This is a genomic window from Aquabacterium sp. (genome assembly GCF_049274795.1).
Classification (GTDB): domain Bacteria; phylum Pseudomonadota; class Gammaproteobacteria; order Burkholderiales; family Burkholderiaceae_C; genus Aquabacterium.
In genome coordinates this window covers 1-56,618 of the sequence record NZ_JBASTH010000121.1, presented here as the reverse complement: position 1 = coordinate 56,618, position 56,618 = coordinate 1, and the positions used below count along the sequence as shown (strand labels likewise).

50 protein-coding genes and 1 pseudogene (1 of these 51 running past the window's edge) are annotated in these 56,618 nt (G+C 66.8%); 35 read left to right on the top strand and 16 right to left on the bottom strand.

Translation table 11 applies throughout. The features are described 5' to 3' along the window. Both xdhB and xdhA read right to left on the bottom strand, forming a co-directional pair. Positions 1 to 1,254, bottom strand: partial view of a xanthine dehydrogenase molybdopterin binding subunit gene (gene xdhB, locus WAQ08_RS20795; RefSeq protein ID WP_422194387.1) — the 5' portion only. The gene continues 1,092 nt to the left of window position 1, outside the view; 1,254 of the gene's 2,346 nt are visible here — the first part of the coding sequence; the start codon lies at positions 1,252 to 1,254; its stop codon lies off the left edge, out of view. A gap of 18 nt (positions 1,255 to 1,272) precedes the next feature. Beyond that, positions 1,273 to 2,823: a xanthine dehydrogenase small subunit gene (gene xdhA / locus WAQ08_RS20790; protein ID WP_422194386.1), complete on the bottom strand. Its 1,551-nt coding sequence runs from the start codon at positions 2,821 to 2,823 to the stop codon at positions 1,273 to 1,275. A gap of 129 nt (positions 2,824 to 2,952) precedes the next feature. On the opposite strand from xdhA, the gene WAQ08_RS20785 reads away from it, so the two are divergent. From WAQ08_RS20785 to WAQ08_RS20755, 7 genes are all read left to right on the top strand, one after another. Further along, on the top strand, positions 2,953 to 3,957 hold the full coding sequence (locus WAQ08_RS20785) for a LysR family transcriptional regulator (RefSeq protein WP_422194385.1): 1,005 nt from the start codon (positions 2,953 to 2,955) through the stop codon (positions 3,955 to 3,957). 96 nt (positions 3,958 to 4,053) lie between these two features. After that, positions 4,054 to 5,370 (top strand): guanine deaminase, encoded by a 1,317-nt coding sequence (guaD, locus tag WAQ08_RS20780; RefSeq protein WP_422194383.1) that lies wholly within the window; start codon positions 4,054 to 4,056, stop codon positions 5,368 to 5,370. Positions 5,371 to 5,441: 71 nt separating this feature from the next. Beyond that, a complete protein-coding gene (locus WAQ08_RS20775; RefSeq protein WP_422194381.1) occupies positions 5,442 to 6,983 on the top strand; it encodes an ABC transporter ATP-binding protein in 1,542 nt (513 codons plus the stop codon). After that, positions 6,970 to 8,031, top strand: coding sequence for an ABC transporter permease (locus WAQ08_RS20770; protein WP_422194379.1), 1,062 nt, complete (start codon positions 6,970 to 6,972; stop codon positions 8,029 to 8,031). The genes WAQ08_RS20775 and WAQ08_RS20770 overlap by 14 nt, the downstream gene beginning before the upstream one ends. After that, positions 8,028 to 8,963 (top strand): ABC transporter permease, encoded by a 936-nt coding sequence (locus WAQ08_RS20765; RefSeq protein ID WP_422194378.1) that lies wholly within the window; start codon positions 8,028 to 8,030, stop codon positions 8,961 to 8,963. The genes WAQ08_RS20770 and WAQ08_RS20765 overlap by 4 nt, the downstream gene beginning before the upstream one ends. Positions 8,964 to 9,025: 62 nt before the next feature. Continuing rightward, entirely contained in the window at positions 9,026 to 10,198 is a 1,173-nt protein-coding gene (locus WAQ08_RS20760) for a BMP family ABC transporter substrate-binding protein (protein ID WP_422194376.1), read from the top strand. 124 nt (positions 10,199 to 10,322) lie between these two features. Further along, entirely contained in the window at positions 10,323 to 11,378 is a 1,056-nt protein-coding gene (locus WAQ08_RS20755) for an adenosine deaminase (RefSeq protein ID WP_422194374.1), read from the top strand. Here the strand turns inward: WAQ08_RS20755 and WAQ08_RS20750 are convergent. Continuing rightward, positions 11,359 to 12,234, bottom strand: a complete 876-nt coding sequence (locus WAQ08_RS20750; RefSeq protein ID WP_422194372.1) for a DODA-type extradiol aromatic ring-opening family dioxygenase — start codon at positions 12,232 to 12,234, stop codon at positions 11,359 to 11,361. The two genes, WAQ08_RS20755 and WAQ08_RS20750, sit on opposite strands and share 20 nt — an antisense overlap. 152 nt (positions 12,235 to 12,386) lie before the next feature. Here WAQ08_RS20750 and WAQ08_RS20745 point away from each other — a divergent pair, with 152 nt between their 5' ends. Next, a complete protein-coding gene (locus WAQ08_RS20745) occupies positions 12,387 to 14,996 on the top strand; it encodes an ABC transporter permease (RefSeq protein WP_422194370.1) in 2,610 nt (869 codons plus the stop codon). Positions 14,997 to 15,053: 57 nt separating this feature from the next. Here WAQ08_RS20745 and WAQ08_RS20740 read toward each other — a convergent pair whose 3' ends face one another. From WAQ08_RS20740 to WAQ08_RS20730, 3 genes are all read right to left on the bottom strand, one after another. Beyond that, positions 15,054 to 15,638, bottom strand: a complete 585-nt coding sequence (locus WAQ08_RS20740) for a chemotaxis protein CheW (RefSeq protein ID WP_422194368.1) — start codon at positions 15,636 to 15,638, stop codon at positions 15,054 to 15,056. Positions 15,639 to 15,810: 172 nt separating this feature from the next. Continuing rightward, entirely contained in the window at positions 15,811 to 17,349 is a 1,539-nt protein-coding gene (locus WAQ08_RS20735; protein WP_422194367.1) for a methyl-accepting chemotaxis protein, read from the bottom strand. A 173-nt stretch (positions 17,350 to 17,522) separates the two neighbouring features. Beyond that, positions 17,523 to 18,197: a TetR/AcrR family transcriptional regulator gene (locus tag WAQ08_RS20730; RefSeq protein ID WP_422194366.1), complete on the bottom strand. Its 675-nt coding sequence runs from the start codon at positions 18,195 to 18,197 to the stop codon at positions 17,523 to 17,525. Between the two features lie 92 nt (positions 18,198 to 18,289). Between WAQ08_RS20730 and WAQ08_RS20725 the strand changes: the two genes are divergently transcribed. Continuing rightward, on the top strand, positions 18,290 to 19,705 hold the full coding sequence (locus WAQ08_RS20725) for a carotenoid oxygenase family protein (RefSeq protein WP_422194364.1): 1,416 nt from the start codon (positions 18,290 to 18,292) through the stop codon (positions 19,703 to 19,705). Positions 19,706 to 19,732: 27 nt separating this feature from the next. Here the strand turns inward: WAQ08_RS20725 and WAQ08_RS20720 are convergent, their stop codons facing one another. Next, a complete protein-coding gene (locus WAQ08_RS20720) occupies positions 19,733 to 20,662 on the bottom strand; it encodes a LysR substrate-binding domain-containing protein (protein WP_422194362.1) in 930 nt (309 codons plus the stop codon). A gap of 105 nt (positions 20,663 to 20,767) precedes the next feature. Between WAQ08_RS20720 and WAQ08_RS20715 the strand changes: the two genes are divergently transcribed. After that, a complete protein-coding gene (locus WAQ08_RS20715; RefSeq protein ID WP_422194360.1) occupies positions 20,768 to 21,775 on the top strand; it encodes a zinc-binding alcohol dehydrogenase family protein in 1,008 nt (335 codons plus the stop codon). A gap of 67 nt (positions 21,776 to 21,842) precedes the next feature. Further along, a complete protein-coding gene (gene nfsB, locus WAQ08_RS20710) occupies positions 21,843 to 22,496 on the top strand; it encodes an oxygen-insensitive NAD(P)H nitroreductase (RefSeq protein ID WP_422194358.1) in 654 nt (217 codons plus the stop codon). Between the two features lie 47 nt (positions 22,497 to 22,543). Here nfsB and ychF read toward each other — a convergent pair whose 3' ends face one another. Both ychF and WAQ08_RS20700 read right to left on the bottom strand, forming a co-directional pair. Beyond that, entirely contained in the window at positions 22,544 to 23,638 is a 1,095-nt protein-coding gene (ychF, locus tag WAQ08_RS20705) for a redox-regulated ATPase YchF (protein WP_422194357.1), read from the bottom strand. 72 nt (positions 23,639 to 23,710) lie between these two features. Next, positions 23,711 to 25,564, bottom strand: a complete 1,854-nt coding sequence (locus WAQ08_RS20700; RefSeq protein ID WP_422194355.1) for an ATP-binding protein — start codon at positions 25,562 to 25,564, stop codon at positions 23,711 to 23,713. Between the two features lie 146 nt (positions 25,565 to 25,710). Between WAQ08_RS20700 and WAQ08_RS20695 the strand changes: the two genes are divergently transcribed. Continuing rightward, positions 25,711 to 26,871, top strand: coding sequence for an FAD-dependent monooxygenase (locus tag WAQ08_RS20695; RefSeq protein WP_422194354.1), 1,161 nt, complete (start codon positions 25,711 to 25,713; stop codon positions 26,869 to 26,871). Positions 26,872 to 26,882: 11 nt separating this feature from the next. Continuing rightward, the gene (locus tag WAQ08_RS20690; protein WP_422194352.1) at positions 26,883 to 27,650 is read left to right on the top strand and encodes a thioredoxin fold domain-containing protein; all 768 of its coding nucleotides are present in this window, start codon (positions 26,883 to 26,885) and stop codon (positions 27,648 to 27,650) included. A gap of 5 nt (positions 27,651 to 27,655) precedes the next feature. Here the strand turns inward: WAQ08_RS20690 and WAQ08_RS20685 are convergent, their stop codons facing one another. The 5 genes from WAQ08_RS20685 to WAQ08_RS20665 form a co-directional block, all read right to left on the bottom strand. After that, the gene (locus WAQ08_RS20685) at positions 27,656 to 28,882 is read right to left on the bottom strand and encodes a DUF3108 domain-containing protein (RefSeq protein ID WP_422194351.1); all 1,227 of its coding nucleotides are present in this window, start codon (positions 28,880 to 28,882) and stop codon (positions 27,656 to 27,658) included. A 7-nt stretch (positions 28,883 to 28,889) separates the two neighbouring features. Beyond that, positions 28,890 to 30,662 (bottom strand): M61 family metallopeptidase, encoded by a 1,773-nt coding sequence (locus WAQ08_RS20680; RefSeq protein ID WP_422194350.1) that lies wholly within the window; start codon positions 30,660 to 30,662, stop codon positions 28,890 to 28,892. Between the two features lie 28 nt (positions 30,663 to 30,690). Beyond that, a complete protein-coding gene (locus tag WAQ08_RS20675) occupies positions 30,691 to 31,179 on the bottom strand; it encodes a DUF3429 domain-containing protein (RefSeq protein ID WP_422194349.1) in 489 nt (162 codons plus the stop codon). Between the two features lie 94 nt (positions 31,180 to 31,273). After that, positions 31,274 to 32,074, bottom strand: coding sequence for an SAM-dependent methyltransferase (locus WAQ08_RS20670; RefSeq protein ID WP_422194347.1), 801 nt, complete (start codon positions 32,072 to 32,074; stop codon positions 31,274 to 31,276). Between the two features lie 47 nt (positions 32,075 to 32,121). Further along, positions 32,122 to 32,745: a Maf family nucleotide pyrophosphatase gene (locus WAQ08_RS20665; protein WP_422194346.1), complete on the bottom strand. Its 624-nt coding sequence runs from the start codon at positions 32,743 to 32,745 to the stop codon at positions 32,122 to 32,124. Positions 32,746 to 32,805: 60 nt separating this feature from the next. On the opposite strand from WAQ08_RS20665, the gene WAQ08_RS20660 reads away from it, so the two are divergent. The 22 genes from WAQ08_RS20660 (at position 32,806) to nagZ (ending at position 53,119) form a co-directional block, all read left to right on the top strand. Continuing rightward, a complete protein-coding gene (locus tag WAQ08_RS20660) occupies positions 32,806 to 33,420 on the top strand; it encodes a YceD family protein (RefSeq protein WP_422194345.1) in 615 nt (204 codons plus the stop codon). A 224-nt stretch (positions 33,421 to 33,644) separates the two neighbouring features. Further along, positions 33,645 to 33,827, top strand: a complete 183-nt coding sequence (rpmF, locus tag WAQ08_RS20655) for a 50S ribosomal protein L32 (protein WP_422194344.1) — start codon at positions 33,645 to 33,647, stop codon at positions 33,825 to 33,827. Between the two features lie 275 nt (positions 33,828 to 34,102). Beyond that, a complete protein-coding gene (gene plsX / locus WAQ08_RS20650) occupies positions 34,103 to 35,206 on the top strand; it encodes a phosphate acyltransferase PlsX (protein WP_422194411.1) in 1,104 nt (367 codons plus the stop codon). A gap of 10 nt (positions 35,207 to 35,216) precedes the next feature. Beyond that, positions 35,217 to 36,233, top strand: a complete 1,017-nt coding sequence (locus WAQ08_RS20645) for a beta-ketoacyl-ACP synthase III (RefSeq protein WP_422194342.1) — start codon at positions 35,217 to 35,219, stop codon at positions 36,231 to 36,233. Between the two features lie 50 nt (positions 36,234 to 36,283). Next, positions 36,284 to 37,222: an ACP S-malonyltransferase gene (fabD, locus tag WAQ08_RS20640; protein WP_422194341.1), complete on the top strand. Its 939-nt coding sequence runs from the start codon at positions 36,284 to 36,286 to the stop codon at positions 37,220 to 37,222. Then, positions 37,219 to 37,962, top strand: a complete 744-nt coding sequence (fabG, locus tag WAQ08_RS20635; protein WP_422194339.1) for a 3-oxoacyl-ACP reductase FabG — start codon at positions 37,219 to 37,221, stop codon at positions 37,960 to 37,962. The genes fabD and fabG overlap by 4 nt, the downstream gene beginning before the upstream one ends. Positions 37,963 to 38,074: 112 nt before the next feature. Then, entirely contained in the window at positions 38,075 to 38,314 is a 240-nt protein-coding gene (acpP, locus tag WAQ08_RS20630) for an acyl carrier protein (protein ID WP_125243554.1), read from the top strand. 74 nt (positions 38,315 to 38,388) lie between these two features. Next, on the top strand, positions 38,389 to 39,633 hold the full coding sequence (fabF, locus tag WAQ08_RS20625; protein ID WP_422194337.1) for a beta-ketoacyl-ACP synthase II: 1,245 nt from the start codon (positions 38,389 to 38,391) through the stop codon (positions 39,631 to 39,633). After that, entirely contained in the window at positions 39,630 to 40,232 is a 603-nt protein-coding gene (locus WAQ08_RS20620) for a hypothetical protein (RefSeq protein ID WP_422194335.1), read from the top strand. The genes fabF and WAQ08_RS20620 overlap by 4 nt, the downstream gene beginning before the upstream one ends. Further along, on the top strand, positions 40,229 to 40,912 hold the full coding sequence (gene rpoE / locus WAQ08_RS20615) for an RNA polymerase sigma factor RpoE (RefSeq protein ID WP_422194333.1): 684 nt from the start codon (positions 40,229 to 40,231) through the stop codon (positions 40,910 to 40,912). Before WAQ08_RS20620 ends, rpoE begins: the two co-directional genes overlap by 4 nt. A gap of 117 nt (positions 40,913 to 41,029) precedes the next feature. Further along, positions 41,030 to 41,812: a sigma-E factor negative regulatory protein gene (locus tag WAQ08_RS20610; RefSeq protein WP_422194332.1), complete on the top strand. Its 783-nt coding sequence runs from the start codon at positions 41,030 to 41,032 to the stop codon at positions 41,810 to 41,812. A gap of 43 nt (positions 41,813 to 41,855) precedes the next feature. Beyond that, the gene (locus WAQ08_RS20605) at positions 41,856 to 42,911 is read left to right on the top strand and encodes a MucB/RseB C-terminal domain-containing protein (protein WP_422194330.1); all 1,056 of its coding nucleotides are present in this window, start codon (positions 41,856 to 41,858) and stop codon (positions 42,909 to 42,911) included. A 148-nt stretch (positions 42,912 to 43,059) separates the two neighbouring features. Continuing rightward, positions 43,060 to 44,613 (top strand): DegQ family serine endoprotease, encoded by a 1,554-nt coding sequence (locus WAQ08_RS20600; protein ID WP_422194329.1) that lies wholly within the window; start codon positions 43,060 to 43,062, stop codon positions 44,611 to 44,613. A gap of 381 nt (positions 44,614 to 44,994) precedes the next feature. Further along, positions 44,995 to 46,803: a translation elongation factor 4 gene (gene lepA / locus WAQ08_RS20595; RefSeq protein ID WP_422194327.1), complete on the top strand. Its 1,809-nt coding sequence runs from the start codon at positions 44,995 to 44,997 to the stop codon at positions 46,801 to 46,803. Beyond that, on the top strand, positions 46,803 to 47,774 hold the full coding sequence (gene lepB / locus WAQ08_RS20590) for a signal peptidase I (protein ID WP_422194325.1): 972 nt from the start codon (positions 46,803 to 46,805) through the stop codon (positions 47,772 to 47,774). Before lepA ends, lepB begins: the two co-directional genes overlap by 1 nt. 17 nt (positions 47,775 to 47,791) lie before the next feature. After that, positions 47,792 to 48,169 (top strand): DUF4845 domain-containing protein, encoded by a 378-nt coding sequence (locus WAQ08_RS20585; RefSeq protein WP_422194323.1) that lies wholly within the window; start codon positions 47,792 to 47,794, stop codon positions 48,167 to 48,169. 62 nt (positions 48,170 to 48,231) lie between these two features. Further along, the gene (gene rnc / locus WAQ08_RS20580) at positions 48,232 to 48,906 is read left to right on the top strand and encodes a ribonuclease III (RefSeq protein WP_422194409.1); all 675 of its coding nucleotides are present in this window, start codon (positions 48,232 to 48,234) and stop codon (positions 48,904 to 48,906) included. A 133-nt stretch (positions 48,907 to 49,039) separates the two neighbouring features. Continuing rightward, entirely contained in the window at positions 49,040 to 49,993 is a 954-nt protein-coding gene (gene era, locus WAQ08_RS20575; RefSeq protein ID WP_422194407.1) for a GTPase Era, read from the top strand. Beyond that, positions 49,990 to 50,754: a DNA repair protein RecO gene (recO, locus tag WAQ08_RS20570; RefSeq protein WP_422194321.1), complete on the top strand. Its 765-nt coding sequence runs from the start codon at positions 49,990 to 49,992 to the stop codon at positions 50,752 to 50,754. Before era ends, recO begins: the two co-directional genes overlap by 4 nt. Next, positions 50,751 to 51,572, top strand: coding sequence for a pyridoxine 5'-phosphate synthase (locus WAQ08_RS20565; protein WP_422194319.1), 822 nt, complete (start codon positions 50,751 to 50,753; stop codon positions 51,570 to 51,572). Before recO ends, WAQ08_RS20565 begins: the two co-directional genes overlap by 4 nt. Further along, positions 51,569 to 51,967, top strand: a complete 399-nt coding sequence (gene acpS / locus WAQ08_RS20560) for a holo-ACP synthase (protein WP_422194317.1) — start codon at positions 51,569 to 51,571, stop codon at positions 51,965 to 51,967. Before WAQ08_RS20565 ends, acpS begins: the two co-directional genes overlap by 4 nt. Positions 51,968 to 51,997: 30 nt before the next feature. Beyond that, complete coding sequence (nagZ, locus tag WAQ08_RS20555) at positions 51,998 to 53,119, top strand: beta-N-acetylhexosaminidase (protein WP_422194315.1); 1,122 nt, start codon at positions 51,998 to 52,000, stop codon at positions 53,117 to 53,119. A 72-nt stretch (positions 53,120 to 53,191) separates the two neighbouring features. Here nagZ and WAQ08_RS20550 read toward each other — a convergent pair whose 3' ends face one another. Both WAQ08_RS20550 and WAQ08_RS20545 read right to left on the bottom strand, forming a co-directional pair. Next, a complete protein-coding gene (locus WAQ08_RS20550; RefSeq protein WP_422194314.1) occupies positions 53,192 to 55,078 on the bottom strand; it encodes an AMP-dependent synthetase/ligase in 1,887 nt (628 codons plus the stop codon). A gap of 210 nt (positions 55,079 to 55,288) precedes the next feature. Then, positions 55,289 to 56,618, bottom strand: a pseudogene (locus tag WAQ08_RS20545) (ribonuclease E/G); the annotation flags it as partial.

Sequence of the window (56,618 nt, the reverse complement as noted above, 5' to 3'; positions counted from 1 at the left end):
CAGCTCGCCCAGCAGCGGCTGCAGCACGTTGTCCTCGACCACCTGGCCGTAGGGCGTGACGTTGTTGGTGTCCACGCCATAGAGGTTGGCCAGGCGCACGTCCAGGGCGTCCTTGCCCAGTTCGCGTGCGATGGAATCCAGCGCGTACTCGATGGCGAAGGCGCCTTGCGGCCCGCCGAAGCCACGGAAGGCCGTGTTGCTCTGCGTGTTGGTGCGCGCGCAGAAGCCATGCATGGCCACGTGCGGCAGCCAGTAGGCATTGTCGAAGTGGCACAGCGCACGGCCCATCACGGGGGCCGACAGATCCGCCGAGAAGCCCGAGCGCGAGACCATGCTCACCTCGGTGCCCAGCACGCGGCCCTCGTCGTCATAGCCCAGGGCCATGTCGTGATAGAAGCAATGGCGCCGGCCGGTGATCATGAAGTCGTCGTCACGATCGGGGCGCAGCTTCACGGGGCGCTTGAGCTTGCGCGCCGCCACGGCCGCGATGCACGCGAACACGCCCGACTGGGATTCCTTGCCGCCGAAGCCGCCGCCCATGCGCCGGCATTCGATCTGCACATGGTGCGAGTGCAGGCCCAGCGCCACGGCAATGTGGTGCTGCATCTCGCTGGGGTGCTGGGTGGAGCAGTACACCAGCATGCCGTCGTTCTCGCGCGGCACGGCGTAGGAGATCTGTCCCTCCAGGTAGAACTGCTCCTGCCCGCCCAGGTCCACGTGCACGTCCAGGCGGTGGGGCGCGGCGGCCAGCGCGGTGGCGGCGTCGCCGCGCACCATGTGCATGGGCGGCACCACGTAGCTCTGGGCGGCGTGGCCTTGCTCCGGCGTCAGCAGCGCGGGCAGTTCCTTGAACTTGATCACCTTGGATGCGGTGGCGGCGGCGCGGCGCGCGGCCTCGCGATCAGCCGACAGCACCGCGAACACGGGCTGGCCCAGATACATCAGCTCGCCATCGGCCAGGATGGGGTCGTCGTGCGTGATGGCGCCGCAGTCGTTGACGCCGGGGATGTCGGCGGCGGTGATCACGGCGACCACGCCCGGCATCGCCTTGACGGCGTCCAGGTCGATGCCCAGCAACTCGCCATGGGCCACGGGCGACAGGCCCAGGGCGCAGTGCAGCGTGCCTTGCAGTTCGAGGATGTCGTCGGTGTAGGGCGCGCTGCCGGTGACGTGCAGGTGCGCGGATTCGTGGTGCTTGCTCTGGCCGGCGGCGCTGGCTGCCTGCTTCAGGAAGGGTTCGACGGTCTGGTTCATGGTGTGTACCTCCTGCGCTCAGACCGTGGCGGGCCACACCTGGATCACATCGGCCTTCAGGGGCGATGCGGGGCGGGTTTCGAGCCACCAGCGTTCCAGCAGGTTGGCCGCCACACGTTGACGATACGCCGCCGTGGCGCGCATGTCACTAAGGGGGGTGAAATCCTGGGCCAGCGCGGCCTGCGCGGCGCGCAGGGTGGCTTCCGTCCAGGGCTGGCCGACCAGGGCGGCTTCGGCCAGCGGCGAACGACGCGCGGTGGCCGCCATGCCGCCAAACGCCACGCGGGCCTCGGCGATGGTGTCGCCATCCAGGCGCAGCCACAGGCCCGTGCACACGGCGGAGATGTCGCTGTCGCGGCGCTTGCTGATCTTGTAGGCGCGCAGGGCGGAGCCGGCGGCGGGCAGCGGCACGCGCAGCGCCTGCACGAACTCGCCGGGCTGCATCGCGTTCTTCATGTAGTCCAGGTAGAACTCGGACAAGGGCAGGGTGCGCGTGGCCTCGCCATGTCGCAGCACGATCTCGGCGCCCATGGCCAGCAGCACCGGCGGGCTGTCGCCGATGGGCGAGCCGTTGGCGATGTTGCCGCCCAGGGTGCCGGAGTGGCGCACCGGTGGCGAGGCAAAGCGCAGCCAGATCTCTCGCAGCGCGGGCACGTGCTTGGCCAGCAGGCCCCAGGCGTCTTCCAGCGAGGCGCCGGTGTTGATCTCCAGACCCTGCGGTGCGTCGGCCGGTCCCCAGGGCCTGATCGCCTTGAGCTCGTCCACACGGCCCAGGTAAATGATGTCGCCTAAAGCGCGGAACTGCTTGGTCACCCACAGCCCGATGTCCGTGGCGCCGGCCAGCAGGCGGGCCTGGGGCAGGGCGGCGCGCCAGCGGGCCAGTTCATCCAGCGTGCGCGGCGCGATGAAGCGTGCCGTACGCGAAGGATCTGCCGCGTCACGCGCCTCGTAGATGAAGGTGCCGGTGTCCTCGGCCTGCAGGCGCTGCAGGGCCTCGGCCACGGGCGCCAGGTCCAGCGCCACGCGGGGCAGCTTGTACATCTGCTCGGCCGCGTCCAGGATCGGGCGGTAGCCGGTGCAGCGGCACAGGTTGCCGCTCAGCGCATCGGCCGCGTTCTCACGAGACACGGCGTGGTCGTGGTGCTGGTACATGTTCCACAGCGACATCACGAAGCCGGGCGTGCAGAAGCCGCACTGCGAGCCGTGGCAGTCGACCAAAGCCTGCTGGCAGGGGTGCGCCTGGCCGCCGTTGGTGCTGGCCACGTCTTCCACGGTGAACAGGGCCTGGCCGTCGAGCGAGGGCAGGAACTGGATGCAGGCGTTGACGCTCTTGAGGGCGACGCCGCCGGGCGCGCTGGCATCGGGCTGGCCCAACACGACGGTGCAGGCGCCGCAATCGCCTTCGGCGCAGCCTTCCTTGGTGCCGGTGCAGTGGGCGTGCTCGCGCAGCCATTGCAGCACCGTGGTGGTGGGCGGCAGGTGGCTGACGGCGTGGATCTCACCCTGGTGCATGAAACGCACCGGGCGGGGGAAGGATTCTGTGGGGGGCAAGGGGGTGGGGGCGCTCATGGCGAAACTCCAGCAAACGTCGTTCCAGCAAAGGGCCGGTGGAGGCGCGGCGCTTCACCCTTTGGAGGGTATCGCCCCGTGGGTGCTTCGGTATAGCATCAGCCTGATATGTTGTATTAGGGGGATCATATGACCAAGCAAGCTGTTTTCGACAAGATCGATATCTCTCTTATCCGAGTCCTGCACACCGTGATCACCGAATGCAGCGTGTCGCGGGCCGCCATTCGCCTGCAGTCCAGCCAGCCCGCCGTCAGCGCGCAGCTCAAGCGCCTGCGTGACCTGACGGGTGACCCGCTGCTGGTGCGCGTGGGCCAGTCCATGGCGCCCACCGATGTTGCGCTGAGCCTGCTCGAACCTGCATCCATCATCCTGCACAACGCCCAGGCCATGTTCGGCCACAAGAGCAGCGTGCGGGATTTCGACCTGGGCACCACCTCGCTTACCTTCCGCATCGCGGCCACGGATTACCTCGACCCCTTCTTTCTGCCAGAACTCACGCTGCACCTCAAGCGGCAGGCCCCCAATCTGCGCATCGAGTTTGTGCCTTTGTCGGTGGATTTGGACTACCGCCGCAGCCTGTCGCGTGGCGAGGTCGATCTGGTCATCGGCAACTGGCTGGAACCGTCGGACGAACTGCACCTGGGCCGCCTGCTGAGCGACGAGGTGGTCTGCATGGTGTCCGAAGACCACCCCGCCGCGCGCCTGCCGCGCGAAGGCAAGCGTGCCTGGACGGTGGAGCAGTACCTGGCCGCCGAGCACGTGTCACCGCCGGCCCTGCACCCGGGGGGCATCGGCATCATCGACGAGCACCTGTCCATGCAGGGCCTGCGCCGCAACGTGGTGGTGCGCAACCCGCATTTCGCGCAACTGCCCTACATGGTGGCCGGCTCCCTGCTGGTGCTCACTACTGGCCGGCGCTTCTGCGAACGCTATGCCCAGCAGTTGCAGGTCAAGATCATCCGCTGCCCGGTGAGCTTCCCCACGATGAACTACTATCAGCTCTGGCACGACCTGACGCACCATTCCGCCGCCAGCCGCTGGCTGCGTGAACAAGTGCGCGAGGTGGTACGCAATCTGCAGCACGTTCGTCCACCCTGGCGCGCGGAGACGTTGCCGGTGGTTCGGGCGCCCTGACGCCTGTGTGTTTTGGCCCTGTTTGGCCCCTACAATCCCGCCCGTCGCATGCTCCAGCCGCCCACCGCCTCCACACTCAGTGCCGTACCACGCGCTGTGTCTAACGACTCCCGCAAAGTGCTGCGGGGCGATGTCCTGGATTTCACGGCCGATCCCGGTTTCAACGCGCCCGGCGAATCGCCCGGGGTGCGCTTCCGGCCGGATCACCTGGTGCTGATCGAAGGCGAGCGCATTGCCGCCGTGCAGCCGGCCAGTGAGGCCTTGAGCCCGGATTGGCAGATCGCCGAACAGTTGGATCATCGGGGCCGGCTGATCATGCCCGGCTTCATCGACACCCACGTGCATTGCCCGCAGCTGGACGTGATCGCCAGCTACGGCACCGAACTGCTGGACTGGCTCAACACCTACACCTTCCCGGCCGAGCGCCGCTATGTGGATGATGGGGTGGCCGACGAGGGCGCGGAGCGCTTCCTCGAAGCCCTGTGGGCCCACGGCACCACCAGCGCCGTGATCTTCGCCACCGTGCACAAGACCAGCGCGGAGGCCTTGTTCCGCCGCGGCTCCGAAGCCCGCATGCGCCTGATCACCGGCAAGGTGCTGATGGACCGCCACGCCCCCGACGGCCTGCGCGACGATGTAGCCCAGGCCGAGCGCGATTGCGTGGACCTGATCCAGCGCTGGCACGGCAAGGATCGGCAAAGCTACGCCGTGACCGTGCGCTTCGCGCCCACCAGCACGCCCGAGCAACTCGTCATGGCCGGTCAACTGGTGCAGCACCACCCTGGCGCCTACATGCAGACCCACGTGGCCGAAAACCGCGACGAGGTGCGCTGGGTGGCCGAGCTTTTCCCCACGGCGCGCAGCTACCTCGATGTGTACGACCGCGACGGCCTGATCGGCCCGCGCGCCGTGCTGGCCCACGGCATCTGGCTGGACGACAACGACCGCGCCGTGCTGCGCGACCACGGTGCCCAGATCGCGCACAGCCCCTCGTCCAACCTGTTCCTGGGCAGCGGCCTGTTCGACTGGCGCCTGGCCGAGCAATCGGGCGTGAACGTGAGCCTGGCCAGCGACGTGGGGGGCGGCACCAGCCTGTCCATGCTGCGCAACATGGCCGATGCCTACAAGATCCAGGCGATGCAGGGCGTGCGCCTGAGCGCCTGGAAGGCCCTGCATGCGGCCACGGCCGGCGCGGCGCAGCACCTGGGTTTGCATGATGAAATCGGACGCGTCGAGCCGGGCCTGATGGCCGATCTGGCCATTTGGGACACCGCCGTCGGCCCCGTGGCCCTGCATCGCGACGGGCTGGCCCGGGATTTGCACGAGAGGGTCTTTGCCTGGATCACCCTGGGCGATGAGCGCAACCTCGCGGCCACCGTGGTGGCAGGGCAACCCCGGTTTGTCCGCCCTTGACGGCCGCGACGCTTGTCGTATCGTGGGGCCCGCAGTTCCCTGATCCAGCGCACTGAAAACAACGCAACACCATGACCTGGCGGCTCGAACTCCAACACATCACCAAGCAGTACCCGGCGGTCAGAGCCAACGACGATGTCAGCCTCAAGGTCGCACCCGGCGAGATCCACGCCGTGCTGGGCGAAAACGGCGCGGGCAAGTCCACGCTGATGAAGATCATCTTCGGCGCCGTCAAGCCCGACGCCGGCGAGATCCTGTTCAACGGCGAGCGCGTGCACATCAAGTCGCCGCAAGAGGCGCGCGCGCTGGGCATCAGCATGGTGTTCCAGCACTTCTCGCTGTTCGACACCCTCACGGCGGCCGAGAACGTGTGGCTGGGCCTCGATAAATCGCTCAGCCTGGCCGAAGTCACCGAACGCATCAAGCAGGTCTCGGGCGAATACGGGCTCGAGGTTGATCCGCAGCGCCATGTGCACTCGCTGACCGTGGGCGAGCGCCAGCGCATCGAGATCGTCCGTGCGCTGATGACCAACCCGCAGGTGCTGATCCTCGATGAGCCGACCTCGGTGCTGACACCGCAGGCGGTCGAGAAGCTCTTTGTCACCTTGCGCCAACTGGCGGACAAGGGCTGCTCCATCCTCTACATCAGCCACAAGCTCGATGAGATCCGCGCGCTGTGCCACCGCTGCACCGTGCTGCGCGGCGGCAAGGTCACCGGCGAGGTCGATCCGCGCCAGGAGACCAACGCCAGCCTGTCGCGCCTGATGATCGGTGCCGAACCGCCCGCGCTGGAACGCCACACGCCCACGTTGGGCGAAGTAGCTCTGCAGGTGCGCGCACTCGATCTGCCGCGTGTGGATCCGTTCGGCGTGAGCCTGCGCGGCATCGACCTGAACCTGCATGCCGGCGAGATCGTCGGCATCGCGGGTGTGTCGGGCAACGGTCAGCAGGCCTTCATGGCGGCCCTGAGTGGTGAAGATCCGCGCTGTGCACAAGGCAGCATCACGCTGTTCGGTCAGGACATCAGCCGCGCGGCACCCGGCGTGCGCCGCCGCCTGGGCCTGCACAGCGTGCCTGAAGAGCGCCTGGGGCGCGGCGCCGTGCCGACCATGTCCCTGGCCCAGAACACCTTGCTCACCCGCAAGGAAGAAGTGGGCGCGGGCGGCTGGTTGCGCCTGGGTGGCATCCAGGCCATGGCTTCAAGCCTGATCGAGCGCTACAAGGTCAAGGCCGGCGGGCACCCGGCGCTGGCGCGCAGCCTGTCGGGCGGCAACCTGCAGAAGTTCATCATGGGCCGCGAGATCGATGCGCGCCCGAAAGTGCTGCTCGTCTCCCAGCCCACCTGGGGTGTCGACGTGGGCGCCGCGGCCCAGATCCGCGGCGAGTTGTTGAAGCTGCGCGATGCCGGTTGTGCCGTGCTCGTGGTCAGCGAGGAGCTGGACGAATTGTTCGAGATCTGCGACCGCCTGCTGGTCATGGCCCAGGGGCGCCTGTCGCCCAGCATCCCGGCCGGCGAGGCCACCATCGAGCGCGTGGGTGCCTGGATGAGCGGCCTGTGGGACACGGATGCCACAGCATCGGCCAAGCAGGGGGGTGCGCATGTTCAAGCTTGAACCGCGTCCCGCACCTTCGAAGGTGCTGACGCTGGCCTCGCCGCTGATCGCGCTGGCGATCACGGTGGTGATCGGCGTGGTCCTGTTCATGTCGCTGGGCAAAGACCCGGTGGCCGGCCTGCGCATGTTCTTCATCGAACCGCTCAAGAGCGGCTATGCGCTGTCCGAACTGAGCCTGAAGGCCACGCCGCTGATCCTGATCGCCTTGGGCCTGTCGGTGTGCTTCCGCGCCAACCTGTGGAACATCGGCGCCGAGGGGCAGTTCATCCTGGGTGCGATCTTCGCGGGTGGCGTGGCCATGCGCGCCACGCCCGAGACGGGCGCCTGGATCTTCGTGCTCGTGCTGCTGGCCGGCATGGTGGGCGGCATGCTGTGGGCGGCCATCGTGGCGCTGCTGCGTGACCGCTTCAATGCCAGCGAGATCCTGGTCAGCCTGATGCTGGTCTACGTGGCCGAGATGCTGCTGAGCTACCTGGTCTACGGGCCGTGGAAGGACCCGGCGGGCTACAACTTCCCGCAGACCATCACCTTCCTGGATGCGACACGGGTGCCCAAGATTTTCCAGGGCTTCCGGCTGAACATCGGCGTGTTCATTGCGCTGGCGGCGGTGGTGGGCTTCACCATCTTCCTGTTCCGCACGTTCGCGGGCTTCCAGTTGCAGGTGGGCGGCCTGGCGCCGGCAGCGGCGCGCTATGCGGGCTTCTCGTCGCGCAAGGCGCTGTGGACGGCGCTGCTGGTGTCGGGCGGCATGGCCGGCCTGGCAGGCGCGCTGGACGTGGCCGGGCCGCAAGGCCAGCTCACGCCCTATGTGCCGCTGGGCTATGGCTTCGCGGCCATCATCGTGGCCTTCGTGGGGCGCCTGCATCCCGTGGGCATCGTGTTCTCGGCGGTGCTGATGAGCATGTTCTACATCGGGGGCGAACTGGCCCAGTCCCGCCTGGGGCTGCCCAAGGCCCTCACGGGTGTCTTCCAGGGCATGCTGCTGTTCGCGCTGCTGGCCTGTGACACCTTCATCCATCAACGTCTGCGCTGGGTGGCCTCCAAATGACCGGTCTGACCGCTGATTCCCTGGCGTTGCTGATCGCCGCCACGCTCAATGCGGGCACGGTCGTGGCCCTGGCCTCGCTGGGCCTCTTGATCAACGAACGCTCCGGCGTGCTCAACCTGGGAGCCGAGGGCATGATGCTCGTGGCCGCCATTGCCGGTTTCGCGGCGGTGGTCCACAGTGGCAGCGACTGGGTGGGCTTCACCGCCGGCGCACTGGCCGGGGCCGGCATGGCTGCGTTGTTCGGCGTGCTGGTGATCTGGCTCAACACCAACCAGTACGCCACGGGCCTGGCGCTGAGCCTGTTCGGGGCGGGCTTGAGCGCCTTCGCCGGCATCAAGTACACGCAGGAGAAGCTGCCCGAGCGGCCGCACTTCAACATCCCCGGTCTGTCGGATCTGCCTTTCGTGGGCACGGCCTTCTTCAAGCACCACCCGATGGTCTACCTGGCCATCGCGCTGGCCATTGGCATGACCTGGTTCCTGATGCGCTCGCGTGCCGGACTGGTGCTACGCGCCGTGGGTGAATCGCCCGAATCGGCGCATGCGCTGGGCTACCGCGTGCGGCCCATCCGGCTGGCGGCGGTGATGGCGGGCGGTGCGCTGTGCGGCCTGGCCGGGGCCTTCATCTCGCTGTCGTACACGCCGCTGTGGGTCGAGGGCATGGTGGCCGGCAAGGGCTGGATTGCCCTGGCGCTGACCACCTTCGCCACCTGGCGGCCGGCGCGCGTGCTGCTGGGCGCCTACCTGTTCGGCGGCGTGACCATGCTGCAGTTCCAGATGCAGGGGCAGGGCATCCAGATCGCCAGCCAGTGGCTGACCATGCTGCCCTACGTGGCCACCATCGTCGTGCTGGTGCTGATCTCGCGCAATCCGACGTGGATTCGCATCAACATGCCCGCCTCACTGGGTAAACCCTTCCATCCTGGCGTCTGACGGTGCATGATCGCCGCTGGCGTCGTCAGTCTGTATACACATTTCACCCCCTTGGAGATGACATGACCTCTCGTCCGAACTTGTCCAAACGTTCGATGCTCAAGCTGGCCGGCTGGGCCAGCCTGGCCGCCACCGCCGCCCTGGTGGGTTGCGGCAAGAAGGAAGAAGCCGCCGCGCCGGCCGCTTCCGAAGCGGCTTCCGCCGCCCCTGCAGCCGTGGCCGCCAGCGCCCCGCTGAACATCGCCTTTGCCTACATCGGCCCCGTGGGCGATGCCGGCTGGACCTATGCGCACGACCGCGGCCGCCTGGAGATGGAGAAGGAGCTGGGCGACAAGGTCAAGACCACCTTCGTCGAGAAAGTGCCCGAGGGCCCCGAGGCCGAGCGCGTGATCCGTGACTTGGTGGCCCAGGGCAACACGCTCATCATCGGCACCACCTTCGGCTACATGGAGCCCATGCTCAAGGTGGCCGCCGACAACCCGAACGTGAAGTTCGAGCACGGCACCGGCTACAAGACCGCGCCCAACATGCGCACCTACGACGCCCGCACCTATGAAGGCGCGTACATGGCCGGCGTCATCGCGGGCAGCGTCACCAAGTCCAACACGCTGGGCGTGGTGGGCTCGATCCCCATTCCTGAGGTGATCCGCAACATCAACTCGTTCACGCTGGGTGCGCAGAGCGTCAATCCCAAGATCAAGACCAAGGTCGTGTGGGTCAACGCCTGGTTCGATCCTCCCAAGGAAAGCGAAGGCGCGCAGAGCCTGCTGAACCAGGGCGCCGACGTGCTGTTCCAGAACACCGACTCCAGCGCCGTGCTGCAGGCCGCCGAGAAGGCTGGCAAGCACGCCTTCGGCTGGGATTCGGACATGAGCAAGTTCGGCCCGAAATCGCACCTGGCCTCGGCCGTGATCAACTGGGGCCCGTACTACACCAAGGCCGCCAAGGACGCCATCGAAGGCACCTGGCAGACCGGTGGCGTGTGGTGGGGCGTCAAGGAAGGCGCGATCGACCTGGTGTCCATCTCCGACGCTGTGCCGGGTGACGTGAAGGCCAAGATCGAGACGATCAAGAATGGCCTGAAGGACGGCAGCTTCGTGATCTGGAAGGGTCCGGTCGTGGGTCAGGATGGCAAGGAAGTGCTGGCCAAGGACGCCGTCGCCGACGACAAGTTCTTGGGCGGCATCAACTTCTACGTCAAGGGCGTGGAAGGCTCCGTGCCCTCCGGCAAGTGATGAAGGGCATCACGCGGCCACGGTGAACCCCCGACGCGCGTGATGTCAAAGGCCGCCGCTCATCCCGGCGGCCTTTTGTTTTGATCGATGATGGTTTCCCGTTGAGTTGAAAGAGAGCCTCCCCATGAGCGCCGCAGTATCCCCCGTTGCCAACATTGCAGCCGCGCGCCTGCCCGACCTGCTCAAGGCCATGCCCAAGGCCGAGTTGCACATGCACATCGAAGGCTCGCTCGAGCCCGAGCTGATCTTCGCGCTGGCGCGGCGTAATGGCGTTGCTTTGAGCTACCCCAGCGTGGAGGCGCTGCGTGCGGCTTATGCCTTCACGGATCTGCAGAGCTTTCTGGACATCTACTACGCAGGCGCCTCGGTGCTGCTCAAGGAGGATGACTTCCACGACATGGCCTGGGCCTATCTGCTCAAGGCGCAGGAAGACAACATCCGCCACACCGAGCTGTTCTTCGACCCGCAGACGCACACCGACCGCGGCGTGCCGTTCGAGGTGGCGATCAAGGGCCTGAGCCGCGCATGCACGCGCGCCAAGGCCGAACTGGGCGTGAGCGCTTCGCTGATCATGTGCTTCTTGCGCCACCTGTCGGAAGAATCCGCCTTTGAGACGCTGGAGGCTTCGCTGCCTTACCGCGAGCACTTCATCGGCGTGGGCCTGGATTCGGGCGAGCGTGGCAACCCGCCGGAGAAGTTCGCGCGAGTGTTCGCCAAGTGCCGCGAGCTGGGCCTGCACCTGGTGGCCCACGCGGGTGAGGAAGGCCCGGCCCAGTACATCATCGATGCGCTGGACGTGCTGCACGCCGAGCGCATCGACCACGGTGTGCGCTGTGTGGAAGACGCTGACTTGGTCAAGCGCTTGGCCAAGCAGGGCACAGCACTGACTGTCTGCCCGCTGTCCAACATCAAGCTGTGCGTGTTCGACAAGATGGACCAGCACAACCTGGGGCACCTGCTGGCGCAGGGCCTGAAGGTCACCATCAACTCGGATGACCCGGCCTACTTCGGCGGCTACCTCAACCAGAACTTCCTGGAAGTCTTCGACGCGCTGGACCTGGACGCCCAGGCGGCCTACACCCTGGCGCGCAACAGCTTCGAGGCGAGCTTCGTGCCCGAGGCCGACAAGGCCCGCTGGATCGCGGAACTGGACGATACCTTCAAGCGCTTCGCGCAGTGAGCAGGGCGGTCTTGAGGGCCGCGGCGCCGGGCCCGAAGGCATAGGCATCCAGCGCCAGGCAACCGAACTCCACCGCTTCATGCAAGCGCACAGCGGCCTGGGGCTCGGGCTCGGCGCGTGAGGCGCCTGCACCCGCGGCCAGATAGAAGGGCCGCCAGTGCTCGTCGGTGGGGTGCATCTCCACGGCATAGGGCGCTTGGCGGCGGTAGTCCCACAGTGCGGACCAGTCGCCGGCGGTGGCGTGCTCTAGCACCCATTGGCGGAAGGCCGCGCTTTCCGGGTCTTCGGGCATGTCGACCAGACCAGCCTGCAGCCGGCCGCTGCCGAACACGCGCCGCAAGTTGTGCGTGAGGCTGCCCGTGCCGATCACCAGCACATCGGGCGGCAGGCCTTTCAGGGCCTGGCCCATGCGCCACAGGGCCTCAGGGCTGGCCGAGGCCGGCAGGCTCAGCGGCACCACGGGGATGTCCGCCTGGGGCCACATGTGCATCAGGGCGGTCCAGATGCCGTGGTCCAGCCCACCTTCGTTGAGCAACGGCACGTCGAATCCGGCTTGCGCCAGACAGGTCTGCGCCATCTGTGCCACGGCGGGGTCACCAGGCGCGTCGTAGCGCAGTTCGTAGAGCGCGGGCGGGAAACCGCCGAAATCATGGATGGTGTGATGCCGGCTGGCGCCCAGCAGCACGGCGCCGCGGGCCATGGTGTGCGCGCTCATCACCAGCACGGCCCGTGGCCGTCCGCACACCGCGTCGATGGCCGGGCCCAGCGCCTTGAGGAACTTCTGCGTGGGGCTGGGCTCAATGGCGATCATCGGCGAGCCGTGAGAGATGTAGAGCGGTGCGAGCGGCGTGGCCATGATGATCGGCGTGGAAGGGTACGGCCCATCAACCATAGCAGTGGCGGGCAGATCGTGCTGGTGTCAGGATATCGCTCAAACCGCCCGCCAGGCCTTACGCTTGCAGCTTGCGCCCGCTGGCTTCGCCGGGTGTTCTTCTTGGGGTTTCAGACATGAATTCGTGGGTATGGCAACAGATCTGGCGTGACCTGCGCTCCGGCACCTTGCGCTGGCTGCTGCTGGCTGTGGCGCTGGCCGTGGCGGCGCTGGCCGCGGTGGGCCTGTTCGCTGACCGCATCGAGCGCGGGCTGCACCGCGATGCCGCCCAGTTGCTGGGTGGCGATGTGATCGTGCTGGGTGATCAGCCCGTGCCCGATGCCCTGGCCGAACAGGCCGCTGGTCTGGGCTTGCGCACCGCGCGCACCGCCACCTTCCCGAGCATGGCGCGCGCCACGGACGAGCAGGGCGGTGAAACCCGCCTGGTCGCCGTCAAGGCGGTGGATGGTCCCTATCCCCTGCGCGGCAAGCTCACGCTGGGGCGTTGGGCACCGGGCGGAACGGTCGAGCCCACGGGGGCTGCCTCTGCCGGTGGCCCTGCACGCGGCACGGTGTGGGTCGATGCTGGCGTGTTGCAGGGGCTGGGTCTGAAGGTGGGTGATCCCTTGCTGCTGGGCGATGCCACCTTCCGCATCGCTGCCGTCATCGCTGCCGAGCCCGACCGGGGCGGCGGCTTCGTGAGCTTTTCGCCGCGGGTGATGCTGCCCTGGGCCGACCTGCCCGCCACGGGTCTGATCCAGCCCGCCAGCCGCGTGAGCTGGCGCCTGCAGGTGGCCAGCGCCGCGCGCCTGGGGGATGCCGCGTTCGATCCCCAGGCGGTTGGCCGTGCCGGCAAGGCCCAGGCCATCTCCGGCGCCGCGGGCGAAGCCACGCTGCTGCGCTTCACCGTGCAGGCCCGCGAAGAGGCCGCCAAGACACGCGGCGTGCGCGTGGAGACCCTGGATGACGGCCGCCCCGAAATGCGCTCGACCATCGACCGTGCTGGCCTGTTCCTGCGCCTGGTGGCCCTGCTGGCCGCCCTGATGGCTGCCGTGGTGGTGGCCATGGTGTCGCGCGATTTCGCGATGCGCCGCCTGGATGACTGCGCCTTGTTGCGCGTGCTGGGCGTGTCCCAGCGCGACATGATGAAGGCCTACGCGCTGGAACTGCTGGTGATGGGCCTGCTGGCCTCGCTGCTGGGGCTGGCGGTGGGCGGTGCCTTCCACCAGGTCTTCGTGTGGCTGCTGTCTGATCTGGTGCAGGTGGAGTTGCCGCCGCCGGGCTGGTGGCCGGCCTTGCTGGCGCTGGGCGTGGGCCTGGCCCTGACATTGGGCTTCGGCCTGCCGCCGCTGTTGCAACTGGCCCAGGTGCCGGCCCTGCGCGTGCTGCGCCGTGATCTGGGCACGCCCAAGGCCGCGTCCGTGGGCGTGATGGCCGGAGGCGTGCTGGCCATGGTCACCTTGCTGGCGCTGGTGGTGCGCGATCCGTTGATGGCCTCCATCGCCCTGGGCGGTGTGCTGGCGGCTGTGGTCGTGCTGTCGCTGCTGGCCGGCCTGGTGCTGTGGGCCCTGCGGCGCTGGCTGGACAGGCCTTCCGCCGCGACCCTGCCCGTGGTGTGGCGCCAGGCCATCCGTGCGCTGGTGGCGCAGCCGGCCGCCACCATCACGCAGGTGTCGGCCCTGTCGCTGGGCCTGCTGGCCGTGTTCCTGCTGATCCTGATCCGCACCGACCTGATCGCCAGCTGGCGCAACGCCACGCCGCCCGACGCGCCCAACCGCTTCGTGATCAACGTGCAGCCCGACCAGGCCGAGGCCTTCCGCCAGGCGCTCAAGCAGGGCGGTGTCGAGCGTTTCGACTGGTACCCCATGGTGCGTGCGCGCCTGGTGGGCATCAATGGCAAGGCCGTGCGCCCCGATGACTACACCGAAGACCGCGCCCGCCGCCTGGTGGACCGGGAGTTCAACCTGAGCTATGCCGACCAGGCCCCGCGCCACAACGAGGTGGTGGCCGGCCGCTACCGCAGCACGGACACCGGCGCGGGCGAGATGAGCGTGGAAGAGGGCATCGCCAAGACCCTGGGCCTGAAGCTGGGCGATCGCCTGCTGTTCGACGTGGGCGGGCAGCAGTCCGAATCGCGCATCACCAGCCTGCGCAAGGTGGATTGGGGTTCGATGCGCGTCAACTTCTTCGTGATGGCGCCGGTGGCCGACATGCCCGAGTGGCCGGCCACCTTCATCTCGGCCTTCCGTGTAGCGCCGGGCAGCAGCCTGGACCGTGCCCTGGTGAACCAGTTCCCCAACGTGACGGTGGTGGACGTGACCATGTCGGTGGGCCAGGTACAGCGCGTGCTGGACCAGGTGATCCGCGCGGTGGAGTTCCTCTTCCTGTTCACGCTGACGGCGGGCGTGCTGGTGCTGCTGGCGGGCCTGTGGTCCTCACGCGAGCGGCGCGCGGGCGACTGGGCCGTGATGCGTGCCCTGGGCGCCAGCCGTGAGCACCTGGCGCGCGTGCAGCGGCTGGAGCTGGCCAGCCAGGGCCTGCTGGCCGGGGGCATGGCCTCGCTGGCGGCGCTGGCCATTGGCGGCGCGCTGGCCTTCAAGGTGTTCGATTTCCCGTGGGCGCCGCCTTGGTGGGGGCCGCTGGGTGGCGCCGCCGTGGGCGCGCTGCTGGTGATGCTGGCCGGTTGGTGGAGCCTGCGTGGCCTGCTCAACCGCCCCGTGTTGGCCACCTTGCGCCGGGCCGATTGAGCATGAAAAAAGCCGCCCGGCATTGCGCGGGGCGGCTTGGCATGAAAGAGGTGGGCTTCAGCGATCAGCCAGCGCGTTGATCAGGCCCATCTCGGCGCTGCTCATCAGCGACTCGATGTCCATCAGGATCAGCAGGCGGTCGCTCACATTGGCGATGCCGGTGATGTAGGACGTGTCCACGATGGACGAGCTCATCTCCGGCGCGGGCTGGATGGTCTGGTCATTGAGCTGCATCACGTCGCTCACCGAATCGACCACGGCACCGACCACACGGCCCTTGACGTTCAGCACGATCACCACGGTGAAGCTGTTGATCTCGGCCTCGCCCTGCTCGTTGACGCAGTTGAACTTCACGCGCAGGTCAACGATGGGCACGATCACGCCGCGCAGGTTCACCACGCCCTTGAGGTAGGAGGGCGCGTTGGCGATCTTGGTGGGCGGTTCGTAGGAGCGGATCTCCTGCACCTTCAGGATGTCGATGCCGTATTCCTCATTGCCCAGACGGAAGGTGAGGAACTCGCGGCCGGCACTGCCCTGGCGGGTGGGTTGCCTGGGCGTCAGGCCCTTGGGGCCGAAGCCGGAGATCCCGGCGGCGGCGCGTGGCGAGCCGGCTTGCGTGTCTTGAGCTTGTGCTGTTTCCATGAGGCCTCGCTGGCAGGGTGAAGGGGCCGTGGAGCAGGGCACGACCGACCCAGGTGAGAGATGAACTGCCGTGGCACGGTGAACCGCGCCGGCAGCGACTTCTGTGACTATCGGACGGAATCGGGAAAACTGAAACCCTGGCGGCCGTCGGGTGAGCGGCAGGGCTGTTTTTTTACAGGGCGAAAGACGAGATCGAACGGCTCAGGCGGTCGGCCTGTTCGCGCAGGCTGGCTGCGGCGGCGGCCGATTGCTCCACCAGCGCGGCGTTCTGCTGCGTCATCTGGTCCAGCTCGCTCACGGCCTGGTTGACCTGGCCGATGCCCTGGCTCTGCTCGTTCGACGAGGTGGTGATCTCCGTGATGATGCTGCTCACGTGCTCCACGCTGCTCATGATCTCGTGCATGGCCGCGCCTGCGTCGTTGACCAGCCGGGTGCCGGAGTTGACCTTCTCGCCGGAGGCGCTGATCAGCGTCTTGATCTCCTTGGCGGCCTGCGCGCTGCGCTGTGCCAGCGAGCGGACCTCGCCCGCCACCACGGCAAAGCCGCGGCCTTGCTCACCGGCGCGGGCGGCTTCCACCGCAGCGTTCAAGGCCAGGATATTGGTCTGGAAGGCGATGCCGTCGATCACGCCGATGATCTCGTTGATGCGGCGGCTGGCGGTGTCGATCTCGCCCATGTTGCTGACCACCTCGTCCATGAGGCTGGTGCCGCGGCGGGCTGCCTCGGCGGCCTGGCCGGCGAGCTGGTTGGCCTGGCCGGCGGACTGGGCGCTGTGCTGCACCGTGCCGGTCAACTGGTCCATGGAGCTGGCCGTCTGCTGCAGGCTGGAGGCGGTGCTTTCGGTGCGGCTGGACAGGTCCATGTTGCCGCTGGCGATCTCGCTGGAGGCGGTGGAGATGGATTCGGCCGATTCACGCACCTCGCCCACCAGCGTGCGCAGGGCACGCTGCATTTCGCCCAGGCTCAGCAGCAGCTGCGCGGTTTCGTCCTTGCCGGTGGCATCGATGCGGTTGTCCAGGTGGCCCTGGGCGATGCGGTTGGCCAGTTGCTGCGCATCCTGGATCGGGCGGCAGATGGAGACCTGGTTGAGCAGGGTCAGCGGGACCACCACGACCACGGCGATCACCACGGCCGCGATGAACAGCGCCTCGGTGACCGTGACGGCACGCTCCTGCTCGGCCAGGGCCTCGTTGGCCTCGTCCTGCAGCACTTTTTCGATGTCGGCCACCATGGTGTCCAGGCCGTCGGCCTTCTGCACGGCGTCCTTGAGCTTGGTCAGCGCGTCGGTGGAGCTGAGCGAGCCACTGGCCAGCTCGGCCTGCACGCCTTCGATGGCCTGCTGGTAGGCGGCGATGTGCGGCGCGCTGGCGCGCAGGATGACGTTGTCCTCGTCCTCCTCGCCTTCGAGCATGTGGGCAGACAGGGTCTGCAGCCGTTTACCGGCATCACGCCAGGCCTGCAGCGAGCGCTGCACTTCGTCGGCATGCCCGGCCATGATGAACATCTGTTTCTCGTGGCGGCGCATCTGGCCGATCGCTTCACGCAGGTGCGACAGCGTCTGCGTCTCCTCGAAGGAGTGGTGTCTGAAGTCATCGCTCAGGTGCTGGATCCTGAACATGCCGTACAGGCCTGCACCGCCCACCATCGAGAGCAACAACAGCACGGTCACGATGGCACCCTGCATGCGCAGGCGGATCGTGAAACGTCGCATCAATTCCGTCAAAACCATGGTCGTATCCCCAGGGCCGCTGCAATGGGCCCGTCATCCGTTCGCACCAAGCGGCCGAACGCTGCCTGCTTTTCGACACGTGCAAGCGTGACTTGAGCACGGCGAGGGGGTGTCGCCTGTAAATGCGCCGAAATCGCAACTGGGGCTGACCAGGATCAAATCGGGGCGTTGGCGACGCTCGGTGCGTTCAGGGCGGGCAGGGCGGCGGCGCCCATCTGGGCGATCAGCCCGTTGACGAGCGCATCGGTGTCATCGCTGAAGCGGTCGAGCTGGCCATCGAGCACCAAGTGGCTCAGGCCGTGCACGAAGCTCCAGGCGACCAGGGCGCGCATCTGCACGGCGGGGTGGTCCTGCGGCAGGCTGGCGTGCAGAGCCGCGAGGCCCGTCAGGCCCGAGAAGGCCGCCTCGCAGGTCTCGACCAACTCCGGGCTGCGGCCCTGGGCGGGAAAGCGGCCGAACATCAGCTGGAACAGGGCCGCGTGGCTCCGGGCAAAACGCACATAAGCCTGGCCAGCCTTTTCGAACATGGCCTGGGGCGTGTCGCCCTGGGCGGCGGCCTGCGCCTGGGCCAGCGAAAAGCGGCGGAAGCCCTCGGAGGCCAGGGCCATCAGCAGGGCTTCCTTGTCGGCGAAGTGGCGGTAGGCGGCATTGGCCGACACGCCTACCTGGCGGGCCAGATCACGCAGGCTGAGTTCATGGGCTGGCTTGTCGCGCAGCGCGTCCAGGCCGGCCTCGATCAGGGCGGCGCGCAGGTTGCCATGGTGGTAAGGCGCAGCAGCGGGCTTTTCCTCGCTGGGCGCAGGGGCTGATGAAATGGTATTGCTTGACATGTTGACAATGTGCACATCGATGGGTACATTGCGGATCACAGTGTTGGCACTGTACACATTCAAGCCCGTCAAGTCACGCCTGGGGGTCACCCATGTCACGCAACCTCGCTGAACGCACCGTTGGATGGATCAGCCGCTGGGTTCGCCAGCGCCAGCCTTATCAGGCGTCCAACATCTATCTGGAAGGGCCCTTCGCCCCGGTGCACGACGAGGTCACCGAAACCCGCCTGAAGATCACCGGCCAGTTGCCCAGGGAGATCAACGGTCTGTATGCGCGCATCGGCCCGAACCCCATGCACGTGGACAACCCCGGCCTGTACCACTGGTTCGCCGGTGATGGCATGGTGCACGGCCTGCGCCTGGCCGATGGCGAAGCGCTCTGGTACCGCAACCGCTGGGTGGGCACGGACAGCGTGCACCGTGCGCAGGGCAAGCCGCTGGCCCCGGGGCCGCGCCGTGGGGTGGCGGATACCGTCAACACCAATGTGTTCGGCCATGCCGGGCGTGTGTGGGCCTCGGTGGAGGCCGGCATGCTGCCCGTGCAACTCGATGATCAACTGGAAACGGTGCGCCACGGTTACTTCGACAGCGACGTGATGCGCGCCTTCAGTGCCCACCCGCACCGTGACCCGGACACCGGCTCGCTGCACGCCATCTGCTACGACGCGCTGGACCAGCGCCGCGTGCAGCACGTCGAGGTCGATGCCACGGGCCAGGTCGCCCGCGTGGTCGACATCCCCGTGAGCCACGGCCCCATGATCCACGACTGCGCCATCACCCGCAGCCAGATCGTGGTGCTGGACCTGCCCGTGACCTTCTCGTTGAGCCGCGTGCTGCGCGGCAACAGCATGCCCTACGCCTGGAACGACCGGCATCCTGCCCGCGTGGGCCTGCTGCCACTCAAGGGCGAGGCCAAGGACATCCGCTGGTTCAACGTCGAGCCCTGCTTCGTGTTCCACCCCTGCAATGCGCAGGACACGGCCGATGGCGGCGTGCTGCTGGACGTGGTGGTGCACCGCCGCATGTTCGACCGCTCGCGCGTGGGCCCCGAGACGGACAACCAGAAGATCACCTTCGAGCGCTGGACGATCAGCCCCCACCGCAGCGACGTGGTGCGCGAGGTGCTGCACGAGGGAAGCCAGGAGTTCCCACGTTTTGACGAGCGTCTGACTGGTCGGCCTTACCGCCACGCCTACACCGTGGGCTTCGACTTCGATTTCTCGCTGGCACAGCAACTCAATGCCTACGATCTGGCCACAGGGCGCCATGCTGTGCACAAGTTCGGCCTGGGCCGCATTCCGAGCGAGGCGGTGTTCGTGCCGCGCGCGCCGGATGCCGCCGAGAACGACGGCTGGCTGGTCAACTACGTGACCGACATGAACACGGGCACGACCGACTTCGTGGTGCTCAACGCGGCCGATGTGGCCGGCCCGCCGCAGGCCGTGGTGCACCTGCCGGCGCGGGTGCCGCTGGGCTTTCACGGCAACTGGATCCCTGATCCGGCCTGATGAGCCTGGCGGGGCAGGGCAGGCGGGTCAGGTTGCCTGTGGCTTGGGTTCGGGCATCAGGCCCGCCACGGCCTCGCAGCGTTGCCTGAGCAAGTCATGCAGCAACTGCACCGCTGGCGAGAACTGCTGGCGGTGCGGGCACACCAGGTGCAGCGGCGTAGCCTCACCCGTCAGTTGTGGCAGCAGCACCTCCAGTTTGCCGGTGCGCACGTGCTCGGCCACGTCCAGCCAGGATTTGTAGACCACGCCTTCGCCATCGAGCGCCAGGCGGTGCACCACGTGCGCATCATCGGCCTGCAAGGGGCCGCGCACATGGGCCACCACGCGTTGCTCTCCATCGTGGAAGATCCATTTGTCGTAGACACGGCCGCCCAGCAGGTAGAGCAGGCAATCATGGCGCTGCAGATCGGCCAGGGTCTCGGGCCTGCCGTGGCGCTCCAGGTAGCCGGGTGAGGCCACCAGCACGCGGCGGTTGCGGGGTGCCAGCGGCAGCGCCACGTAGCTGGCGTCTTCCGGCGTGCCGTAGCGGATGGCCACGTCCACCGGCTCACGGAACACATCCGTCACCCGGTCCGACAGGAACAACCGCAGGGTCAGCTTGGGGTGCTGGCGCCGGAAGGCCGTGAACCAGGGCAGCAGCACATTGCGCCCCAGGTCAGAGGGCGCGGCGATCTGCAGCAGGCCGCTCAGCTCCTTGCGCTCCTGGTGCAGTTGTGCATGCCCCTCGCGCAATGCCTGCAGCACCTGGCGCGCATAGGGCAGGTAGCGCTCACCCTCGGCCGTGAGGCGCAGGCTGCGGGTGGAACGCGCGAACAGGCGGATCTCCAGCTCGCGCTCCAGCCGCTTGATGGCCGCACTGACCTGGCCGGGCAGCAGATCGGCCTCGCGCGCGGCTTCCGAAAAGCCGCCCAGCACGGCGGAGCGCTCGAACAGCGCCAGGTCATCCACGCGGATCATTTTCACTCCAGAAGAGAAAGTGTTGAGTGATTTTGCATCTTTATTGGGTAGATCGAGAGGCGGATCATGCGTCCATACCCAGCAACAAGTACCTTGGACAACACCATGAAAGCCATCGCCTACACCCAGCACGGCCTGACCGCCGACGACCCGCGCTCGCTGATCGACATTGACCTGCCCATGCCGCTGCCCGGCCCGCGTGATCTGCTGGTGCAGGTGCACGCTGTCTCCGTCAACCCGGTGGATACCAAGATCCGCGCCAATTCACCCACCGAAGGCTGGCGCGTACTGGGCTGGGACGCCGTGGGCGTGGTGCATGCCGTGGGCGATGAGGTGAGCCTCTTCAAGCCGGGCGACGAGGTGTTCTACGCCGGCGCCTTGAAGCGCCCCGGCACCAACAGCGAATACCACCTGGTCGATGAGCGCGTGGTGGGCCGCAAGCCCCAGACGCTCAGCGCGGCCCAGGCCGCGGCCTTGCCCTTGACCTCCATCACCGCGTGGGAGCTGCTGTTCGACCGCCTGGGCGTGCCCGAAGGCGGCGGCGAGGGCCAGAGCCTCATGATCATCGGCGCGGCCGGCGGCGTGGGCTCCATCCTCACGCAGCTGGCGCGCCAGCTCACCAAGCTCACGGTGATCGGCACCGCCTCCCGCCCCGAAACTGCCGATTGGGTACGCCAGCTCGGCGCCCACCATGTCATCGACCACAGCCAGCCCCTGGCCGATGAACTGCGCAAGGCCGACCTGCTGCTGGTGGACATGGTCGCCAGCCTGACGCACACCGACACCCACTACGCCGAGATCATCGAGGCCTTGCGCCCGCAAGGCCGCCTGGCCCTGATCGACGACCCGGCCACGCTGGACGCCACGCCGCTCAAGGCCAAGAGCCTGTCGCTGCACTGGGAGCTGATGTTCACGCGCTCGCTGTTCGAAACGCCGGACATGGTCCGCCAGCACGAGCTGCTCGACCGGGTATCGGCATTGGTCGATCAAGGCGTCATCAAGACCACGCTCAGCGAGGATTTCGGCACCATCAACGCGGCCAATCTGCGCCGGGCGCATGCCTTGATCGAAAGTCACCGAGCGCGCGGCAAGGTCGTGCTGTCGGGCTTCTGACGGATCACGCCAGCTTCCGCTATCGTCCCTTCCTTCCTACCTTTTGCAGTTCCCAGGAGCCATGGCCATGAGCCTCGTCACCCTCTCGAAGACCCGCTACACCACCAAGGCGTACGACGCCTCGCGCAAGATCCCGCAGGCGCAGGTGGAAGAGCTGATCACCCTGCTGCGCAACAGCCCCTCGTCCGTGAACTCGCAGCCCTGGCACTTCGTGGTCGCCTCTACCGACGAAGGCAAGGCCCAAGTGGCCACGGGCGCGCAGGGCGGCTTCGCCTACAACGAGCCCAAGATCCTGAACGCCTCGCACGTGGTCGTGCTGTGCGCGCGCACGGATCTGTCGGAGGACTATCTGGAAGCGCTGCTGGACCAGGAAGAGCGCGACGGCCGCTTCACCGCTGAAGGCGCCCGCGCCAACCAGCGCAAGAGCCGCCAGGGCTACGTGGACATCCACCGCTACCAGACCAAGGATCTGCAGCACTGGATGGAGAAGCAGGTCTACCTGTCGCTGGGCACCTTGCTGCTGGGCGCGGCCACGCTGGGCATCGACGCCACGCCGATGGAAGGCATCGACACCAAGGCGCTGGATGAGGCCTTGGGCCTGCGCGAGCGCGGCTTCACCGCCGTGGTGGCCTGTGCGCTGGGTTATCACGCTGACAGCGATTTCAACGCGAAGCTGCCCAAGTCGCGTTTGGCCGAAGTGGCTTCGCTGACGCGGATCTGAGCCGCATTGACCTGAAGCCGCGTAGACAGCGGCTTCGGCAAGAAAAATCAAACGTTAAAGAGGAAATTCAGGACATCCCCATCCTTGACGATGTACTCCTTGCCTTCCGCGCGCATCTTGCCCGCGTCCTTGGCGCCTTGCTCGCCCTTGAAGGTGATGTAGTCGTCGAAAGCGATCGTCTGCGCACGGATGAAGCCACGCTCGAAATCCGTGTGGATCACGCCGGCGGCCTGCGGGGCCGTGGCGCCGACGGGCACCGTCCAGGCGCGCACTTCCTTCACGCCAGCGGTGAAATAGGTCTGCAGGCCCAGCAGCTTGAAGGCGGCGCGGATCAGGCGGTTCAGGCCGGGCTCGGTCTGGCCCATCTCGGCCAGGAACATGGCGCGGTCTTCATCTTCCATCTCCGACAGTTCGGCCTCCGTCTTGGCGCAGATGGCGACGACTTCACCCTTCTGGGCGGTGGCGTACTCGCGCAGGCGGTCCAGGAAGGGGTTGTTCTCGAAGCCGGTTTCCGACACGTTGCCCACGAACATGGCGGGCTTGGCCGTGATCAGGCACAGGGGCTTCAAGATGACCAGCTCTTCCTTGCTGAAATCGATGGTGCGCACGGGCTTGGCCTGGTCCAGTGCGGCCTGGCACTTCTCCAGCACCTTCACCAGCGCGGCGGCTTCCTTGTCGTTGCCCGAGCGGGCCGCCTTGTTGTAGCGGTGCAGGCTCTTCTCAACCGTGCCCAGGTCGGCCAGGCACAGCTCGGTCTGGATGACCTCGATGTCGGCGATCGGATCGACCTTGCCGGCCACGTGGATCACGTTGTCATCTTCGAAGCAGCGCACCACGTTGACGATGGCGTCCGTTTCACGGATGTGCGAGAGGAACTGGTTGCCCAGGCCTTCACCCTTGGAAGCGCCCGCCACCAGGCCGGCGATGTCCACGAACTCGACAATGGCCGGCAGGATGCGCTCGGGGCCGACGATGTCCGCCAACTGCTGCAGGCGCGGATCAGGCACTTCCACCACGCCCACGTTGGGCTCGATGGTGCAGAAGGGGTAGTTTTCCGCCGCGATGCCGGCCTTGGTCAGCGCGTTGAAGAGGGTGGATTTGCCCACATTGGGCAAGCCCACGATGCCGCATTTGAGGCTCATGGTCGGTCCTGTCAGGTCGCAAGGGGAGAAATCAACCCGCCATTTTAGTAGACGGCGCCCTCCCGTGCGGTGTCACGACGCGGTTTTGAGCAGCGCGGCCTGGGTGTCCGGCGGGCGGCGCCAGTGCGCCACGGCCTGAATCAACTGCTGGCGCTCGATCGGCTTGGTCAGCACCTCGTTCATGCCGGCCTCCAGGCACTGGGCCCGGTCGTCGGCATGGGCATTGGCGGTCAGGCCCAGCACGGGCATGTCGATGGCGTCCAGGCCGGCCTGGCCCTGGCGGATGCGGCGGGTGGCTTCCAGGCCGTCCATGCCGGGCATGCGGTAGTCCATCAGCACGATGTCCACGGGGTGGCGGCGCAGGTAGAGCAGGGCGGCTTCGCCGCTGTCCACGGCATTGGCCTGGGCGTGCACGCCGCACAGGGCCTCGCAGGCCAGCATGCTGTTGACGGGGTCGTCCTCGACCACCAGCACACGGGTGCCATCCAGGTGATCGGCGCGCACGGCCATGGCCGGGCTGTTGCCGCGCACTTCCTGAGAGGGCGGCAGGGGCAGCACCACGCTTACCGTGGTACCACGGCCCAGGCTGCTTTGCAGTTGGAGCGTGCCGCCCGCCAGCGTCACCAGCTCGCGCGTGATGGTCAGGCCCAGGCCCACGCCGCCGTTGCGCCGGGTGCTGTCGTGCTCCACCTGGTAGAAAGCGTCGAACACCCGCTGCTGGGCTTCCTCGGACAGGCCCGCGCCGGTGTCGATCACGTCGAAGCGCACATCGTCGCCGTCCTGCTGGGTCACCTTCAGGCGCACCTCACCGCGCTCGGTGAACTTGGCCGAGTTGGCCAGCAGGTTGATCAGGATCTGGGACAGGCGCAGCGCATCGCCGCGCCGCTGCAGCACCAGTGTGGGGGCGATGTCCAGCGCCAGGGCCAGCCCCTTGCGCTGCGTGATGGGCGCGACGGCCTCGATCGCTCGCCGGCAGGTGGTGACCAGGTCCATGGGCTCATGCACCATGGTCATCTTGCTGGCCTCGATGCGTGATAGGTCCAGCACCTGGTCGATCAGGGCCAGCAGGTGCTTGCCGCTGCTCTGGATGGTGGACACCAGGCGGGCATTGCGCTCGGCCGAGGTCTGCGCATCGCCCTGTTCGGCCAGCAGGTCGGCGGACATCAGCATGGCGTGCAGCGGGGTACGCAGCTCGTGGCTCATCACGGCCAGGAACTGGCTCTTGGCGCGCGAGGCGGCCTCGGCGGCATCCCGGGCTTCGGCCAGGGTGGTGGTGCGTTCGTCCAGCCAGCGCTCCAGGGCCTTGCGGGCGTCGGCGGGGCCCGAGGGGCCGCCGGTGGCCAGCACCTGCATCACGCCGTGGCGCAGGCGGGACACGCTCATCAGGCTCATCAGCATGGCCAGCTCCACCAGCAAGGCATTGAGCATCAGGGGCGCGAACTCTGCAGCCCAGCGCTGCTCAGGCATGTGCCAGCGTGCCACCAGCGGCGGAATGGACACCACCGTGGCCAGCGCCACCGACCACAGCAGGGCTTCGCGCTGAGGCCAGCTCATGTGCAGCAGCAGGGTGATCAGGATGGTCCACAGGTAGGTGGAGGCCATCCAGTAGATGCTGATCTGTTGGGGCGCGAAGACGCTCAGGTGCACCACCCCGCTCACGAAGTACAGCTGCAGGCAGCCTACGGCCAGGCGCTGTGTGGTGACCAGAGTTTCAGGGTGGCGCCGCAGGCGCAGGAACAGCCACAGCAGGGCCAGCGCCAGGAAGGGCTGCACCCAGCGGTCCAGGCTGGTGGTGGCCTTGGTGAACGATTCGATGGTATAGACCACCATGGTGGCCGCCGCCCCGATGCCCAGCACCGCCAGGCTGGTCTTGCGCTCCAGCATGGCGATGACGGGTGCGTCGCTGCCCTGTTCTTGTGTCGTCATTGACTTGGTTCTGTTGACGAACGGTTGCCCTTGGCGCCCGCCCGGATCGTCGATTTGCGGACTTTAGAGGCAATCATGACGCGCGTCAGTCAGGCACAGCCCTTGATCCGGGGGCTGATAGGCGGGGCGCTCTAGAATCCCTGACCATGAAACCAGCTGTTTTCGACGTCTGTGTCAGCGGCAGTGGCGCGGTGGCCCGTGCCCTGGCCCTGGCGCTGTCCGTCCAGGGGTGGCGAGTGGCGCTGGCCAGTGAGCCGGGCTCGCTGGCGCCACGAGAGCACGACATCCGCACCTATGCGCTCAATGCCCGTTCCATTGAGGTGCTGGAGCGGCTGCGGATCTGGCCATCCTTGAAACAATTTGCGACACCTGTGCATGAAATGTGCGTCAAGGGCGATCGCGGTGGTGAGCTGCGCTTCACCGCGTGGCAACAGTGCGTGAGCGAGCTGGCCTGGATCGTCGATGCCGGGGCCCTGGAGCGCCTGCTGGGCGATGCCATCCGCTACGCCCCGCACGTCACGCAGATCGAGTCCACGGAAGGGCAGGCGCCGGCTGTGCAGGCCTCGCTGCTGGCCGTGTGCGAAGGCAAGCATTCCAGCACCCGCGAAGCGCTGGGCGCCTCGTTCGAGCGGCAGCCCTATGGGCACTGGGGTGTGGCCGCACGCCTGCGCGCCAGCCGGCCGCATGCTGGCGTGGCCCGCCAGTGGTTTCGCTCGCCCGATGTGCTGGCGCTGCTGCCGTTCCAGTATCCGGAGCCGGGTGCTTCCTACGGGCTGGTGTGGTCCATGCCGCAGGCCCAGGCGCAGCAATGGCTGCTTGAGTCCGCCGAGGTGTTCGAGTCCGGGCTGATGAAGGCCATCGCAGACAGTGATTCGGCCGGCGCAGCCCAGGTCGGCGAACTGCGGCTGCACGGTGCACCGGCGGCCTGGCCGCTGGCAGTGGCTCAGGCCTCGCCCTGGAGCGGTCCGGGCTGGGTGCTGCTGGGTGATGCGGCCCACCAGGTCCACCCGTTGGCGGGACAGGGGCTCAACCTGGGGCTGGCTGATGTCGATGTGCTGTCCGGCGTGCTGCGTGAGGCGCGTGAACGCGAGCCCTGGCGCTCTGCGGGTGACGAACGCCTGCTGCGCCGCTATGAGCGTGCCCGCTGGCTGCCTACCCGTGCCATGGCCGGCCTGACCGATGGCCTGCTGCACCTTTTCGAGACGGATCAGGGCCTGGTGCGGGAACTCCGCAACACGGGCATGGGTCTGCTCAATCAATGGAGCCCCGTCAAGCGGTGGCTGGTCGGGCAGGCGCTCGACCGATGACAGGAGACAACATGCAAGTTTTCAAGCGCCCGATGCGGCGTACGCTGGCCGTGCTGGCCACGGCTTTCGCGGCCTCGATGATGGCCCTTCCCGCCATGGCGCAGAACAATCTGCCGCAGGCGCAGCAGGCCGCGCTCAAGCAGAAGCTGGCACAGCGGCTGCCCACCATGCCGCCGATCGACGAGCTGCGGCCTGCGCCGCTGGCTGGCCTGATCGAGGTGCGCGCGGGCGAGCACCTGTTCTACACTGATGCCAAGGGTGATTACCTCATCGATGGCAACCTGATCGAGACCCAGTCGCGCCGCAACCTGACGCAAGAGCGCCTGGACGACATCAACCGTGTCGATTTCGCGACCCTGCCGCTCAAGGATGCCGTGGTCTGGAAGAACGGCAATGGCCAGCGCAAGCTGGTGGTGTTCGCCGATCCGAACTGCGGCTACTGCAAGCACCTGGAAAAGTCGCTGCAGGACGTCAAGGACGTGACCGTCTACACCTTCGTGATCCCCATCCTGGGTGACGATTCCAAGGCCAAGGCCGAGAACATCTGGTGCATGAAGGACCGCACCCAGGCCTGGCGCAACTGGATGCTCGACGGACAGGCGCCGCCCAAGGCCTTCGGCATGTGCGCCTCGCCGACGCAGCGCAACCTGGCGCTGGCGCAGCGCCTGCGCGTCAATGGCACGCCTGCGATGTTCTTCGAAGATGGCAGCCGCCTGGCATCTGCCGCGCCGGCCAGCGTGGTCGAGCAGCGTCTGACCAAGGCGTCCAAGGGCAATTGACCCCGCTATCGCCTGGCAGGCCGCGCATCTTCCGGTGAGGGCGCCGTGGCCTGCTGCGGCATCTTGTCCATCTTCATGTCCAGGTAGTTGGCGGCGCCCTGGCGCAGCAGCATGCGGATGGGCAGGTACTGCAGGCTGGGCGCCACCCAGATTTCGGCCAGCACTTCGTCGCGGGCCTTGTCCTTTTCTTTCTGGCTGGGCAGGGGGCGCGGCTTGAGCTTGAAGGTTTCGACCTTGCCCACCGGGGTGTCCAGCATCTCGCGGGCCAGGATGTCGTAGGTGACAGTGTCCTGCTTGCGTGTCCAGGCCAGCGGCATCGACAGTGTGCCGCCTACCTGCAGTGTCTCGGGCTTGAGCAGCGCCATGTAGGCCAGTTGGATGTAGTGGCTGGCCGGGTCCTGCACCATCGGCAGCTTGGGCACGCGCTGTCCGTCGGACAGCTCCACCTCGTGAGGATGGAAGGTCACCAGCCGTGGCTTGCCTGAGCTGATGAGCAGCTTGTTGATGGATTCGAAACGGCGCGGCGCCAATCCCTCGGGTGTGATCTCGCCTTCGCTGGTCCAGCGCTGGGAGCCGAGCGGGGCGAAGCTGGGACCGACGGAGGCATCCACGCGCACCTGGTAGCGCATGCCCTGGCGCACCCACTCCACCTGGGCCTGGCCGTAGATCGGTCCGCGGATGTAGCCCTCGGCTTTGAAGGTGACGCGCGTGGCCAGGGGCCACTCGAAGGGCTCTGCATCGCTGGCGGCACTGTCTGGGGCTTCGGCTACTGTGACAGAGGCGCTGGCTGCAGAGGCGGGTGTGGAGGCGGCGTCAGCTGTGGGGGCGGCTTCGGCCAGCACCGGATCGCTGGCGGCAGGGCTGACGGGTTCGGACGCTGCGCTGGCAATGGAGGACGCTTCCTCGGTGTCATCTTGATCGGCCGCATCTTCCGTTGCCGAGGCAGGTTCCGATGCAGCCGATGCCACGGCGGCGGGTGCCATGGCCGCAGGCTCCGGTACCGGCGGCGCCGCTGGCGGGGCGACAACGGGCGGCGCACTCAAGCTCATGTCGGCCACCATCACCGCATCCAGGCGCTTGATCGAGGGGGCGTCAGGCCCCATGGCCTCGAGCTGGCTCATCACGCCCCGGGTGACCAGGGCGTGCCCCAGCAGCACCCCCACCACCACGGCGGCGAGCGCGGTCTTGCGCCGCCATCGGCGTGAAGGCGGCGGGGCCTGCTCGGTGCTCACGGCAAGGTCAGCGGTCCAGCCAGGCCTTGCGGCGCAACTCGGCGCTGGCCGTGGGCGCGCTGGCCAGGCTCAACGCGACCACCTGGCCCCAGTCCGACGCTTTGGTGGCGGCCAGTGTCAGCGTCTGCAACTGCTGGTCCCGGCAGATCAGCAGCGATTGCGAGCGCTCAGGGCGACGCCATTGCGTGAGGTCGTCGGTGCGGCGCAGGCGCCAGTTGTCCAGCGCGATGAGTTCATCTCCAGCACTGATGCCGGCGGCCTCTGCCGCGCTGCCATGCATCACGGCCTGGGCCTTGAGGCTGCCAGAGGCCTCCTGTACTCGCACGCCCAGTTGCTGCGCCACAGGGCCCTTGCGGGAGGTCCATTGCACGCCGAACTCGGTCAGCAAGGCCTGCAGCGGCAGGTCGTCGGTGCCATGCACCCAGTCGTTCAACTGGGTGCGCCAATCGGCCGCATGCTGTGGCGGGGCCGAGGCCTCGTCGGTCAGGGCGGTGACGACATCGTCTTCGGTGATGGGGCGCTGCAGGGCCCACAGGCGTAGCATCACGCCGTCCAGACTGGGCTGGCGGCCATCGGCACGGGCAGGGCCCAGCCGTAGCGAGAGGTCCAGCGCCAATGCCACCAGCGAGCCCTTGGTGTAGTAGCTCACAGTCGCGTTGGCGGTGTTCTCGTCGGGGCGGTAGTAGCGCGTCCAAGCGTCGAAGCTGGCCTGCGCGACGCTCTGCACCTGGCGCCCTGGGGTGGCCAGGACCTGGTTGAGCGGCTTGGTCAGCAGGCGCAGGTAGTGGGCCGCATCGATGCGCTGCGTGCGCAGCAGGAACTGGTCGTCGTAGTACGAGGTAAAGCCCTCGAAGAACCACAGCATGCGCGTGTAGTTCTCGCGGGTGTAGTCGTAGGGCGCGAACTCGCTGGGCTTGAGCCGCTTGACGTTCCAGGTGTGGAAGTATTCATGGCTGATCAGGCCCAGCAGGGTGGTGTAGGCCTCGCTGGGGGCGGGCTCCTGGCCGCGGCGGGGAATGTCGCGGCGCGAGCAGATCAGGGCGGTGCTTTCGCGGTGCTCAAGGCCGCCGTAGCCGTCCTCCACCATGTTGAGAAGGAACACGTAGCGGTCGAAGGCCGGCTTGCGTCGGCCGTGCCAGAAGGCGATCTGCGCCTCGCACAGGCGCTGTGTGTCGGCCATCAGGCGGTCCAGGTCCGCGTCATCCGCCGCGCCTGTCACGACCAGTTCGTGCGGGATGCCGCGTGCCTTGAACTGGCCGCGCCAGAACTTGCCCAGCTCGACCGGGTGATCGACCAGTTCGTCGTAGTTGGCGGCTTCGTACCAGCCCTGCCCGTGGGCATCGACCTGGCCGGGCTTCAGTGCCGTGGCCACGCCCCAGCCTTTGGGCAGGCCGGTGATGCGCACGCGATGAGGCCCCTGCGCCTGCCTCTCCACGCACAGAAACACGCTGGTGCCGTTGAAGAAGCCTCGGCGCGCATCCAAAAAGGCCGCCCGCACGGAAGTGTCGTTGGCATAGACCTCGTAGCGCACGGTGATGGCGCCTCGCCCGGGCGCGTCCACCAGCCAGGTGGTCTTGTCTTCCTGCAGGATGCGGCAGGGCGTCTTGCCCTGGGTGGCCTGCAGGTTCATCAGGTGGCGGGCGAACTCGCGCACCAGGTAGCTGCCGGGGATCCACACCGGCAGGCTCAGTCGCACGGGGCCTTCGGTTCGGGGCAGCTTCAGCGTGACGGCGTAGCGGTGCGCGTGGACTTGGGCGGGTTCGATGAGGTAGTCGATCATGCGGAGGCTGGCGTGCAGGGCAGGTCGGTCAGAGTTGGGCGGCGGCCAGGAAGCAGCTCAGGCTGGCCACGATGGTCAGGCGAAAGCGCAGCGTCAGCCAGCCGCCAGCGCCCAGCAGCGGGTACAGGCGTCGGTCGATCAGGTAGCCGGCGATCAGCAGCGCGCCCAGCACGACCAGGCCAGCATGCGGGGGCATGCTCACGGCGATCCAGGCTGTCAGCAGCCGGATCAGCCCGGTCCACAGCGTGCGCTGCACCAGTTCGTGGTCGGCATCCTCGGGGCGCACCCGCACGGCCAGGCCCCACGGCAGGCCGCCCAGGAAGGCGATCACCAGCGCGGCATAGCTGGTCAGTGCACCCACCAAAAATATGAAGGGCTCGGGCTGCACGCGCCCTGACAGCAGCCAGATGAAGACGGCGCCCGCGACGAATGGCAGCAGGCTGGCATGCCCCAGTTGCCGGGCAAGGCGGCCCGGCGGGGTGTGCGAGGTCGAGGCGTCGAGTGAAAGCGTGCTCACGATGGGCGGGTGAAAGAGGTGAACGAAGGCGAAAGGCCAAAGCCTTCACCGATTGTGGCAAGAATGGCGTCCCGCCGGGGCAGCAAGGGCTCGCTCAGGTGGCCAGCCACGCAAAAATGGCCGGGATGTGGTCTGGCAGGGACAGGTTCTGGCGGCGCCATTCGGACACGGGCAGGGTGCGGCACCAGCCGGCCTCCAGCGTGAGGCCGCAGGCAATGGTCAGGAGGGTCTGCGGGCTCAGCGTCTGGATCAGGGCCTGCGCCAGGGGCGTGTTGCGGTAGGGCGTCTCGATCACCAGTTGCGTCTGCTGGAGCTTGCGCGAGGTCTGCTCCAGGTCGCGGATGCGCTGGGTGCGGGCCGCGCCATCGGTGGGCAGGTAGCCGACGAAGGCGAAGCTCTGGCCATTGAGGCCGCTGCCGGCCAGGGCCAGCACCAGGGAGCTGGGCCCCGAGATGGGCACCACGGCAATGCCCGCGTGATGGGCCGCCAGCACCAGGCCCGCGCCCGGATCGGCCACGCCGGGCAGGCCGGCTTCGGAGATCAGGCCCAGTTCATGCCCAGCCAGAGCGGGGGCGAGCAACTGGTGCCACACGGCGGGCGCGATGGGCGTTTGCGCCCCGCCGCCTTTGGCTGGGCGGGGCAGCACCTCGATGTGCTGTTGCTGCAAGGGCGTCTGCAGTGGTACGACGGCATCCACGCGCTTGAGGAAAGCGCGGGTGGTCTTGGCGTTCTCTGCCACCCAATGCTGCACACGGGCCGCCGCCTGCAGCGCGCCCAGTGGCAGCACGGCCTGCACGTCCGGCAGGGTTTGACCTTCGGGCACGCTGCCCAGGTCCAGGGTATTGGGGATCAGCAGCAGGCGCCCCTGGGTGGGGCGGTCGGTCGAGGCGGTCATGGTGGTGTCTGAGGGGCGGGGAGAGGCAAGGGCGGGGCAGGCTTGTTTCAGGTGTGGGCCCGCGAATGGCGCAGCACATCCAGCCCGGCCAGGCGCAGCAGGCGGGTCACCGAGATCAGGGGCAGGCCGATCAGCGCGGTGGGGTCGTCTGATTCGATGCGCTCGATCAGGGTGATGCCCAGGCCTTCGACCTTCGCGCTGCCGGCGCAGTCGTAAGGCTGCTCCAGGCGGAGGTAGGCGTCGATCTCATCGTCGCGCAAGGTGCGCATGTGCACCTTCACCGTGTCCAGGGCCTGCCAGTGTTCCTGTGTCTGCGGGCGCACGATGGTGACGGCTGTGTGGAAAGCCACCGTGCGGCCGTTCATCGAGCGCAACTGGGCCTGGGCGCCTTCGTGTGAGCCCGGCTTGCCCAAAGGGCGCCCGTCCAGATCGGCCACCTGGTCGGAGCCGATCACGATCACGTCCCGATCACCAGTCTGGGCAGCCACCGCGAACGCCTTGGCATGGGCCAGGCGCGTGGCCAGCACGGTGGGCTCTTCGCCGGGTTGCGGTGTTTCATCGACCTCCGGGGCGCGAACCTCGAAGGGCAGGCCCAGGCGCTCCAGCAGTTCCCGTCGGTAGCGGGATGTCGAGCCAAGCACCAGGGTGGGCGGGGTTGTCTGATCGCTCATGCCCCTATTGTCCCCGAGCGGTGCGTGGCCACAGGCGGCTTCCCGCCTACACTTTCGCGCATGAAACCGCGTCAGCACCAGCCCCGCAAGATGGACATCGGGGCCTTCATCGATTCCGAAGCCCCTCTTGAGGGCCAATCCCCCGTGGCCGAACTGCCCCGCGTGGCCGAGGGCCTGCCGCCCGAAGTGGCGCCAGGCGCTGTCGAGCCCGTCACCTGGCGTGCACAGGGCCGCCTGCTGCCCCAGCGCGTGGGCGAGCCCCAGCGCTGGCTCGATCTGCAGGCCCATGCCTTGCTGCCCTGGACATGCCAGCGTTGCCTGCAGCCCGTGGTGCTGCCGGTGGACATCGAGCGCACCATCCGCTTCGTGGCCGATGAAGCCGTGGCCGCCGAACTGGATGCCGACCTGGAAGACGACGTGCTGGTCACCAGCCGCAGCTTCGACCTGCTGGACCTGATCGAGGACGAGCTGATCATGGCCTCGCCCATCGTGCCTCGCCATGACGAATGCCCCCAGCCGCCTAAAATGTCGGTGTCCGACCCCGGGGTGGACGAGGAAGACCAGGCGCCCGAAGAGGGTGGGGCCGATGGCGACACCGGTCGCAAGAACCCGTTCGCCGTGCTGGCCCAGCTGAAAAAGGGCCCCGCCGGTGGGCCTTCGGGTGATAAATCTTGAGCACGTTGAATATCACGTGCTAGAATCTCGGGTTTTCCGGGTATGCATATATCCGGAGAGTCAAAACTGAATTCAACCCGCGCAGGGTTCGATGCTGATGTCTCAAGGCTTTGCAGGGCTGCCCATCCAGGGTGGCCGCCGTGCCTGAGGCAGCGCCTGAAAGGGTGTGATGGCAATGGATCCCGCGCCCCTGCTTCGGGCCTTGCCCGATATTGGAGTCCATCATGGCCGTTCAGCAGAACAAGAAGTCGCCTTCCAAGCGTGGCATGCACCGCTCGCACAACGCCCTGGTTCAACCGGGTACCGCCATCGAGCCCACCACCGGTGAAGTGCACCTGCGTCACCACATCAGCCCGACCGGTTTCTACCGCGGTCGCAAGGTCATCAAGACCAAGGCTGACGCCTGACCACATCCCGCGGCCGCACCTTGTGCGGCCCCGCTGGGTCGAACTCCATTTCCGTATGAGGCTGGCTCACCCAGTCATCATGCTCGACGGGCTGGTCGCGCTGGCAATTGCCAGGCTTCCGGCCCATAGTCTGTTCAGGCCCACTCTTTGTGCCGTCCGATGCGTGGCGCAAGGCCGCGCCTGATCCGGTGCCCCTCCCGATGAACTCTCCTGCGCTTACCCCCACTGCATCCCCGGCGGTGGGTCGCTCTGTTCTGCCTGATCTGCAAGGCCCCGTGCGCATCGCCGTGGACTGCATGGGGGGTGATCACGGCCCGTCCATCACCTTGCCAGCCTGCAAGGCCTTCCTGGAGCGCCATCCGGATGCCGAGTTGGTGCTGGTTGGCCTGCCCGAGGCCATTGAGCCCGCCAACGGTTGGGCTCGCGTCACCCTGGTCGCGGCCAGCGAGGTGGTGTCCATGGACGATCCCGTCGAGGTGGCGCTGCGCCGCAAGAAGGATTCCTCCATGCGCGTGGCCATCAGCCAGGTCAAGCCAGGTGAGGGTGGGCAGACCAAGGCGCATGCCTGCGTGTCAGCCGGCAACACAGGCGCCCTGATGGCTGTGGCGCGCTACCTGCTCAAGACGGTCGAAGGTATCGACCGCCCGGCCATTGCCTCGGTGATGCCCAATCAGCACGATGGCTACACCACCGTGCTGGACCTGGGTGCCAACGTCGATTGCAGTGCCGAGCATCTGCTGCAGTTCGCCGTGATGGGCTCGGCCCTGGTGGCTGCGGTGGATGGCAAAGAGAACCCCACAGTGGGCTTGCTCAACATCGGCGAGGAAATGATCAAGGGCAACGACACCATCAAGCAGGCCGGCGAACTGCTGCGCCAGGCCGATGCGCGCGGTGCCATCAACTTCCACGGCAACGTCGAAGGCAACGATATTTTCAAGGGCACGACCGATCTGGTGGTCTGCGACGGCTTCGTCGGCAACGTGGCCCTCAAGACGGCCGAAGGCCTGGCGACCCTGTTCGCCTCGGTGATCAAGCAAGAGTTCACTCGTAACATCTTCACGAAGCTTGTTGCTATCGTCGCGCTTCCGGTGTTATCTCACTTCAAAAAGCGCATGGATCACCGTCGCTACAACGGTGCAGCTTTGCTGGGTTTGAGAGGGCTGGTTTTCAAAAGCCATGGCTCGGCCGATGCATTTTCTTTTGAACAGGCCCTCAACAGGGCCTATCATGCGGCCCGGCACAGATTGCTGGACCGGGTCCACGACCGCATTGCGGCCACCGTGGGCAGCCTGCCAGCAGAAGGTGCCGAACCCGTAGACAACCCACAAGGTGATGGCGTCACGGCAGCCCCGCATACCCCCGTGGGGCGCGTGGCCTGACCTCTACTCGATGACCCAAACCCTCCCCGTGTCCGGCGGGGCGGCGGCGCGAACCACGTACGCCCGCATTGCCGGAACAGGCAGCTACCTGCCACCCAGGCGCCTGAGCAATCAGGATCTTGCCAGCCAGCTCGCACAAGACGGCGTCGAAACCTCCGACGACTGGATCGTGGGGCGCACCGGCATCCGGTTCCGCCATTTCGCTGACGAGGGCATGACCTCCAGCGACATGGGCGTGCAGGCGGCCAGGCATGCGCTCGAAGCCGCTGGCTGTCAGGCTGCCGACATCGACCTCATCATCTGCGCCACGTCCACGCCGGACATGGTGTTCCCCTCGACGGCTTGCCTGATCCAGCACAAGCTGGGCGTGGCCGGTTGCGCCGCCTTCGACGTGCAGGCCGTGTGCTCGGGCTTTGTCTATGCCCTGAGCGTGGCTGACAGCATGATCCGCTCGGGTGCCGCCCGCAAGGCCCTGATCGTGGGGGCCGAGGTGTTCTCGCGGCTGCTGGATTTCAAGGACCGCACCACCTGCGTGCTGTTCGGCGATGGTGCTGGCGCCGTGGTGCTGGAGGCCAGCGATCAGCCGGGCATCCTGGCCTCGCGCCTGCATGCCGATGGCCGCCACGCCGACATCCTGTGCACACCGGGCGCCATCGTGGGCGGCCAGGTGCTGGGTGATCCCTTCCTGAAGATGCAGGGGCAGGCGGTGTTCAAGCTGGCCATCAGCGTGATGGACAGCGTCACCAGCGAAGTGCTGGCCGCCGCCGGCTGCGATGCCTCGACCGTCGACTGGCTGGTGCCGCATCAGGCCAATATCCGTATCATGCAGACTGCGGCGCGCAAGCTGGCCATGACCATGGACCAGCTCATCGTCACGGTGGACCAGCATGGCAACACCTCCGCCGCCTCCATCCCGCTGGCGCTGGACCATGCCATTCGCCAGGGGCGCATCCAGCGCGGCCAGCGGCTGCTGCTCGAAGGCATGGGCGGTGGCTTCACCTGGGGCGCTGTCCTGGTGGACTACTGAGCCGCCCAGCTGCCACACCCCTCACACCTACAACAAGACCACAACACGCCATGACCGCTTTCGCATTCGTGTTTCCTGGACAAGGCTCCCAATCGGTGGGCATGCTGGACGCCTGGGGCGATCACCCCGCCGTGCGCGCCACCCTGGTCGAAGCCTCCGAGGCTCTGGGCGAAGATGTTGCGGCCCTGATCGCGCAGGGCCCCAAGGAACAGTTGGACCTGACCACCAACACCCAGCCCGTGATGCTCACGGCCGGTGTGGCTGCCTGGCGCGCCTGGCAGGCTGATACGGGCCTGGTGCCCGTTGCCGTGGCTGGCCACTCGCTGGGTGAGTACACCGCCCTGGTGGCCGCCGGCGCCCTGACGCTCAAGGACGCGCTGCCCCTGGTGCGCTTTCGCGCCCAGGCCATGCAGGACGCCGTGCCCGTGGGCACCGGTGGCATGGCCGCCATCCTCGGCCTGGACGCCGAGGCCGTGAAGGCCGGCTGCCTGGAGGCCGCCAAGCTGTCGGGCGAGGCTGTCGAGGCCGTGAACTTCAACGATCCCAAGCAGACCGTGATCGCCGGTACCAAGGCGGGTGTCGAGAAGGCCTGCGAGGTGCTCAAGGCCGCTGGCGCCAAGCGCGCGTTGCCGCTGCCTGTGTCGGCGCCGTTCCATTCCAGCCTGATGAAGCCGGCCGCCGAGCGCCTGAAGGAAAAACTGGCTGCCACGCCTTTTGCCGTGCCGGCCATCCCCGTGATCAACAACATCGACGTGGCCGTGGCCGCCGATGCGGATGCGATCCGCGACGCCCTGTACCGTCAGGCCTTCGGCCCGGTGCGCTGGGTCGAAACCATCCAGGCGCTCAAGGCACGCGGCCTGACGCATGTGATCGAATGCGGCCCCGGCAAGGTGCTGGCGGGCATGGTCAAGCGCATCGACGGTGATTTGGTGTCGGCCGCCGTGCTTGACCCGGCCTCGCTGCAGGATGCGAAGGGGCTGCTGGCATGAGCGAGAACACCGCACAGATCGCGCTGGTCACCGGCGCCAGCCGAGGCATCGGCCAGGCCATCGCCCGCACGCTGGCACAGCGCGGCTTCACTGTTATCGGCACGGCCACTTCGGAAAACGGTGCGCAAGGCATCACCGAAGCGCTTTCGGGCTTTGCCGGCAGCCGTGGCGTGGTGCTGAACGTAACGGATGCCGCCGCGTCCGAAGCGCTGATCGACAGCATCGTCAAGGAATTCGGCGGGCTGCACGTGCTGGTCAACAACGCCGGCATCACCCGTGACACCCTGGCCATGCGCATGAAGGACGAGGATTTCGAGGCGGTGATCGACACCAACCTCAAGTCCGTGTTCCGCCTCAGTCGCGCTGTGATGCGCCCCATGATGAAGCAGCGCCAAGGCCGCATCATCAACATCACCTCGGTGGTGGGCGCGGCCGGCAACCCTGGTCAGGCCAACTACGTGGCCTCCAAAGCCGGCGTGGCTGGCATGACGCGCGCCCTGGCGCGCGAGCTGGGCAGCCGCAACATCACCGTCAACTGCGTGGCGCCGGGTTTCATAGACACCGACATGACCCGCGCGCTCAGCGAAGAGCAGCACGCTGCCCTCAAGACACAGATTCCGCTGGGCCGCCTGGGTCAGCCACAAGACATTGCCGAGGCCGTGGCCTTTCTGGCCTCGCCCGCAGCCGCTTACATCACTGGCAGTGAAATCCATGTGAATGGCGGCATGTTCATGAATTGAAGTATTGAGATCTGTTGGGGGCATCTCAATTTCCCGTCCTGCCGGCTGAAACCAATTTGTCTCGTTTCCGCCGGTAGAATCTGCCCCTTGTTACCACCCTCCTGGAGGAGTCATGAGCGATATCGAAGCACGCGTCAAAAAGATCATTGCCGAGCAACTGGGCGTTGCCGAGTCGGAAGTCACCAACGAAAAGGCCTTCGTGGCCGATCTGGGTGCCGATTCCCTGGACACCGTTGAACTGGTGATGGCTCTGGAAGACGAGTTCGGCATCGAGATCCCCGACGAAGAGGCTGAGAAGATCACCACCGTGCAATTGGCGATCGACTACGCCAAGGGCCACGTGAAGGCCTGATCTTCCCGATCCGCGACCAAGGCCCTTCGGGGCCTTGTCCGTCTTTTCTCTCGAACATCAGTTTCTACCCAAGCATGTCCCGTCGTCGCGTCGTCGTCACCGGCCTGGGCCTCGTCACCCCCGTGGGCAACACGGTCGATGAGTCCTGGACCAATCTCATCGCGGGCAAGTCCGGCATCGCCAACATCACCAAGTTCGATGCCTCGGCCATGGCGACCAAGTTCGCCGGTGAGGTCAAGGGCTTCAGCATCGAGGAGTACATCTCCGCGAAAGAAGCCCGCCACATGGACACCTTCATCCATTACGGCCTGGCTGCCAGCATGCAGGCGGTGCGCGATTCCGGCCTGCCTACGGGCGATGCCCTCTCGCCTGAACAGGCTGAGCGCATCGGCTGCCTGGTGGGCTCGGGCATCGGCGGGCTGCCGCTGATCGAGGAAACCCACAAGGACTACACCGAGAAAGGCCCGCGCCGCATCTCGCCGTTCTTCGTGCCGGCCTCGATCATCAACATGATTTCCGGGCACGTCTCGATCCAGTACGGCTTCAAGGGCCCGAACCTGGCCATCGTGACGGCCTGCACCACTGGCCTGCACAGCATCGGTCAGGCCGCGCGCATGATCGAGTACGGCGATGTCGACGTGATGGTGGCCGGCGGTGCCGAATCCACCGTGTCGCCGCTGGGCATCGGCGGTTTCGCTGCGGCCCGCGCGCTGTCCGGCCGCAACGATGACCCTGCTACCGCGTCCCGCCCCTGGGACAAGGACCGCGATGGCTTCGTGCTGGGCGAGGGTGCTGGCGTGATGGTGCTCGAAGAGTACGAGCACGCCAAGGCCCGTGGCGCCAAGATCTACGCCGAGCTGGTCGGTTTCGGCATGAGCGCCGACGCCTATCACATGACCGCACCCGATGTGGACGGCCCCAAGCGCTCGATGCAGGGCGCACTGCGAAATGCCGGCATCAATGCCGACCAAGTGCAGTACCTCAATGCACACGGCACCTCGACGCCGCTGGGCGATGTCAACGAGACCAACGCGATCAAGCTGGCCTTCGGTGACCACGCCAAGCAACTGGTGGTCAACTCCACCAAGTCCATGACGGGTCACCTGCTGGGTGGTGCCGGTGGCATCGAGTCGGTGTTCACCGTGCTGGCCATCCATCACCAGATCTCGCCGCCCACCATCAACATCTTCAACCAGGATCCCGAGTGCGACCTGGATTACTGCGCCAACACCGCGCGTGAAATGAAGATCGACGTGGCCCTGAAGAACAATTTCGGCTTCGGCGGCACCAACGGTTCGCTGGTGTTCAAGCGCGCTTGAGTCCGCAACGCCGCCACCGCTCGCCCGATGCCCCTGGCCAGGAATGGCTGATGCCGGCATCGCCGCGTGTGGCGGTGTCTCTCGCACGCGGGCTGGCGCTCGCCATGGGTGCCCTGGCGCTGGTCTGGTGGGCTGGCCTGGTCTTTGATGCCCTGCAAGGGCGGACGGGCTGGGGCTGGGTGCTCCTGGCTGGGACTGGTGTGTTGGCCTGGGCGGTGTCGGCCTTTCGCTGGTTGACCGGCTTGCGCAGGCAGCCTGCCCGCACGCTGTACTGGCGGGTGGCAAGCCAGGCCACAGGGCAGGGCGGAGCTTCGCTGCGCTGGGCCGATGAGTCCGGTCAACCCATCGAGCTGCACGTGAAGGCCGATCTGGGCTTCGGTGTGCTGGTTCGCCTGCAAGCGCCGCGTTCGGCGCCTCAGTGGCGGTGGGTCGATGAACAATCCCTGCAAGGCCCATGGCGCTGGCGGCTGATGTCAGGCTCTGGCCGCGAAGGGCTTGTGCCGGCCGATGAGCAGCACGCGCTGCTGAAGATGGCATCATTGGCACGGTGCGAATCACAGAAAATCGTATTGCCCCCAACAGCCAGGAGGCCGGCATGACGCCGCCCGACCGTTCTCCGCCGGATGGTGGCCAGCCCTCGGGTGTCACGGGGCCGGTGGCGCCTGCGCAAACCTCGGTGGATGTGGATGCCGCGCTCGTCGCCCGGGTGCAGCAGGGTGACCAGCGCGCCTTCGAGATGCTGGTAGTCAAGTACCGCCGCCGCATCGAGCGCCTGATCGCCCGCATGGTGCGTGATGTGGATCTGGTCGAGGACATCGCCCAGGAAACCTTCATCCGCGCCTACCGCGCCTTGCCGCAGTTCCGTGGCGAAAGCGCTTTCTATACCTGGCTCTACCGCATCGCCGTCAACACCGCCAAGAAGGCGCTGATGCAGCTCAAGCGCGATCCGCTGGTGTCTGAGTCGGCGCTGGCCAGCAGCGGCGACGACGATGATGATGTGTCGCGTGTCGAGAACGAGCTGACCGACGGCGAGACCCCTGAATCGGTGCTTGCCAGCCGGCAGATCGCCCGCACAGTGAACGAAGCCATCGAAGCGTTGTCAGACGAGTTGCGGCAGGCGATCACCCTGCGTGAAATCGAAGGCCTGAGCTACGAAGACATTGCCGAACTCATGAACTGCCCGATCGGCACCGTGCGCTCGCGGATTTTCCGCGCGCGTGAGGCCATCTCGCAGAAGCTCAAACCATTGCTGGACACCCGCGAGGGCAAGCGCTGGTAAACCCTGTTCAGGTGGTTTTTTCGTGGGTTTGTCCACAAATGGTGCTCGTGCTTGTGAACTTTTCTTGCTGTGCGGTGTCTGTTGAATCGACGTTGTGTCTGAACCGGGGTGTGCGTCATGTCTGATCTCCCATTTGACGACGAAGCGAATTCCTTTGAATCCCTGTCGGCGCTGGCCGATGGGCAGGCGACCGAGCACGAAATTGCCCAGGCCTGCGGGGTGTGGCGCTCCCAGCGCGAGGTGCGCGAGCGTTGGCACGCCTATCAGCTGATCGGCGACGTGATGCGCTCGGACACCCTGGCGCAAGACGCCGGCTCCGACCAGGCCTTCCTGGAAGCCTTCCGGGCACGCCTGGCCCAGGAGCCCGTGGTGCTGGCGCCCGCGGCCATGGTCGCCGCCAGTGCGGCAGCCCTTGTGGCCGACACCGAACCTGCGGTGGCCAACCTGTCTTACCCGCTGCGCCGCCGACGCTGGACGGGCCCCGTGGCCGTGGCTGCCGGCTTTGTCATGGTCCTGGGTGCTGTCGTCACCACGCTGCAACCCCAGGATGGCGTGGAAGGAGGCGCTTCGCTCGTGCTGGCCCAGGGTGGCCGCGATGCCGTGATCCCCGTGGGCGCGCAAGCCTGGGTGGGGCAAGAAGCGGCCTTGGCGCCTGCGCTGCGCTCCGGCTTGGTGGCTGACAGCTCGATGACGCGTCATCCGGCTGAGCCTGCACAGGCTTCCTTCACCCGTGGTGCCACGGAAACCGCCGTCGAGCGCGCAGGCAACATGGTCATCATCCGTGACCCGCAGCTCGATGAGTTCCTGGCAGCCCATCGCGAGTTGGCCGCCACAGGCAGCTTCGTCCCGCCTGCTGGCCTGGTGCGCAGCGTCGCGTTCGAGGCCCCCGCAGGTCGCTGATCCCCCGCGCTGAAGGGCCCGTGGACGAGTGACCAGCCATTTAATGCCATTCCAGCTTTTCCGCCACGGCCTGCGTGCTTGCGGCCTGACCCTGGGCCTGTCCTTGAGCATGGCGCACGCCGGCTCGGTGGCGGCCAGCCAGGGGGGCACCCAACCGGCACCCTCTGACTTCGCCAGCCCGGCGCAATGGCTGCGCCTTATCGGCCAGGCCGAGCGCCAGAGCAGCTACGAGGGCACTGTGATGATGAGCTCGGCAGGGCGCTCCAGCAGCGTCCAGGTCAGCCATCGTGTCAGCGGTGAGGAACTGTTCGAGAAGATCGAACCGCTCGATGGCCCTGAGCGCCAGATCTACCGCCACAACGACGACATCCAGATCCTCTGGCCGCACAAGAAGACCGTGCTCGTGCAGCAGCGTGGTGCCTTGCTGGGCATGCCCCGGCCCTGGGCGCAGTTCGACGAACGCGTGGCCGATTTCTACCAGATCGACCTCGCCGGTCAGCAACGCTGGGCAGGCCACGCCTCGACCGTGCTGCTGCTGCGCGCGCGTGATCAGTTCCGGTACGGGCAGCGGGTGTGGGCCGAGCAACGCTCGGGCCTGGTTTTGCGAGCGGAAACACTCGCACCCAGCGGCCAGGTGCTGGAATGGACGGCGTTCACTCAGGTGAACGTGGGGCCCACTGTGGCCCGCGGCTGGACCATGCCGGATGCCAAATCCTTGGGGGGCTGGCGCGTGGTGCGCAGCGACCTCAAGAAGACCACCTTGCAGCAAGAGGGTTGGCAGCTCAATGACCTGCCCCCCGGCTTTCGCCTGCTGACCTGTGTGCGCCGTGGTGCCTCGGGCATGCCGCCATCCCTGGCCACCAGCGAGCCGGCCGCGCAGGCCTCCGAGGTGGTGCAGGCCGTGTTCGGTGATGGTGTTACCCATGTCTCGGTGTTCATCGAGCCCTTCGATGCCCGCCGGCATGGCCGCGAGATGATGCTGGCCCAGGGCGCCACGCAAACGCTCAAGCGCCGTGTGGGCGATTGGTGGCTCACGGTGGTGGGTGATGTACCGGCGGCCACGGTCGTGCGTTTCGCGGGCGCGTTTGCGCGGCCATGACGGGTTGGCGCCTCATGCGCCCAGCGCATGAGCTAGCTACGTTTACCGCCTGTTTACCGTCCTGGCAACGATTCGTGCCTTCAAGGCACTGAACTGTGGTTCACACTTCGAGTTTCAGACGTTTCTTTCTCATTCGAGGCTTTCGTCCATGACCTTGTCGATCTTTTCCCAGTCCATGCCCCGCCTGACAGCGTTGTCACGTGCAGGGGTCGTGATGTCGATGGCGGGCGTGCTGGCCGGTGGCGCGCTGATGCCCCTGTCTGCCCAGGCGCAAGCGGCACCCGGTACCGCGGTGGCGCCGGCCGCGCCCATCGTGCGTGGCCTGCCTGACTTCACCGATCTGGTTGACAAGGTGGGCCCCTCGGTCGTGAACATCCGCACCACGCAGCGTGTGCAGGTGGGCCGCCCCGGCACCGGTGAGATGGACGAACAGATGCAGGAGTTCTTCCGCCGCTTCTTCGGCATGCCGCTGCCAGGCCAGCCCGTGCCCAAGCAGAACAAGCCCAAGGGCAAGGGCGAGAACGCCGAGCCGCAAAGCGAAGAGCGCCCGCGTGGCGTGGGCTCGGGCTTCATCCTCACGGCCGATGGCTTCATCATGACCAACGCCCATGTGGTCGATGGCGCCGACGAGGTCTACGTCACGCTCACGGACCAGCGCGAGCTCAAGGCCAAGATCGTGGGCGTGGACAAGCGCACCGACGTGGCCGTGGTCAAGATCGAGGCGCCCAATCTGCCCGCCGTGCGGGTGGGCGATGTCAGCAAGCTCAAGGTGGGCGAATGGGTGATGGCCATCGGCTCGCCCTTCGGGCTGGAGAACAGCGTCACCGCGGGCATCGTCAGCGCCAAGTCGCGTGACACGGGTGAAGAGATCCGCTTCATCCAGACCGATGTGGCCGTGAACCCCGGCAACTCCGGCGGCCCCCTGATCAACATGCGTGGCGAGGTGGTGGGCATCAACTCGCAGATCCTGAGCCGCTCGGGCGGCTTCATGGGCATATCCTTCTCGATCCCCATTGACGATGCGATCCGCGTGGCCGATCAGCTGCGGGCCAATGGCAAGGTGGTGCGTGGCCGCATCGGCGTGTCCATCGAGCCGGTCAGCAAGGAAGTGGCTGATTCGCTGGGGCTGGCCAAGCCGCAAGGCGCCGTGGTGCGCATGGTCGAGCCTGGTGGCCCGGCCGACAAGGCGGGGCTGGAGGCCGGCGACATCATCACGCGCTTCAACAACGTGGTGGTGGACAAGGCCGGTGATCTGCCACGCCTGGTGGGCGCCACCAAGCCGGGCAGCAAGGCCACGCTGCAGGTGTTCCGTCGCGGTGCCTACAAGGACCTGTCGGTCAATGTGATCGAGCTCGACGACAAGCCCAAGCAGGCGGCTGCAGCTGGTGCACCTAGCGCGCCGGGCAAGTCAGAGGCCAAGCTCGCAGGCACCGTGCTGGGCCTGGAGCTTGCCAACCTGAGCGCCGAGCAAAAGCGTGATCTGAAGGTCAACGGCGGCGTGCTGGTGATCGATGCAGAAGGGCCAGCCGCGCGTTCCGGCCTGCGTGAAGGTGATGTGATCCTGGCGATCGCCAACGTGCAGGTGGCCGACGTCAAGCAGTTCGAGACCGTGCTGGCCAAGGTGGACCGCAGCCGGCCCGTGAGCGTGCTGGTGCGCCGTGGCGAGTGGGCGCAGTACGCCGTGATCCGCCCCAACAACTGAGGCCAGCCTGTCCAGGGCGACCCTCCCGTCGTCCCGGATTTTTCTCTTTGTGAAAAAACCAACGTTTTTTCATTTTGCTGCATCGCGACAGGACCCAGCCCCGTCGTGTTAATAAGTTGAGGGCGGGGTGAGGGGGCGCTGAAAAGCGGCTCCGAGGGATTCGCTACAATCCTCCCCCGACGCGAAACCCGCCTGGATTTGTTCACAAAGACCTGTGGATAAGTTGTGCAAAACAGCCTTGTAGGCTGTGGGCAACGCCCCTTTGGCCCCGGTCTGAAGGGGCTTGCCAAGGATGCTTTTGGCTACAATGAAAGTCCAACAAGCAGTTGCCATACGTTTTTGTTGGAAGGCGCGTCACCCGTTTCGACGTGCCTTTTTTTTATGAATCACATCCGTAATTTCTCCATCATTGCCCACATCGATCACGGCAAATCCACCCTGGCTGATCGCATCATCCAGCGCTGTGGCGGCCTCAGTGATCGCGAGATGGAGGCCCAGGTTCTTGACTCGATGGACATCGAGCGCGAGCGCGGCATCACCATCAAGGCCCAGACCGCCGCGTTGCAGTACAAGGCCAAGGATGGCAAGGTCTACAACCTCAACCTGATCGACACGCCGGGCCATGTGGACTTCTCTTATGAAGTCAGCCGCTCGCTATCGGCGTGCGAAGGCGCGTTGCTGGTGGTCGATGCCAGCCAGGGCGTCGAGGCGCAGACGGTGGCCAACTGCTACACCGCGCTCGAACTGGGCGTGGAGGTGATCCCGGTCCTCAACAAGATGGACTTGCCGCAGGCGGATCCGGATCAGGCCAAATCAGAGATCGAAGACGTCATCGGCATCGATGCCACGGACGCCATTCCGTGCTCGGCCAAGACCGGCATGGGCATCGACGAGATCCTGGAGGCCGTGGTGGAGCGCATGCCGCCGCCCAAGGGCGATGCCGACGGCCCGCCGCGCGCCATGATCATCGACGCCTGGTTCGACAACTATGTCGGCGTGGTGATGCTGGTGCGCATGGTCGATGGCACGCTGCACAAGGGTGAGCGCATCCGCATGATGGCCACCAACACGGTCTACCCGATCGAGCACCTGGGCGTGTTCACGCCCAAGAACGAGAACCGCGAGAAACTCAAGGCGGGCGAGGTGGGCTTCATCATCGCCGGCATCAAGGAGCTGGCCGCCGCCAAGGTGGGCGACACCGTCACGGTCGAGAAGAAAACGCCCAACAACGCCGGCCCGGCCACCGAGGCGCTGCCCGGCTTCAAGGAAATCCAGCCGCAGGTGTTCGCGGGCCTGTACCCGACCGAAGCCAGCGAGTACGACCAGCTGCGCGACGCGCTGGAAAAGCTCAAGCTCAACGACAGTTCGCTGCGCTACGAGCCCGAGGTGTCGCAAGCGCTGGGCTTTGGCTTTCGCTGCGGTTTCCTGGGCCTGCTGCACATGGAGATCGTGCAGGAGCGCCTGGAGCGCGAGTTCGACCAGGACCTGGTGACCACCGCGCCCAGCGTGGTCTATGAGGTGGAGATGAACGATGGTGCCATCCTGGAGGTCGAGAACCCATCCAAGATGCCCGAGATCGCCCGCATCCGCGAGATCCGCGAGCCCATCGTCACGGTGCATCTGTACATGCCGCAGGATTACGTCGGCGTCGTGATGACGCTGGCCAACCAGAAGCGTGGCGTGCAGCTCAACATGGCCTACCACGGCAAGCAGGTCATGCTGACCTATGAACTGCCCCTGGCCGAGATCGTGCTGGACTTCTTCGACAAGCTCAAGAGCGTGTCGCGCGGCTATGCCTCGATGGACTACGAGTTCAAGGAGTACCGCGCCTCTGATGTAGTGAAGGTCGACATCATGATCAACGGCGAGAAGGTCGATCCGCTGTCCATGATCGTGCACCGCAGCCAGAGCCAGTACCGTGGCCGGGGCGTGGCCGCCAAGATGCGCGAACAGATCCCGCGCCAGATGTACGACGTGGCCATCCAGGCGGCCATCGGCGCCAACATCATCGCCCGGGAGAACATCAAGGCGCTGCGCAAGAACGTGCTGGCAAAATGCTATGGTGGCGACATCAGCCGCAAACGCAAGCTGCTCGAAAAACAAAAGGCCGGTAAGAAACGCATGAAGCAGATCGGCTCCGTCGAGGTGCCGCAAGAGGCGTTCTTGGCCATCCTACAAGTGGACGATTGATGAGTTTGATCACAGGTGTGTTGTACGCGGCCCTGGTCGTGTACCTGGGGGGCTGGTACATGGGGCATTGGCAGGGCAATTTCGCCTTGCTGTTGTTCATCCTGACAATGGTGACGCTGGTCTACTGGCTGGCCGAGCGCTACAAGTTCCGCCCGGCCCGTGAGGCCGCCGCGGCGCGCTTGCTGGAGCAGGATCGGGCTCGTCGTGGGCAGCTGGCTTCGCAGGGCATCTCGCAGGTCGACGGCAACGTCGAGGAAGCCCGTGCCAGGTTGCTGATGCAGCCCTGGTGGCTGGACTGGACCGCCGGCCTGTTCCCGGTGATCTGCGCCGTCTTCCTGATGCGCTCCTTCCTGTTCGAGCCGTTCAAGATCCCCTCGGGTTCGATGATCCCGACGCTGCTGGTCGGTGACCTCATCTTGGTCAACAAGTACCACTACGGCATTCGTCTGCCGGTGATCAACAAGAAGATCTGGGACAACCACAACCCCGAACGTGGTGATGTGATCGTCTTCCGCTTCCCGGTCAACCCCAGCATCGACTACATCAAGCGTGTGGTGGCTGTGCCCGGTGATGAGGTGTCCTACCTCAACAAGAAGCTCTACATCAATGGCCAGCTGATCCAGCAGCAGCCGCTGGCCGAGTTCTACGACGAGGACAGCATGCGCTACACGCTGCAGTTCTCCGAGAAACTGGGCAAGGCTGATCACCGCATCCTGGTGGACAAGGACCGCCCGGGCTACATCCCCGAGCCGGCCATCGAGCAGTTCCCGCACCGGGATCTGTGCCGCTACAGCGGCGAAGGCGTGACCTGCAAGGTGCCCAAGGGCTATTTCTACGCCATGGGCGACAACCGCGACAATTCCCAGGATTCGCGCTACTGGGGCTTCGTGCCTGAAGAGAACATCGTGGGCAAGGCCTTCGTGGTGTGGATGAACTTCGGCAATTTCAAGCGCGTCGGATTCTTCAACTGAGTTTCATGGAGGCGAGGATGAAACCTGCGATTCAATCGAATGCACCTGCTCGCCGCCAGCGCGGTATCACCCTGTTCGGGCTGCTGTTCTGGGCTGTGATCGTGGGCGCGGTGGCGGTGTTGCTGATGAAGCTGTTCCCGGCTGTCAATGAGTACCGCACCATCCTGTCTGTGGTCAATGCAGTGTCCAAGAGCGGCGCCAGCAGCGTGCAGGAGGTGCGTACAGCCTTTGAGCAGCGCAAGTCTGTCGAATACGGCATCGAGTCGATCACCAGCAAGGATCTCGAGATCACTAAGGACAACGACAAGATCGTGATCGGCTTCGCCTACGACAAGGAAATCGAGCTGTTCGACCCGGTCTACCTGGTGATCAAGTTCAAGGGCCACTCACGGTGACACGTCGCGGGGCCGCCGCGCAGCCGCCGGCCTCGCCGCACGGTTCCGCTTCTGCCCATCCTCTGAACGCGCTGCAGGCGCGGCTGGGCCATCAGTTCTCTGACAGTGGCCTGCTGCGCCGCGCGCTCACGCACAAGAGCTTCGGCGCCGAGCAGAACGAGCGCCTGGAGTTCCTGGGCGATTCGGTGCTCAACCTGGCGGTGTCCGACCTGCTGTACAAGCAGTTTGACCGCAACGACGAGGGCGATCTGACCCGCGTGCGGGCCCACCTGGTGCGCCAGGACACGCTGCACAAGCTGGCCGTGTCGCTGCAGTTGCCCGAAGTGCTCCGCATGAGCGAAGGCGAGGCCAAGGGCGGTGGGGCGCAGCGCCCCTCCATCCTGGCTGATGCGCTCGAGGCGGTGATCGGTGCCGTCTACCTCGATGGTGGCTTTGAGGCTGCCCGCGCGCTGGTGCTGCGGCTGTTCGAACCGCTGGTGCTGCAGACCACGTCCGAGGTCTGGTGCAAGGACGCCAAGACCGCCTTGCAGGAATGGCTGCAAGGGCGCAAACTGCCTTTGCCCGGCTACCGCATCGAAGCCACCAAGGGCAAGGCCCATGCGCAGGTTTTCGTGGTGGTGTGCGAGTTGGCGTCGCAGGGCTGGTCGGTCAGCGGCGAGGGGGCCTCCCGCCGTGCGGCCGAGCAGGTTGCGGCCCAGAAAGCGCTGGAGCGTCTGCAGGCCACCGACGCTTCCTGAGCGCGCTCGCCGCGCGTTTTTTTGTTTTTCCCGGCCCCACTGACTCCTGGATTTCGCATTGCCCATGGCCACGCCCGACGACAACTCTCCCGAACAGAACCCCGACCTGGATGCCATGCTGGCCAACCTGGCCATGGCCAAGAAGGGGCAGGGCGCCGAGCAGGTGCCTGCATCGGCGCAGCGCTGCGGCCTGGTGGCCATCGTGGGGCGCCCCAACGTGGGCAAGTCCACGCTGATGAACGCGCTGGTGGGCCAGAAGGTGTCCATCACATCCAAGAAGGCGCAGACCACGCGCCATCGCATCACCGGTATCCGCACCGAGGGTGACAGCCAGTTCGTGTTCATCGACACGCCGGGCTTTCAGACGCGCCACACCGTCAAGGGCACGGCGGCGCTCAACCGCAATCTGAACAAGACGGTGCAGGCCACCTTGTCCGATGTGGATGTGGTTCTGTTCCTGGTTGAGGCCGGCCGTTTCGGGCCGGACGATGCCAAGGTGCTGGCCTTGATGCCCAAGGACAAGCCGGTCTTCCTGATCGCCAACAAGCTCGATGCCGTCAAGCTGCGCGCGGACCTGCTTCCCTGGCTGCAGCAGATGCAGACGCACCATCCGTTCGCCGAGTTCGTGCCCTTGTCGGCCCAGAAGCTCGATGACGTGCGCCGCCTGGCCGACATCGTGCGCCCCTACCTGCCGCAGCAGGCCTGGTGGTACGACGAAGAGGCCCTGACCGACCGCACCGACCGCTTCCTGGCCGGTGAGATCATCCGTGAAAAGCTCTTCCGCCTGACCGGCGATGAGTTGCCCTATACCTCGACCGTGGTGATCGACACCTACACCGAGGAGCCCTCGGACAAGCCCAATGGCCGGCCGTTGCTGCGCATTGCCGCGTCCATCGTCGTCGAGCGCGATTCGCACAAGGGCATGGTGATCGGTGACAAGGGCGAGCGCTTGAAGCGCATCGGCACCGAAGCCCGAACCGAACTGGAGCGTCTGCTGGACACCAAGGTCTTCCTGGAGATCTGGGTGAAGGTGCGCTCCGGTTGGGCCGATGACGACGCACGCCTGCGCACCTACGGCTACGAGTGAAGACGCGCGCGGCCACCGCGGCCTTCGTGCTGCACAGCCATGACTGGAGCGAGTCCAGCTTGATCCTGGACCTGTTCACGCGCGCGCATGGGCGTGTGGTGGCCGTGGCCAAGGGCGCCAAGCGGCCGTATTCGCAGTTGCGGCCGGTGCTGCTGCCGTTCCAGCGCCTGTCGGTGGCCTTCGGCGCCAAGCAGGGGCAGGATGTGGAAGTGTGGCTGCTGCGCCAGGCCGAATGGGCCGGCGGGCCAGCCTGGCCCGGTGGTGATGCCTTGCTGCCGGGCTTCTACGCCAACGAGCTGCTGATGCGCCTGCTGCCGCGCCATGATCACCTGCCACGCCTGTTCGATGCCTACGTGGATCTGTTGCCCGCGCTGACCTTGCCGGGCACCTTGCATGCCGCGCTGCGGGCCTTCGAGCTGATGGTGCTGCGCCAGTTGGGACATCTGCCGGATCTGTCCCTGCACAGTGCCAGCGGGCAGCCAGTGAATGACGACGTGCTCTACACGCTGCACCCGGAGCTGGGTGTGTGCGAGGCGCAGGCCGATGACGCCACCTTGCCCGGCTGGCTGATGCGCCAGCTCGAATCCGTGCTGCAGCCGGCCTTCGAGGCCGATGCCGACGGGTTGCCCGAGCCGCTGCTGCAGGCTTGCGCCCTGGGATCGTCCGGCCTGCGCTCGGTGCTTCGCATCGTCCTTCACTATCATGTAGGGCCGCAGCCGCTGCGCACGCGGCAGTTGATGATGGACCTTCAGCAAACATGAGCCTTTCCCCTCTGCAATGGACCGACACCCACGCCGCGCTGCTGGGCGTCAACATCGACCACGTGGCCACGGTGCGCAATGCGCGCGGCGGCCTGTACCCCGACCCCGTGGCGCTGGCCCAGCTGGCGGTGGAGGCGGGCGCGGACATCATCACCTTCCACCTGCGTGAAGACCGCCGCCACATCCGTGACGACGATGTCGCGCGCTTGAAGGAACATATCAAGGCGCCTTTGAACTTCGAATCGGCCGTGACGGACGAGATGATCGGCCTGATCGAGCACATCCAGCCCGAGCATGTGTGCCTGGTGCCCGAGCGTCGCCAGGAAGTCACCACCGAAGGCGGCCTGGATGTGCGTGGGCAACTGGCGCGTGTGAAGGATGCCTGCGGGCGCCTGAGCGCGGCCGGCAGCCGCGTGTCGCTGTTCATCGGTGCTGACCTGGACCAGATCGATGCCTCGGCCGAGGCCGGCGCGCCTTGCGTGGAGTTGCACACCGGTGCCCTGGCCAACGCCTGGTGGGCGCAAGACGACGCGGCCGTGCAGGCTGAGCTGGACCGCCTGGTGCGCGGCCTGCGCCATGCCGGCTCGCTGGGTCTGCGCACGCACGCCGGTCATGGCCTGGCGCTGAGCGACACCGGCCCCGCCATGCCCTGGATGCCGCAGCAGGCACGCACCAGCAGCACCGCTCTGGTTGCCGCGCTGCCTGAAGTGCTGGAGCTGCACATCGGCCATGCGCTGATCGGCCACGCGCTGATGGTGGGCCTGCGCCAGGCCATCGGCGATTTCAAGGCCGAGATAGCCCGGAGCCGCCGCGCATGATCGTCGGCATCGGCACCGACCTGTGCGACATCCGCCGCATCCAGGCGACGCTGAGCCGCAAGGGCGAGCGTTTTGCCGAGAAGGTGCTGGGCCCTGAGGAGCTACAGGTGTACCGCCAACGCACCGCCCGCGTGCCGGCTCGCGGCCTGCGCTACTTGGCCACGCGCTTTGCTGCCAAGGAAGCGTTTTCCAAGGCCATCGGCCTGGGCATGCGCTGGCCCATGACCTGGCGCCACGTGCAGGTGCTCAACGCCGCCAGCGGCCGCCCGGAGATCGTGCTGCGCGGCGAGTTGCTGCCCTGGTTCGAGGCCAGGGGCTGGAAGGCCCATGTCACCGTCACCGACGAGGTGGACCACGCGCTGGCCTTCGTTGTCGTGGAAACGCAAGCATCCTGAACACCCCAGATTCATTCCCCACTGTCACCCATGGCCAAGAAGACACCCTCCGCCCGCCTTTCTTCCGCCGAGCACGATGCCGTGGCCCACGCCCCGGTGGTGCTCGATGTCGAGGGCCTGAGCCTCAATGACGACGATCGCCGCCGCCTCAAGCACCCGCTCACCGGTGGCCTGATCCTGTTCGGGCGCAACTGGCAGAGCCGGGCCCAGGTCACGGCCCTGTGCGCCGAGATCAAGTCCATTCGCCCCGATGTGCTGATCAGCGTGGACCACGAAGGTGGCCGCGTGCAGCGCTTCCGCACCGATGGTTTCACGCACCTGCCGCCCATGCGTGCCCTGGGCGACATGTGGATGAACGATGGCAAGCAGCCGGCCGGCCACGGCGCCATGGCCGCGATGGACGCGGCCAGTGCCTGCGGCTATGTGCTGGCCGCCGAGCTGCGCGCCTGTGGCGTGGACCTGAGCTTCACGCCCGTGCTGGATCTAGACTGGGGCGGCAGCACCGTCATCGGCGACCGTGCCTTCAACGGCGATGCCCGTGTGGCCACCACCCTGGCACGCGCCGTGATGCAGGGCCTGCTGCACGCGGGCATGGCCAACTGCGGCAAGCACTTCCCTGGGCACGGCTTCGTGAAAGCTGATTCGCACGTGGAGATCCCGGTCGACAAGCGCAGCCTGAAAGCCATCCTGGCCGATGACGCCAAGCCCTACGAATGGCTCAGCACCGTGCTGACCAGCGTGATGCCCGCCCACGTGATCTACCCCAAGGTGGACAGCCAGCCTGCTGGCTTCTCCGCCCGATGGCTGCAGGACATCCTGCGCGCCCGCCTGGGCTTCACCGGCGCGATCTTCAGTGATGACCTGAGCATGGAAGGTGCCAGCGTGGCCGGCAGCCATACCCAGGGCGCCATTGCCGCGCTCAATGCCGGCTGCGATCTGGTGCTGCTGTGCAACCAGTCGCTCAAGGGCGGCGCCCCGGTGGATGCCTTGCTTGATGGCCTGCAGGCCGCACAGGCCCGTGGCGAATGGACGCCCAGCGCCGACAGCGAGGCGCGCCGCCTGGATCTGCTGCCGCAGACCGCGTCCATGCCCTGGGACGAGTTGATGCTGCATGCGCCTTACCAGCAGGCGCTGTCCAGGCTGCCGGCCTGAGCGGCCGACAAGTGATCATCAGGGCAGGGTGGTTGCGGTGTACCCGCAAGCCCAGCCCTGATGGTGCTCCGCTCAGCCGGCACTGTCCGCCTGTGCGTAGAGGCCGCTGATCACAGCCTGGTTGCGGTCGATCACCACCTTGCGCTTGACCTTCATGGTGGCGGTGATCTCGCCGCCCTCGATGGTGAACGGCTGGCGCAGCACAGCGAACTTGCGGATGTGCGCCACGCGCGCCTGCTGCTCGTTCACCTGGTTCACGGCGGCCTGCAGAGCCTTGCGAACCTCGGGATGGTCGTAGAGTGCGTTGAGGGGCTCGGGCAGGCCCTTGGCCTGCGCGAAGGCGGCCAGCGCCTGCGGGTCCAGCGTCAGCAGCGCGGTCAGGTAGTGGCGCCCGTCGCCGCAGGCCACGGCATGCTCGATCAGCGCCGTGTCCATCAGTGCTGCCTCGATGTTGCCCGGTGACACGTTCTTGCCGCCCGAGGTGATGATCAGGTCCTTCTTGCGGCCGGTGATGAACAGGTAGCCGTCGGCATCGATGTGGCCCAGGTCACCGCTGCGCAGCCAGCCGTTGTCCAGCGCCTCGCGCGTGGCCTCGGGCTGCCCGCCGTAGCCCTGGAAGATGTGGGGGCCACGGATCAGCACCTCGCCATCGTCGCCGATGCGGATCTCGGTGCCCGGCAGCGCCTTGCCGACCGAGCCCAGCCGGGTCTGGCCTTCCAGGCTCAGGGTGGAGGGGCCGCAGGCCTCGGATTGCCCGTAGAGCTCCCGCACGACCAGGTCCAGGCCCGTGAAGAAGCGCAGTTTGTCAGGGGCGATCGGGGCGGCGCCCGAGATCAGCAGGCGTGCACGGTCGAACCCCAGGGCGGCCTTGACCTTGTCGTGCACCAGGCGGGTGGCCAGGCGCTTGCGCAGGTTCAGCCAGGCGCCGGGCTGCCGCCCGTCCAGCACCGCGGCGTGCCATTGCCGGCCGATGCCCAGGGCCCAGCGGGCCATGGCGGCTTTGGGGCCGGTGGCCTGGCGCAGCTTGTCCTCGATGGCGGCCTGCATCTTCTCCCACACCCGTGGCACGCCGAAGAAGATGGTGGGGCGCACTTCCTTGAGGTGGTCGCCCAGTTCTTCCATGCTGCGTGCGTAGTACACCGTGAAGCCGTTGCAGGCCTGGTTGTGCAGGCAGCCCAGTTGCTCGGCGATGTGGGCGAAGGGCAGGTAGGACAGCATGTGGTCCTGCTGGGCGGCGCCGGCCGTGCGCCCCAGCATGTCGGCCGTCCAGGCCAGGTTGCCATGGTTGAGCACCACCGCCTTGGAGGGGCCGGTGGTGCCCGAGGTGTAGATCAGGGAGCCGATGTCTTCAGGGCGCAAAGCCTGCAGCCTGGCCACGCGCTCGGCTTCCAGGGCGGTATCCTGCCCTCGCGCCATGAAGGCCTCCCACGGCAGCACGCTGGCCGGGGCAGGGGTGTCGCGGCGCATCATCACCACATGCTGCAGGCCGGGCACACGGTCCTGGCAGGCCCGGGCCTTGGCCAGGCGCTCGTCATCGTCCACCAGCAGCACCGAGGCGCCGGAGTGGTTCAGCACGTGCTCGATGTCCTTGGTGGAACTGGTCCAGTAGATGCCGGCGGGCACCGCGCCGATGGACATCGCCCCGAAAGCCATGACGGCCCATTCCGGGCGGTTGAACCCCAGGATGGCCACCGATTGACCATGCTGCACGCCCAGGCTGAGCAAGGACCGTGCGGCGTTGGCCACTTGCGCGCCGTAGTCCTGCCAGGAGGTGGCCTCCCACACCTTCGGCCCGCGCGTCAGATAGGCATCTTGCTTGCCCAGGCGCTGGGCTGTCGCCATCAGCCGTGTGGGAGCCGAGATGAAGTCGTCCTGGGGGCGGGGTGCTGCCGGGCCTTGGCCGCTTCCCTGCAGGGCGGTCTGGTCGGGGGGCGATGTCGCGAGAGAACTGAGCGCCATGCGGATCTCCTGGGGTTGGACAGGCGTGAGGCGGCACGCCGACCATTCTTGTGATCGTGTGGACCCTCATTAGACGCATGCATGACGTTAACGTCAACATCATGTCGCATAGGTGAAAACCCATGGGACCCCATACGGCCAACCTTGCCGAGCGGACATGAAAAAAGCCCGGCAGGGCCGGGCTTTTGTGGGGGCGATGAGCCGTCTGGATCAGGCGGCCGTCTCTGTCGTTTCGAAAGGCAGGCGGATCTGGGAGAGATCCTTGCGGGTCTCGACCAGCACCAGGGGGCCTTCGTCCAGCACCACCGCCGGCTTGCGCTCGCGGGGCACGTGCACGGGGCGCGGCTCGACGGCGATGGCTTCGGCCACGGCACGGATCTTGTCCGCGTCGGACTGCACCCATTCCAGGCCGGCCTGCGTCGCCAGGGCGCTCAGGTCGGTCAGGGGCAGCTCGTACGCGGGCACGGCAGGCACGGCGGGCTGGACCGGCTCGGGCTGCACCAGGGCGGCGGCAGGGGCCACGGGCTCGATGGCCTCAACGGGCTGGGCTGCCACCACCGGGCTGGCTTCGGCAGGCGCCTCGGCAGCCAGGCTGAACGGGCCAGTACCGGCGTCGTTCGCGGACGGCACAGACAGTGTCAGGGCCTCGTCGGTCTGCTCGCGGCGCTCACGGCGGCCACCGCGATCACGGTCGCGGCCACGGCCACGACGGTTACCGTCTTCGTCGGCCTGGCCTTCAGTGAAGCCTTCCGGGGCAGCGGAGGTGGACTCGTCACGGTCCGTTCCGGCCTGATCGCCATCGGCGCTCACGGCATCCACGGCACCGGCTTCCTGCTCGCCACCACGGCCTCGGCCACCACGACGACGGCGGCGGCCACCTTCGCGGCCCTCACGCGCTTCAGGAGCGTCGGAGGAGGCTTGCTCATCACTCAAGCCAGCATCTGCCACGGCCAGGGGCGTGGTACCGATATCGGCTGTGTCGACCGTCAGGCCTTCGGCGTTCTCACGCGGGCCACGTTCGCCACCACGGCGGCGGCGGCCATCGCCACGTTGACCATCACCGCGCTGACCGTCACGTTGGCCTTCGCGCTCGGCGTTGCCGCCAGCGGCCAGTTCCTGAGTGGCGCGCTCTTCGCGCTGGCCACCTCGACGGCCACCACGGTTCTGGCGCTCTTCGCGAGCTTCACCTTCACCCACCGGGCGTTCGGCGCGCTCGTTGCGATCGCCACGGCCACCACGGCGCTCATTGCCGTTGCGTTGGCCTTCGCCACGTTCACCACCACGCTCGTTGCGGTCACCACGGCGTTGCGGGTTGCCATCACGGCGGCCGTTGTTGCGGTTGCCGCCCTTGGATTCGGGCTCGGCAGGGGCCACCGGCGCTGCTACGGGGGCCGGTACCGGCGTTGCCGTGAAGGGCTCGGGGGCAGCGAACAGGCGCTTGAGCCAGCCGAAGAAGCCACCAGAGGCCGGTGCGGGTGCCGTCACCGGGGCGGGCGCTGCGACAACGGCCGCCGGGGCGGGGGCAGGCTCGGGCTTGGGC

What these genes read in the sequence shown, in the direction of transcription:
- xdhA (WP_422194386.1), bottom strand. Translation starts at nt 2,823, where the DNA reads ATGAGCGCCCCCACCCCCTTGCCCCCCACAGAATCCTTCCCCCGCCCG.
- WAQ08_RS20785 (WP_422194385.1), top strand. Translation starts at nt 2,953, where the DNA reads ATGACCAAGCAAGCTGTTTTCGACAAGATCGATATCTCTCTTATCCGA.
- WAQ08_RS20775 (WP_422194381.1), top strand. Translation starts at nt 5,442, where the DNA reads ATGACCTGGCGGCTCGAACTCCAACACATCACCAAGCAGTACCCGGCG.
- WAQ08_RS20770 (WP_422194379.1), top strand. Translation starts at nt 6,970, where the DNA reads ATGTTCAAGCTTGAACCGCGTCCCGCACCTTCGAAGGTGCTGACGCTG.
- WAQ08_RS20765 (WP_422194378.1), top strand. Translation starts at nt 8,028, where the DNA reads ATGACCGGTCTGACCGCTGATTCCCTGGCGTTGCTGATCGCCGCCACG.
- WAQ08_RS20760 (WP_422194376.1), top strand. Translation starts at nt 9,026, where the DNA reads ATGACCTCTCGTCCGAACTTGTCCAAACGTTCGATGCTCAAGCTGGCC.
- WAQ08_RS20755 (WP_422194374.1), top strand. Translation starts at nt 10,323, where the DNA reads ATGAGCGCCGCAGTATCCCCCGTTGCCAACATTGCAGCCGCGCGCCTG.
- WAQ08_RS20750 (WP_422194372.1), bottom strand. Translation starts at nt 12,234, where the DNA reads ATGGCCACGCCGCTCGCACCGCTCTACATCTCTCACGGCTCGCCGATG.
- WAQ08_RS20745 (WP_422194370.1), top strand. Translation starts at nt 12,387, where the DNA reads ATGAATTCGTGGGTATGGCAACAGATCTGGCGTGACCTGCGCTCCGGC.
- WAQ08_RS20740 (WP_422194368.1), bottom strand. Translation starts at nt 15,638, where the DNA reads ATGGAAACAGCACAAGCTCAAGACACGCAAGCCGGCTCGCCACGCGCC.
- WAQ08_RS20735 (WP_422194367.1), bottom strand. Translation starts at nt 17,349, where the DNA reads ATGCGACGTTTCACGATCCGCCTGCGCATGCAGGGTGCCATCGTGACC.
- WAQ08_RS20730 (WP_422194366.1), bottom strand. Translation starts at nt 18,197, where the DNA reads ATGTCAAGCAATACCATTTCATCAGCCCCTGCGCCCAGCGAGGAAAAG.
- WAQ08_RS20725 (WP_422194364.1), top strand. Translation starts at nt 18,290, where the DNA reads ATGTCACGCAACCTCGCTGAACGCACCGTTGGATGGATCAGCCGCTGG.
- WAQ08_RS20720 (WP_422194362.1), bottom strand. Translation starts at nt 20,662, where the DNA reads ATGATCCGCGTGGATGACCTGGCGCTGTTCGAGCGCTCCGCCGTGCTG.
- WAQ08_RS20715 (WP_422194360.1), top strand. Translation starts at nt 20,768, where the DNA reads ATGAAAGCCATCGCCTACACCCAGCACGGCCTGACCGCCGACGACCCG.
- nfsB (WP_422194358.1), top strand. Translation starts at nt 21,843, where the DNA reads ATGAGCCTCGTCACCCTCTCGAAGACCCGCTACACCACCAAGGCGTAC.
- ychF (WP_422194357.1), bottom strand. Translation starts at nt 23,638, where the DNA reads ATGAGCCTCAAATGCGGCATCGTGGGCTTGCCCAATGTGGGCAAATCC.
- WAQ08_RS20700 (WP_422194355.1), bottom strand. Translation starts at nt 25,564, where the DNA reads ATGACGACACAAGAACAGGGCAGCGACGCACCCGTCATCGCCATGCTG.
- WAQ08_RS20695 (WP_422194354.1), top strand. Translation starts at nt 25,711, where the DNA reads ATGAAACCAGCTGTTTTCGACGTCTGTGTCAGCGGCAGTGGCGCGGTG.
- WAQ08_RS20690 (WP_422194352.1), top strand. Translation starts at nt 26,883, where the DNA reads ATGCAAGTTTTCAAGCGCCCGATGCGGCGTACGCTGGCCGTGCTGGCC.
- WAQ08_RS20680 (WP_422194350.1), bottom strand. Translation starts at nt 30,662, where the DNA reads ATGATCGACTACCTCATCGAACCCGCCCAAGTCCACGCGCACCGCTAC.
- WAQ08_RS20670 (WP_422194347.1), bottom strand. Translation starts at nt 32,074, where the DNA reads ATGACCGCCTCGACCGACCGCCCCACCCAGGGGCGCCTGCTGCTGATC.
- WAQ08_RS20665 (WP_422194346.1), bottom strand. Translation starts at nt 32,745, where the DNA reads ATGAGCGATCAGACAACCCCGCCCACCCTGGTGCTTGGCTCGACATCC.
- WAQ08_RS20660 (WP_422194345.1), top strand. Translation starts at nt 32,806, where the DNA reads ATGAAACCGCGTCAGCACCAGCCCCGCAAGATGGACATCGGGGCCTTC.
- rpmF (WP_422194344.1), top strand. Translation starts at nt 33,645, where the DNA reads ATGGCCGTTCAGCAGAACAAGAAGTCGCCTTCCAAGCGTGGCATGCAC.
- WAQ08_RS20645 (WP_422194342.1), top strand. Translation starts at nt 35,217, where the DNA reads ATGACCCAAACCCTCCCCGTGTCCGGCGGGGCGGCGGCGCGAACCACG.
- fabD (WP_422194341.1), top strand. Translation starts at nt 36,284, where the DNA reads ATGACCGCTTTCGCATTCGTGTTTCCTGGACAAGGCTCCCAATCGGTG.
- fabG (WP_422194339.1), top strand. Translation starts at nt 37,219, where the DNA reads ATGAGCGAGAACACCGCACAGATCGCGCTGGTCACCGGCGCCAGCCGA.
- acpP (WP_125243554.1), top strand. Translation starts at nt 38,075, where the DNA reads ATGAGCGATATCGAAGCACGCGTCAAAAAGATCATTGCCGAGCAACTG.
- fabF (WP_422194337.1), top strand. Translation starts at nt 38,389, where the DNA reads ATGTCCCGTCGTCGCGTCGTCGTCACCGGCCTGGGCCTCGTCACCCCC.
- rpoE (WP_422194333.1), top strand. Translation starts at nt 40,229, where the DNA reads ATGACGCCGCCCGACCGTTCTCCGCCGGATGGTGGCCAGCCCTCGGGT.
- WAQ08_RS20610 (WP_422194332.1), top strand. Translation starts at nt 41,030, where the DNA reads ATGTCTGATCTCCCATTTGACGACGAAGCGAATTCCTTTGAATCCCTG.
- WAQ08_RS20605 (WP_422194330.1), top strand. Translation starts at nt 41,856, where the DNA reads ATGCCATTCCAGCTTTTCCGCCACGGCCTGCGTGCTTGCGGCCTGACC.
- WAQ08_RS20600 (WP_422194329.1), top strand. Translation starts at nt 43,060, where the DNA reads ATGACCTTGTCGATCTTTTCCCAGTCCATGCCCCGCCTGACAGCGTTG.
- lepA (WP_422194327.1), top strand. Translation starts at nt 44,995, where the DNA reads ATGAATCACATCCGTAATTTCTCCATCATTGCCCACATCGATCACGGC.
- lepB (WP_422194325.1), top strand. Translation starts at nt 46,803, where the DNA reads ATGAGTTTGATCACAGGTGTGTTGTACGCGGCCCTGGTCGTGTACCTG.
- WAQ08_RS20585 (WP_422194323.1), top strand. Translation starts at nt 47,792, where the DNA reads ATGAAACCTGCGATTCAATCGAATGCACCTGCTCGCCGCCAGCGCGGT.
- era (WP_422194407.1), top strand. Translation starts at nt 49,040, where the DNA reads ATGGCCAAGAAGGGGCAGGGCGCCGAGCAGGTGCCTGCATCGGCGCAG.
- WAQ08_RS20565 (WP_422194319.1), top strand. Translation starts at nt 50,751, where the DNA reads ATGAGCCTTTCCCCTCTGCAATGGACCGACACCCACGCCGCGCTGCTG.
- acpS (WP_422194317.1), top strand. Translation starts at nt 51,569, where the DNA reads ATGATCGTCGGCATCGGCACCGACCTGTGCGACATCCGCCGCATCCAG.
- nagZ (WP_422194315.1), top strand. Translation starts at nt 51,998, where the DNA reads ATGGCCAAGAAGACACCCTCCGCCCGCCTTTCTTCCGCCGAGCACGAT.
- WAQ08_RS20550 (WP_422194314.1), bottom strand. Translation starts at nt 55,078, where the DNA reads ATGGCGCTCAGTTCTCTCGCGACATCGCCCCCCGACCAGACCGCCCTG.